This is a genomic window from Streptomyces sp. NPDC002092 (assembly GCF_053593775.1).
This window is the reverse complement of sequence record NZ_JBSFDG010000011.1, coordinates 1-55,956: the sequence shown is the minus strand read 5'-3', so window position 1 is coordinate 55,956 and position 55,956 is coordinate 1. Positions and strand designations below refer to the sequence as shown.

48 protein-coding genes and 2 pseudogenes (1 of these 50 only partly in view) are annotated in these 55,956 nt (G+C 71.0%); 24 read left to right on the top strand and 26 right to left on the bottom strand.

The features are described from left to right. Positions 1-1,625 carry the 5' portion of a Xaa-Pro dipeptidyl-peptidase gene (locus tag ACWCRD_RS25185; RefSeq protein WP_450968032.1) on the bottom strand. The gene continues 343 nt to the left of window position 1, outside the view, so the window shows 1,625 of its 1,968 coding nt (coding positions 1-1,625); the start codon lies at positions 1,623-1,625; its stop codon lies beyond the left edge, outside the window. Positions 1,626-1,821: 196 nt separating this feature from the next. Here ACWCRD_RS25185 and ACWCRD_RS25180 point away from each other — a divergent pair, with 196 nt between their 5' ends. Then, positions 1,822-3,309, top strand: coding sequence for a M1 family metallopeptidase (locus ACWCRD_RS25180; protein WP_450968031.1), 1,488 nt, complete (start codon positions 1,822-1,824; stop codon positions 3,307-3,309). 42 nt (positions 3,310-3,351) lie between these two features. Here the strand turns inward: ACWCRD_RS25180 and ACWCRD_RS25175 are convergent, their stop codons facing one another. From ACWCRD_RS25175 to ACWCRD_RS25165, 3 genes are read right to left on the bottom strand one after another with little or no spacing between them, the layout of a single operon-like run. Next, the gene (locus ACWCRD_RS25175; RefSeq protein WP_450968030.1) at positions 3,352-4,275 is read right to left on the bottom strand and encodes a PfkB family carbohydrate kinase; all 924 of its coding nucleotides are present in this window, start codon (positions 4,273-4,275) and stop codon (positions 3,352-3,354) included. Next, the gene (locus tag ACWCRD_RS25170; protein WP_450968029.1) at positions 4,265-4,648 is read right to left on the bottom strand and encodes an Appr-1-p processing protein; all 384 of its coding nucleotides are present in this window, start codon (positions 4,646-4,648) and stop codon (positions 4,265-4,267) included. The genes ACWCRD_RS25175 and ACWCRD_RS25170 overlap by 11 nt, the downstream gene beginning before the upstream one ends. A gap of 42 nt (positions 4,649-4,690) precedes the next feature. Further along, positions 4,691-6,157: an amino acid permease gene (locus ACWCRD_RS25165; protein ID WP_450968028.1), complete on the bottom strand. Its 1,467-nt coding sequence runs from the start codon at positions 6,155-6,157 to the stop codon at positions 4,691-4,693. A gap of 220 nt (positions 6,158-6,377) precedes the next feature. On the opposite strand from ACWCRD_RS25165, the gene ACWCRD_RS25160 reads away from it, so the two are divergent. Further along, a complete protein-coding gene (locus tag ACWCRD_RS25160) occupies positions 6,378-7,178 on the top strand; it encodes a MerR family transcriptional regulator (RefSeq protein ID WP_450968027.1) in 801 nt (266 codons plus the stop codon). A 225-nt stretch (positions 7,179-7,403) separates the two neighbouring features. Here the strand turns inward: ACWCRD_RS25160 and ACWCRD_RS25155 are convergent, their stop codons facing one another. From ACWCRD_RS25155 to ACWCRD_RS25135, 5 genes are all read right to left on the bottom strand, one after another. Further along, on the bottom strand, positions 7,404-9,032 hold the full coding sequence (locus tag ACWCRD_RS25155) for a thiamine pyrophosphate-binding protein (RefSeq protein ID WP_450968026.1): 1,629 nt from the start codon (positions 9,030-9,032) through the stop codon (positions 7,404-7,406). A 307-nt stretch (positions 9,033-9,339) separates the two neighbouring features. Next, on the bottom strand, positions 9,340-11,514 hold the full coding sequence (locus ACWCRD_RS25150; RefSeq protein ID WP_450968025.1) for a 3-hydroxyacyl-CoA dehydrogenase NAD-binding domain-containing protein: 2,175 nt from the start codon (positions 11,512-11,514) through the stop codon (positions 9,340-9,342). A gap of 50 nt (positions 11,515-11,564) precedes the next feature. Beyond that, positions 11,565-12,779, bottom strand: a complete 1,215-nt coding sequence (locus ACWCRD_RS25145; protein WP_450968024.1) for an acetyl-CoA C-acetyltransferase — start codon at positions 12,777-12,779, stop codon at positions 11,565-11,567. A 39-nt stretch (positions 12,780-12,818) separates the two neighbouring features. Next, positions 12,819-13,961: an acyl-CoA dehydrogenase family protein gene (locus tag ACWCRD_RS25140; protein ID WP_450968023.1), complete on the bottom strand. Its 1,143-nt coding sequence runs from the start codon at positions 13,959-13,961 to the stop codon at positions 12,819-12,821. Further along, positions 13,958-15,112, bottom strand: coding sequence for a CaiB/BaiF CoA transferase family protein (locus ACWCRD_RS25135; protein ID WP_450968022.1), 1,155 nt, complete (start codon positions 15,110-15,112; stop codon positions 13,958-13,960). Before ACWCRD_RS25135 ends, ACWCRD_RS25140 begins: the two co-directional genes overlap by 4 nt. A 347-nt stretch (positions 15,113-15,459) precedes the next feature. Here ACWCRD_RS25135 and ACWCRD_RS25130 point away from each other — a divergent pair, with 347 nt between their 5' ends. Beyond that, positions 15,460-16,638: a saccharopine dehydrogenase family protein gene (locus ACWCRD_RS25130; protein WP_450968021.1), complete on the top strand. Its 1,179-nt coding sequence runs from the start codon at positions 15,460-15,462 to the stop codon at positions 16,636-16,638. A 9-nt stretch (positions 16,639-16,647) separates the two neighbouring features. On the opposite strand, the gene mmpA is transcribed toward ACWCRD_RS25130, so the two are convergent. The 4 genes from mmpA to ACWCRD_RS25110 form a co-directional block, all read right to left on the bottom strand. Next, positions 16,648-16,791, bottom strand: a complete 144-nt coding sequence (gene mmpA / locus ACWCRD_RS25125) for a morphogenic membrane protein MmpA (RefSeq protein ID WP_450968020.1) — start codon at positions 16,789-16,791, stop codon at positions 16,648-16,650. A 99-nt stretch (positions 16,792-16,890) separates the two neighbouring features. After that, entirely contained in the window at positions 16,891-17,586 is a 696-nt protein-coding gene (locus ACWCRD_RS25120) for an endonuclease V (RefSeq protein ID WP_450968019.1), read from the bottom strand. Between the two features lie 106 nt (positions 17,587-17,692). Next, complete coding sequence (locus tag ACWCRD_RS25115; RefSeq protein WP_115910402.1) at positions 17,693-18,025, bottom strand: plasmid stabilization protein; 333 nt, start codon at positions 18,023-18,025, stop codon at positions 17,693-17,695. Between the two features lie 54 nt (positions 18,026-18,079). Continuing rightward, positions 18,080-19,174, bottom strand: a complete 1,095-nt coding sequence (locus ACWCRD_RS25110; protein WP_450968018.1) for a WD40/YVTN/BNR-like repeat-containing protein — start codon at positions 19,172-19,174, stop codon at positions 18,080-18,082. A 232-nt stretch (positions 19,175-19,406) separates the two neighbouring features. On the opposite strand from ACWCRD_RS25110, the gene ACWCRD_RS25105 reads away from it, so the two are divergent. Next, complete coding sequence (locus tag ACWCRD_RS25105; protein ID WP_450968017.1) at positions 19,407-19,823, top strand: SsgA family sporulation/cell division regulator; 417 nt, start codon at positions 19,407-19,409, stop codon at positions 19,821-19,823. A 347-nt stretch (positions 19,824-20,170) separates the two neighbouring features. On the opposite strand, the gene ACWCRD_RS25100 is transcribed toward ACWCRD_RS25105, so the two are convergent. Then, positions 20,171-20,833 (bottom strand): GOLPH3/VPS74 family protein, encoded by a 663-nt coding sequence (locus ACWCRD_RS25100; RefSeq protein ID WP_450968016.1) that lies wholly within the window; start codon positions 20,831-20,833, stop codon positions 20,171-20,173. 300 nt (positions 20,834-21,133) lie between these two features. Between ACWCRD_RS25100 and ACWCRD_RS25095 the strand changes: the two genes are divergently transcribed. The 3 genes from ACWCRD_RS25095 (at position 21,134) to ACWCRD_RS25085 (ending at position 24,850) form a co-directional block, all read left to right on the top strand. Continuing rightward, positions 21,134-22,747 carry an ABC-F family ATP-binding cassette domain-containing protein gene (locus tag ACWCRD_RS25095; RefSeq protein ID WP_450968015.1) on the top strand — a complete coding sequence of 538 codons (1,614 nt, stop codon included), beginning with the start codon at positions 21,134-21,136 and terminating at the stop codon, positions 22,745-22,747. 137 nt (positions 22,748-22,884) lie between these two features. Next, positions 22,885-23,661, top strand: coding sequence for a dimethylargininase (gene ddaH, locus ACWCRD_RS25090; RefSeq protein ID WP_450968014.1), 777 nt, complete (start codon positions 22,885-22,887; stop codon positions 23,659-23,661). A 214-nt stretch (positions 23,662-23,875) separates the two neighbouring features. Further along, a complete protein-coding gene (locus ACWCRD_RS25085) occupies positions 23,876-24,850 on the top strand; it encodes an acyl-ACP desaturase (protein WP_450968013.1) in 975 nt (324 codons plus the stop codon). 69 nt (positions 24,851-24,919) lie between these two features. Here ACWCRD_RS25085 and ACWCRD_RS25080 read toward each other — a convergent pair whose 3' ends face one another. Then, positions 24,920-25,171 (bottom strand): WhiB family transcriptional regulator, encoded by a 252-nt coding sequence (locus ACWCRD_RS25080; protein WP_450968012.1) that lies wholly within the window; start codon positions 25,169-25,171, stop codon positions 24,920-24,922. Between the two features lie 242 nt (positions 25,172-25,413). Here ACWCRD_RS25080 and ACWCRD_RS25075 point away from each other — a divergent pair, with 242 nt between their 5' ends. After that, the gene (locus ACWCRD_RS25075) at positions 25,414-26,199 is read left to right on the top strand and encodes a VOC family protein (RefSeq protein WP_450968011.1); all 786 of its coding nucleotides are present in this window, start codon (positions 25,414-25,416) and stop codon (positions 26,197-26,199) included. A gap of 21 nt (positions 26,200-26,220) precedes the next feature. On the opposite strand, the gene ACWCRD_RS25070 is transcribed toward ACWCRD_RS25075, so the two are convergent. Further along, positions 26,221-26,901 (bottom strand): ANTAR domain-containing protein, encoded by a 681-nt coding sequence (locus tag ACWCRD_RS25070; RefSeq protein WP_450968010.1) that lies wholly within the window; start codon positions 26,899-26,901, stop codon positions 26,221-26,223. Positions 26,902-27,033: 132 nt separating this feature from the next. On the opposite strand from ACWCRD_RS25070, the gene ACWCRD_RS25065 reads away from it, so the two are divergent. Next, the gene (locus tag ACWCRD_RS25065) at positions 27,034-27,384 is read left to right on the top strand and encodes a helix-turn-helix transcriptional regulator (protein ID WP_450968009.1); all 351 of its coding nucleotides are present in this window, start codon (positions 27,034-27,036) and stop codon (positions 27,382-27,384) included. 52 nt (positions 27,385-27,436) lie between these two features. Here the strand turns inward: ACWCRD_RS25065 and ACWCRD_RS25060 are convergent. Both ACWCRD_RS25060 and ligD read right to left on the bottom strand, forming a co-directional pair. Beyond that, positions 27,437-27,758: pseudogene (locus ACWCRD_RS25060) on the bottom strand (substrate-binding domain-containing protein); the annotation flags it as partial. A gap of 92 nt (positions 27,759-27,850) precedes the next feature. Further along, positions 27,851-28,876 carry a non-homologous end-joining DNA ligase gene (gene ligD / locus ACWCRD_RS25055; protein WP_450968008.1) on the bottom strand — a complete coding sequence of 342 codons (1,026 nt, stop codon included), beginning with the start codon at positions 28,874-28,876 and terminating at the stop codon, positions 27,851-27,853. A 74-nt stretch (positions 28,877-28,950) separates the two neighbouring features. Here ligD and ACWCRD_RS25050 point away from each other — a divergent pair, with 74 nt between their 5' ends. After that, positions 28,951-30,021: an ATP-dependent DNA ligase gene (locus ACWCRD_RS25050; RefSeq protein ID WP_450968007.1), complete on the top strand. Its 1,071-nt coding sequence runs from the start codon at positions 28,951-28,953 to the stop codon at positions 30,019-30,021. Positions 30,022-30,151: 130 nt separating this feature from the next. Here ACWCRD_RS25050 and ACWCRD_RS25045 read toward each other — a convergent pair whose 3' ends face one another. After that, complete coding sequence (locus tag ACWCRD_RS25045) at positions 30,152-31,342, bottom strand: zinc-dependent alcohol dehydrogenase (protein ID WP_450968006.1); 1,191 nt, start codon at positions 31,340-31,342, stop codon at positions 30,152-30,154. A 262-nt stretch (positions 31,343-31,604) separates the two neighbouring features. Here ACWCRD_RS25045 and ACWCRD_RS25040 point away from each other — a divergent pair, with 262 nt between their 5' ends. Continuing rightward, entirely contained in the window at positions 31,605-32,552 is a 948-nt protein-coding gene (locus tag ACWCRD_RS25040) for a DUF3048 domain-containing protein (RefSeq protein WP_450968300.1), read from the top strand. 11 nt (positions 32,553-32,563) lie between these two features. Here ACWCRD_RS25040 and ACWCRD_RS25035 read toward each other — a convergent pair whose 3' ends face one another. Continuing rightward, a complete protein-coding gene (locus tag ACWCRD_RS25035; RefSeq protein ID WP_450968005.1) occupies positions 32,564-33,028 on the bottom strand; it encodes a MarR family winged helix-turn-helix transcriptional regulator in 465 nt (154 codons plus the stop codon). A 211-nt stretch (positions 33,029-33,239) separates the two neighbouring features. On the opposite strand from ACWCRD_RS25035, the gene ACWCRD_RS25030 reads away from it, so the two are divergent. The 8 genes from ACWCRD_RS25030 (at position 33,240) to ACWCRD_RS24995 (ending at position 40,597) form a co-directional block, all read left to right on the top strand. Next, a complete protein-coding gene (locus ACWCRD_RS25030; RefSeq protein WP_450968004.1) occupies positions 33,240-33,995 on the top strand; it encodes a CoA transferase subunit A in 756 nt (251 codons plus the stop codon). Continuing rightward, positions 33,995-34,639, top strand: a complete 645-nt coding sequence (locus ACWCRD_RS25025; protein ID WP_450968003.1) for a CoA transferase subunit B — start codon at positions 33,995-33,997, stop codon at positions 34,637-34,639. The genes ACWCRD_RS25030 and ACWCRD_RS25025 overlap by 1 nt, the downstream gene beginning before the upstream one ends. Further along, entirely contained in the window at positions 34,636-35,838 is a 1,203-nt protein-coding gene (locus ACWCRD_RS25020; RefSeq protein WP_450968002.1) for a thiolase family protein, read from the top strand. The genes ACWCRD_RS25025 and ACWCRD_RS25020 overlap by 4 nt, the downstream gene beginning before the upstream one ends. A 45-nt stretch (positions 35,839-35,883) precedes the next feature. Then, the gene (pcaH, locus tag ACWCRD_RS25015; protein ID WP_450968001.1) at positions 35,884-36,657 is read left to right on the top strand and encodes a protocatechuate 3,4-dioxygenase subunit beta; all 774 of its coding nucleotides are present in this window, start codon (positions 35,884-35,886) and stop codon (positions 36,655-36,657) included. A 6-nt stretch (positions 36,658-36,663) separates the two neighbouring features. Next, positions 36,664-37,269, top strand: a complete 606-nt coding sequence (pcaG, locus tag ACWCRD_RS25010) for a protocatechuate 3,4-dioxygenase subunit alpha (protein WP_450968000.1) — start codon at positions 36,664-36,666, stop codon at positions 37,267-37,269. Beyond that, positions 37,266-38,600 carry a 3-carboxy-cis,cis-muconate cycloisomerase gene (pcaB, locus tag ACWCRD_RS25005; RefSeq protein ID WP_450967999.1) on the top strand — a complete coding sequence of 445 codons (1,335 nt, stop codon included), beginning with the start codon at positions 37,266-37,268 and terminating at the stop codon, positions 38,598-38,600. The genes pcaG and pcaB overlap by 4 nt, the downstream gene beginning before the upstream one ends. Next, a complete protein-coding gene (gene pcaDC / locus ACWCRD_RS25000; protein WP_450967998.1) occupies positions 38,597-39,718 on the top strand; it encodes a bifunctional 3-oxoadipate enol-lactonase/4-carboxymuconolactone decarboxylase PcaDC in 1,122 nt (373 codons plus the stop codon). Before pcaB ends, pcaDC begins: the two co-directional genes overlap by 4 nt. A gap of 87 nt (positions 39,719-39,805) precedes the next feature. Beyond that, positions 39,806-40,597, top strand: coding sequence for an SDR family NAD(P)-dependent oxidoreductase (locus tag ACWCRD_RS24995; RefSeq protein ID WP_450967997.1), 792 nt, complete (start codon positions 39,806-39,808; stop codon positions 40,595-40,597). A gap of 47 nt (positions 40,598-40,644) precedes the next feature. On the opposite strand, the gene ACWCRD_RS24990 is transcribed toward ACWCRD_RS24995, so the two are convergent. After that, entirely contained in the window at positions 40,645-43,329 is a 2,685-nt protein-coding gene (locus tag ACWCRD_RS24990; RefSeq protein WP_450967996.1) for an ATP-binding protein, read from the bottom strand. 397 nt (positions 43,330-43,726) lie between these two features. Here ACWCRD_RS24990 and ACWCRD_RS24985 point away from each other — a divergent pair. Both ACWCRD_RS24985 and ACWCRD_RS24980 read left to right on the top strand, forming a co-directional pair. After that, positions 43,727-44,029, top strand: a pseudogene (locus ACWCRD_RS24985) (MFS transporter); the annotation flags it as partial. Between the two features lie 315 nt (positions 44,030-44,344). Next, on the top strand, positions 44,345-45,373 hold the full coding sequence (locus ACWCRD_RS24980; protein ID WP_450968299.1) for a DUF2510 domain-containing protein: 1,029 nt from the start codon (positions 44,345-44,347) through the stop codon (positions 45,371-45,373). Between the two features lie 145 nt (positions 45,374-45,518). Here ACWCRD_RS24980 and ACWCRD_RS24975 read toward each other — a convergent pair whose 3' ends face one another. Continuing rightward, positions 45,519-46,133 (bottom strand): TetR/AcrR family transcriptional regulator C-terminal ligand-binding domain-containing protein, encoded by a 615-nt coding sequence (locus ACWCRD_RS24975; RefSeq protein ID WP_450967995.1) that lies wholly within the window; start codon positions 46,131-46,133, stop codon positions 45,519-45,521. Between the two features lie 230 nt (positions 46,134-46,363). Between ACWCRD_RS24975 and ACWCRD_RS24970 the strand changes: the two genes are divergently transcribed. After that, the gene (locus ACWCRD_RS24970; protein WP_450967994.1) at positions 46,364-47,176 is read left to right on the top strand and encodes a phosphatase PAP2 family protein; all 813 of its coding nucleotides are present in this window, start codon (positions 46,364-46,366) and stop codon (positions 47,174-47,176) included. Then, positions 47,173-48,138, top strand: coding sequence for a hypothetical protein (locus ACWCRD_RS24965; protein WP_450967993.1), 966 nt, complete (start codon positions 47,173-47,175; stop codon positions 48,136-48,138). The genes ACWCRD_RS24970 and ACWCRD_RS24965 overlap by 4 nt, the downstream gene beginning before the upstream one ends. 16 nt (positions 48,139-48,154) lie before the next feature. On the opposite strand, the gene ACWCRD_RS24960 is transcribed toward ACWCRD_RS24965, so the two are convergent. The 3 genes from ACWCRD_RS24960 to ACWCRD_RS24950 all read right to left on the bottom strand — a co-directional run bounded on the left by ACWCRD_RS24960 (position 48,155) and on the right by ACWCRD_RS24950 (position 51,937). Next, on the bottom strand, positions 48,155-48,985 hold the full coding sequence (locus ACWCRD_RS24960; protein ID WP_450967992.1) for a phospholipid scramblase-related protein: 831 nt from the start codon (positions 48,983-48,985) through the stop codon (positions 48,155-48,157). Between the two features lie 77 nt (positions 48,986-49,062). After that, positions 49,063-51,120, bottom strand: coding sequence for a phosphocholine-specific phospholipase C (locus tag ACWCRD_RS24955; protein ID WP_450967991.1), 2,058 nt, complete (start codon positions 51,118-51,120; stop codon positions 49,063-49,065). 151 nt (positions 51,121-51,271) lie between these two features. After that, the gene (locus ACWCRD_RS24950; protein ID WP_450967990.1) at positions 51,272-51,937 is read right to left on the bottom strand and encodes a polysaccharide deacetylase family protein; all 666 of its coding nucleotides are present in this window, start codon (positions 51,935-51,937) and stop codon (positions 51,272-51,274) included. A 693-nt stretch (positions 51,938-52,630) separates the two neighbouring features. On the opposite strand from ACWCRD_RS24950, the gene ACWCRD_RS24945 reads away from it, so the two are divergent. Continuing rightward, positions 52,631-53,104, top strand: a complete 474-nt coding sequence (locus ACWCRD_RS24945; protein ID WP_450967989.1) for a VC0807 family protein — start codon at positions 52,631-52,633, stop codon at positions 53,102-53,104. 110 nt (positions 53,105-53,214) lie between these two features. Here ACWCRD_RS24945 and ACWCRD_RS24940 read toward each other — a convergent pair. Further along, the coding region (locus ACWCRD_RS24940) for an FtsX-like permease family protein (RefSeq protein ID WP_450967988.1) at positions 53,215-55,956 on the bottom strand (2,742 nt) is incomplete at its 5' end.

The window sequence follows — 55,956 nt, the reverse complement described above, 5'->3', positions numbered from 1 at the left end:
TAGTTGCCGAGGTCGGCCCAGCCGCGGCTGAACACCGTGTAGTCGACGGCGGTCTTCTTGGCCTCGGTGGCCTTGAAGCAGGCGCTGTCGCCGGCCGTGCTCGCGCCCCAGCAGGTGCGGTCGGTGAGGGTGGTGATGCCCTCCGCGGAGTCGGCGTAGTCACGGATGGTGTCGGGGCCGAGGTCCACGAGGACGGCGGAGAGGTGGGCCGTCCTCGTGGTCGGGGTCGCGGTGACGGTGACCTTGGAGGAGCCGGACAGGCGCAGGTCGTGGGTGAGGGGCTTGGTGACGAAGCCGGCCTTGTCGGGGGTCGATGTGTCGATCTTCGCGGCCCAGTCGGTCTCGCTCAGCTGCGGGTTGTCGGTGAAGGTCTCGGTGCCGTCGCCCTTGGTGAGGCCGAGGGTGCCGATGCCCGCCCGGGTGCCCTTGTCGGGGCGCAGGGTCGTGCTGCGGGTGCCGCTCGGGGGCCAGGACTGCGAGGTCACCCACTGGTCGGGGTGGCGCTCGATGTCGGCCATGGGCTGACGGTCGATGCCGTTGTCGTAGCCGAGGAGTTCGTGGTCGAACCAGCGGTGCAGGGTGTCGACCCAGGCGGCGCGGCGGAAGTCGAAGGGGTCGACGTGGCCGGTCTGGGAGAGCCAGATCTTGCGCTCGACGCCGTTCTTGGCGAGGGCGTCCCACCACTGCCCGAAGTTCTTGGTGCGGACGTTGAGGTCCTGCATGCCGTGCACGAGGAAGACGCTGGCCCGCACCTTGCCCGCGTTCCTGACGTAGTCGCGTTCGGTCCAGAACGGCGTCCAGTCGCCGGTGCGCGGCGCCCCGTCGACGAGCTTCTGCTGGACGGCGGCGCACTTGGCCCGGGCGTCGGGGCTGTCGACGTAGTCCGAGAGCGAGTCGGGGCCGGAGTCGTAGAGCGGGGCGCCCTTGGCGAAGTAGTAGTCGTACCAGGAGGAGATGGCGCTGATCGGAACGATGGTCTTGAGGCCCTTGACGCCGGTGGCGGCGACGCCGTTGGCGATCGTGCCGTCCCAGCTCTTGCCGATCATGCCGGTCTTCCCGTTGGTCCAGGTCGCCTTCGCGGTCGTGCTACCGGTACGGGTCGTGTACGCCTTGGCCCTGCCGTTCAGCCAGTCCACGACGGCCTTCGCGGACTGGATGTCGCTGCGGCCGCCGACGTCGACGCAGCCGTCGGAGCGGTTGGTGCCGGCGAGGTCGACGCCGACGAACGCGTAGCCGCGGGGCACGAAGTAGTTGTCGTAGAAGAGCGGCATCTGGACGACGTTGCCGTTGGCGTCGTATGTCTTCTTCTGGCTCTCGTTGCCGCGGCCGCAGCAGGAGTAGTAGGGGCTGGCGTCCATGATGACCGGAACCTTGCGGCCCTGCTGGGCGGGTTCGCGGGGGCGGACGATGTCGACGGCGACCCGGTCGGCCTTGCCGTCGCCGTCCCCGTCGAGTCCTGTGTCCACCCATACGGCCTCGCGGATGGCGTTGCCGTAGGAGTAGACGGGGCGGCTCTCCTGCGGGGCACTGTGAGCCGCCGCGGGGGTGAGGAACGCTGCCATGAGGGCGGCGACGGCCGCCGCTGCGAGCGGTCTCCAGGTCGTGAAGCGCGTGCGTATGGGCATGCGCGGACGGTACAACGGTCAACTCCCGTACAGAAGAGTGCAATCGGACGCCTGTGAGGTCCCTGAGGCCGTGGGGGCGGCGGCTCATGTCGGCCGAATGGCGATCGTGTGACACGTGGGGCCATGGACATGCCCGGGGACACAGGGACTGAATAGGCTCCGAACGGACTTCGCACCCCTACGACTTGGAGCTTTCGTGCACCGCAGAATCATCACGCCGGGCGCACTCGCTGCCGCGTCGCTGATGCTGGCGATCCCGGCGTCGGCCGCGAGCTACTCCCCCGGCGCACCGGGCATCGGCGACCCCTACTACCCGGCCTACGGCAACGGCGGATACGACGTCTCCCACTACGACCTGCGGCTCCAGTACCAGCCCGCCACCGATGAGTTGGCGGGTACGGCGACGATTCTGGCGAAGACGACGCAGGATCTGTCGAGCTTCGACCTGGACTTCCTCCTGGACGTCAGCGAGGTGCGGGTCAACGGCGTCAAGGCGTCCTTCACGACCTCGGGCCAGCACGAGCTGGTGGTGACGCCGAAGACGCCGCTGGCCAAGGGCACACCGGTCACCGTGGTGGTCCGCTACAGCGGAGTGCCGTCCACCAAGAGCGCGTACGGGTTCAACACCTGGCACCGCACGCCGGACGGGGCGGTCGCGGCGGACGAGCCCGAGGCGGCCTGGTGGTGGTTCCCGAGCAACGACCACCCGCTGGACAAGGCGACCTACGACGTGTCGGTGGCCGTGCCGGACGGCACCCAGGCCATCTCCAACGGCACGCTGCAGTCGACGAGTTCGAAGCTCGGCTGGACCCGCTACAACTGGCGGGAGAACAAGCCGCAGGCGACGTATCTGGCCACGCTGGCGGTCGGCAAGTTCGACATCACGACCAGCACCTCCGAGGGCGGTGTTCCGGTCGTCAACGCCTACAGCAAGGACCTCGGCGACAACGACGCGGCCGCGCGGGCGAGCGTGGAGCGCACCGGGGAGCTCGTCGACTGGCTGAGCGGCTACTTCGGGCCGTATCCCTTCAGCTCGGCCGGCGGATACGTGCCCAACACCACCACCGGGTACGCGCTGGAGACACAGACCCGCGTGTACTACAGCCCCAAGCAGTTCGCGAACGGCTCCAACACCTCGGTGGTCGTGCACGAGCTGGCGCACCAGTGGTACGGCGACAGCGTGTCCTTGAAGGGCTGGAAGGACATCTGGATCAACGAGGGCTTCGCGCGGTACGCGCAGTGGCTGTGGTCCGAGCACGAGGGCGAGGGCACGACGCAGCAGCTCGCCGACTACGTGTACGCCTCGCACCCCGCGGACGACGCGTTCTGGACGGTCAAGCCGGGGGACCCCGGTCCTGACAACCAGTTCGACATCGCTGTCTACGACCGGGGGGCGCTCGCGGTGCAGGCGCTGCGGAACGCCGTCGGCGACGACGCGTTCTTCGCCATTCTCAAGGGGTGGCCGCAGACGCACGCGTACGGCAACGCTTCTGTCGCAGACTTCCAGGCTTACGCCGAGCAGGTGTCGGGGAAGTCGCTGTCCTCGTTGTTCGACACGTGGCTGTTCCAGCCGGTGAAGCCGGCCGCCCCGGCGGCGAAGCGAGTGGCTGTCGCCAAGCCGGCGGCTGCTCCGGTGCGGCCGAAGTCGTGGAAGAAGATCGAGGCCACGAACAACGTCCGCTGAGCGTTTGCCGGGTTCGGCCGCAAATCGACACAGCCCGCGCCCCTAAAGGCCCGGTGCACCCGCGCCTGCAACGGCAACCCTGGCCTGGAGTTCTTCGCGGCGTATTGCCTCCGTCTCCGTCGAGGGCACCGTACATGCGTGTGCACCGGCCACCGCGCCGTACAGGGCGCAGCGCTGTGGGGTCTCGCGGTTCAGCCAGCCGTGCAGGAAGGCCGCCGCGAAGGCGTCGCCCGCGCCGTTGGAATCCACCACCGGGGCGGGCGGGGCGACGGGCGGTACGTGGGTCAGCTCTTCGTCGGCCAGGAGGTACGCGCCCTTTTCACCGGCCGTGGCGACGACGACCTCGGCCCGGCCGCGGTCCGCGATACGGCGCATGGTCCGCTCGGGGTCGGCCAGGGCGGCGGCGGACAGGAAGACCACGTCCGCCGCGTACGCGAACGGTTCGTGGTAGGTGTTCCTGCCGTCCCAGTCGTGCAGGTCGGTGGAGACGGTCACGCCGGCCTCGTGCAGCACCGGCAGGGCGTGGGCGCAGGGCTGGGTGATGGCGACGTGCGCGTGGCGGCTCGCCGCGGCCAGAGCGCGGACCGTGTCCTCCGGGAAGCGGTCCTCGCCCTGGGTGCGGCTCACGTCGTACAGCGACAGGCGTCTGCCGTCGGGGCCCACCAGGTTGACCGCGCGCTTGGTGCCGGCGGGGTGGGGGACGGCGGTGAGCGCGATGCCGTTGTCCTCGTGCAGGGCCCGGACGAGGTCGCCCTCGGGGTCGTCACCGAGCATGTCGAGGTGATGAACGCGCAGGCCGAGCGCGGCGAGCCCCAGCGCGACGAAGTCGCCCGTCTGCCCGGCGCGGGTCCGGATCCCACGCTCGATCATGTAACTGTCGGCGTACGGCAGCGGCAGTTCCGGCACATACACGATGGTGTCCACGCCGGCGCCGCCCAGCACGAGGACGTCGGTGTCACGGCTCAACTTTGGCCTCCCCATGGTCGTGGACGGTGACCTGCACGCCCCGCTTCACCAGCCGCCCGGTGACCAGCGGTTCGATGCGGGACCATGTGCCGCCGGCCAGAACGCAGCCTATCCGGGGAACGACACCAGCCGATGGGGTACGCATCGCTCCGCAGGGTGCAGCCCGAGGCGACGTACGGCGAAGTCCGCGCCCTGAAGGGGCGCGGGGAACTGCGCGACCAGCCACGCACGACGTGCAGACAACCGCTTTCCGCAGGGCCCACAACGAGAGTGCAGCACCCGGCGGAGCGACACCGCAGACATGGGCGATCACCTTGACGCCCTTCACCGACGGAACGGTGGCGTCACCCCGGACATGGATGATCTCCGACATGACGCCACCGTAGGCGATGCCACTGACAGTGGTCCTGGCCTGCTACTTCGTCAGTTCGGTCAGTGCCTGGTCGCCGTTGCGTACGACCTTGCGGCGTACCGCGAACCAGCCGGCGGCCAGCATGGCGGCGATCACCGGGATGAGGAGGAGGGTCTTGCGGCCGACCTCGGGGTCGTTCCACATCAGGGCGAGTACGGCGAGCAGGAAGGCGATCGTGGTGATCTCCGTCGCCGGGCTGCCGGGGAGGCGGAAGGAGGGGCGGGTGACCAGGCCGGCCTTGGCGCGGCGGACGAAGACCAGGTGGCAGATCATGATGATCACCCAGGTCGAGACGATGCCGAGGGAGGCCACGTTCAGCACGATCTCGAAGGCCTGGCTCGGCATCAGGTAGTTGAGGCCGACGCCGAGCACGCACACCGCGCAGGTGAGCAGGATGCCGCCGTAGGGGACCTGGCTGCGGTTCATGCGGGCCGTGAACCTGGGCGCGGAGCCCGCCGTCGCCATCGAGCGCAGGATGCGGCCCGTCGAGTACAGGCCCGAGTTCAGCGAGGACATAGCGGCCGTCAGGACCACCAGGTTCATCACGTCGCCCGCCGCCGGGATGCCGATCTTCGACAGGACCGTGACGAAGGGGCTTTCGTCCGCCGAGTACACCGAACCAGGCAGCAGCAGGGCCAGCAGGACGACCGAGCCGACGTAGAAGAGGCCCACCCGCCACATGATGGAGTTCACCGCGCGCGGGACGACCTTCTCGGGCTCGGCGGTCTCGCCGGCGGCGACACCGACCAGCTCCAGCGCGGCGTACGCGAAGATCACGCCCTGCATGACGAGGACGACCGGCATCAGGCCGTGCGGGAAGACTCCGCCGTGCTCGTTGATCACGGACAGGCCCGGCGTGTGTCCGCCGACCTCGTGCCGGGTGGCCAGCAGGAAGATGCCGATCAGCATGAAGCCGACGAGCGTGGCCACCTTGATGATCGCGAACCAGAACTCCATCTCGCCGAAGATCTTCACCGAGATCAGGTTCACGGCGAGCACGACGGCCAGCGCGATCAGGGCGAGCACCCACTGCGGGATGCTCGTGAACATGCTCCAGTAGTGCGTGTACAGCGCGATCGCCGTGATGTCGGCGATCCCGGTCGTCGACCAGTTCAGGAAGTACATCCAGCCGGCGACATACGCCCCCTTCTCGCCGAGGAACTCGCGCGCGTACGACACGAAGGAACCGGAGGAGGGGCGGTAGAGGACCAGTTCGCCCAGCGCCCGGACGACGAAGAAGGCGAAGATTCCGCACACCAGGTAGGCGAGCGCGAGGGCCGGGCCCGCGTTGTGCAGGCGGCCGCCGGCGCCCAGGAAGAGGCCGGTGCCGATGGCGCCGCCGATGGCGATCATGTTGACGTGGCGGGCCTTGAGGTCCTTGCTGTAGCCGGCGTCTCCCGCGTCCGCGGGCGCCTGGGCCGCGTCGGTCCGGGTGGCGGCCTGTGCCGTGTCCACGGCGTCCTTGCTCACAGGTGGTTCCACTCTCTGGTGCGCCCGAGCGGGTCGCGCTCGGATGTCCGGACGTACTCGGTCGGCGCTCTTCGGTGGAAGACGCGGACCAACGCGGCACCTTCCCCCAGGTGGAGGCACGCATGCGATGGCGTGGATCACACAGCGGTACTTCTCACAAGCCTCACAGGCCCCTCGTACCGGGTTTCGCAGTACTGGTGTGACAGCGATACTGCTGCACATGACGACCGACACCGACACCGGCAGCGACCCGGACGGCGACACCGCGGAGCCGACGCTCACGATCGACGAACTGGCGGCGCGGGCCGGCGTCACGGTCCGCACGGTCCGGTTCTACGGCACCAAGGGGCTGCTGCCGCCACCGGTGATCGGTCCGCGCCGGGTGGGCCGCTACGGGCAGCAGCACGTGGCCCGGCTGGCACTGATCGAGGAACTGCAGCACCAGGGCATGACGCTGGCGGCGATCGAGCGGTACATGGCGCAGCTGCCGCCCGGCCTCAGCCACCGCGACCTGGCGATCCACCGGGCCGTGGTGGCGTCCTGGGCGCCGGACACCGTGGAGACCGTGAGCGCGGCGGAGCTGCGGCGCCGGGCGGGACGGCCGCTCGCCGAGGACGAGGTCGAGCGGCTGTGCGCCATGAACGTGATCCGGCGCGACGGGGAGTCGTACCGCGTCGACTCCGGCCTGCTCCGGCTCGCCGTGCAGCTCCTCGACGTACCGCTGTCCGAGGAGGCGATCCTCGCGGCGCGCAGGGTGCTGATCGAGCACTCGCGGGCCGCCGCGCACGAGCTGTCCCAGCTGTTCCGGGGCGAGGTGTCCGAGCGGGCGGAGCAGGACGTGAAGTCGCTGTCCGCGCACATGCAGCCCATCGTGGTGCAGGCGCTGCTGACGACCTTCCAGCGGTCACTGAAGGAGGAGGTCCACGAGTGGCTGGACGCCTCACTCGGCCTCCCGGAGGAAGACGTCTCGGAGGAAGGCGTCTCGGAGCGAGGCCTCTCAGAGGAAGGCCGGGCCTCCTGACACGTCGAGGGTCTGCCCGGCCAGGAAGCCGCTGACCTCGTCCACGGGCCGCGGCTCTCCTGCGTCGCCTCGTGCAGATCGCCGAGGTACGGCAGCGCCGCATCCCGCAGCTCACGCACGGTCGGCGCCGACTGGCCCAGCACGAAGAGCCCGGGCCGATGCGGTAGCTGCCCTCCTCGGTGCGCTCGACCGGCAGCAGTGTCCGGGTGGGTAAGGATCAGTACGTCACTGGCGCAGCGGTACGTCCACCAGCAGCGGCCCCGTCAACTCGCCCGCCCCTGCGACCAGTTCACGCAGGTGGTCCGCGCTGTCCGCACGTACCGCGTCGACCCCGAAGAAGCGTGCCGCCTGGGTGAAGTCCAGTGGCCCCAGCTCCGTGCCGGGGCAGACGCCCTGGTTGCCCATGGCCGCGTAGGTGTCCTGGACGGTCTGGTAGGCGCCGTTGCTCATCACCACGAACAGGACGGGGACGTTCTGGCGGGCGGCGCTCCACAGCCCCTGGAGGCCGAACAGGGTGCAGCCGTCTCCCAGGACGGCGACCACCGGGCGGCCGGGTTCGGCGAGGGCGCGGCCGACGGCGGCGCCGATGCCCCAGCCGAGGCCGCCGCCGACGGTGTGCGTGTAGCTGCCGGGGCGGTCCAGACGGACCAAGCGGCGGAGCAACAGGCCCACGGTGATGGCCTCTTCGACGACCACGGCGTCGGGCGGCAGGCCGCGTGCCACGGCGTGGGCGGCGGCCCAGGGCGCGAGGGGTGCCGGGGAGTAGGCGGCGCGGGCGGCGGACTCGGCGCGGTCGCGTTCGGCAGTGTGCCGTTCGCCGGCGCGCAGGGTGCGGGCCTTGGCGGTGTGGGCGGGCACACGGTCGGGCAGCAGCTCGGCGAGCCGCTGCAGGGAGGGGCCGAGGGCGCCCACGAGTCCGGCGGTGGCGGGGAAGTTGCGGCCGATCTCGTGCGGGTCCGAGTCCAGCTGGACGACGGTGAGGCGGGGCGGCAGCGCGGGCCCGGGGGTGTAGTGGTGGGGCGTGAAGGCGTGCGCCCCGGCGATCAGCAGGGTGTCGTACGCGGCGAGGGCCTCGCGGATGGCGTCATGGCGGGGCGGCAGCATCCCGGCGTAGAGGGGGTGCGTGGTGGGGAAGTCGAGGCAGTCGGCCATCGGCTGGTGGTGGACGACCGCACCGCACGCCTCCGCCGTGCGCACCAGCGCGGCGACGGCGTCCTCGCGGCCCACGCCGTCCCCGGCGACGATCGCGGGGCGGGCGGCGGCGCCGAGCAGGTGGGCCGCGCGCTCGAGGCCGGGGGCCGGGCCCGGCGGGGGTGTGGGAGTGCGGGCCGGGACTTCGACCTCGGTGTCCTCGCCGAGCAGGTCCATGGGCACGGACAGGAACACCGGTCCGGCGGGCGGCCGTACGGCCAGGGCGAAGGCGCGGCGCAGGGCGAGCGGGAGGTCGTGGGCGTGCTGGACGTCGAATGTGGCCTTCACCGCGCGGGCCGCCAGGCCGATGAGGTCGCCGGAGAGCATGGGGTCCTGCTGGAGGTGGCGGCGGTCCTGCTGGCCTGCGGTCACGACGAGGGGGGTGCGGGAGCGGCGGGCGTTGAGCAGGCCGATCAGGCCGTTGGCGAGACCGGCGGCGATGTGCAGGCTGACGAAAGCGGGGCGGCCGGTGCCGCGGGCGTAGCCGTCGGCCATGGCGACGACGGAGCCCTCGTGGACGCCGAGGACGTACTCGGGGGCGTCATGGGTGTCCGCCAGGGCGGCGAGGAAGGGGAGTTCGGTGGTGCCGGGGTTGCCGAAGACGCGGTCCACGCCCTCGCCGCGGAGAATCTCCAGCAGGGCGCGGGCGGGACGGTATCCCATGGGGGCTCCTCGGGGGGGGGCGGCCGTGTGAGCCTTTCGCGGGTCAGCGTGCGGGACGCTTCCGCGGGAGGCAAGGGGGCCGTGGCCGCCACCGACGGATCTCGCCCCCGCCGCCCCTTCCCATTCCCGTCCCTGGGGGGCTCCGCCCCCCAGACCCCCGATCGGCCTGAACGGCCTCGTCCTCAAACGCCGGACGGGCTGAAAAATCCAGCCCCTCCGGCGTTTGAGCCGGGGGTCCGGGGGCTGGCCCCCGGGTCGGGACGGGAAGGGGCGGCGGGGGCGAAAACGTCCGTCAGCCGCCACAAGGTCACGCGTCCGCGAAGCGTTCCCCCTTCTCCGCCTTCTCCACCAGCAGCGCAGGCGGCGTGAACCGCTCCCCGTAGCGGTCCGCAAGCTCACGCGCGCGTGCCACGAAGCCCGGCAGACCGCCCTCGTAGCCGTTGATGTACTGCAGGACACCACCCGTCCAGCCGGGGAACCCGATCCCGAAGACGGAGCCGATGTTCGCATCGGCCACCGACGTCAGAACCCCCTCCTCCAGCAGCTTCACCGTGTCGAGCGCCTCGGAGAAGAGCATCCGCTCCTGCATGTCCCGGAACGGAATCTCATGCCCCGGCTTGGTGAAGTGCTCGCGCAGCCCGGGCCACAGCCCCGCCCGCTTGCCCGCCTCGTCGTAGTCGTAGAAGCCCGCTCCCCCACTGCGCCCCGTGCGCCCGAACTCGTCGACCATGCGGTCGATGACCGCCTCGGCCGGGTGCGTCGGCCAGGTGCCGCCCGCCTCCTCCACGGCCCGCTTCGACTCGTTGCGGATCTTGCGCGGGAGTGTGAGCGTCAGCTCGTCCATCAGGGAGAGGACCTTGGCCGGGTAGCCCGCCTGGGCCGCGGCCTGCTCGACGGACGCGGGCTCGATGCCCTCTCCGACCATCGCGACACCCTCGTTGATGAAGTGACCGATCACCCGGGAGGTGAAGAAGCCGCGGGAGTCATTGACGACGATCGGCGTCTTCTTGATCTGGCGGACCAGGTCGAAGGCGCGCGCGAGGGCCTCCTCGCCCGTCCGCTCGCCCTTGATGATCTCCACGAGCGGCATCTTGTCGACGGGCGAGAAGAAGTGCAGACCGATGAAGTCCGACTGACGCTCCACTCCCTCGGCCAGCGCGGTGATCGGCAGGGTCGAGGTGTTGGAGCACAGCAGCGCGTCCCGTTCGACGAGGTGCTGGATCTCCTGGAAGACCTTGTGCTTGAGCTCCGGATTCTCGAACACGGCCTCGATGACCGCGTCACAGCCGGCCACGTCCTGCGGGTTCGCCGTCGGCGTGATGCGGGCGAGCAGCGCGTCCGCCTTCTCCTGCGTCGTACGGCCCCGGGAGACCGCCTTCGCGCACAGCTTCTCGGAGTAGCCCTTGCCCTTGACGGCAGCCTCCAGGGATACGTCCTTCAGGACCACCTCGATGCCCGCGCGGGCGCACGAGTACGCGATGCCCGCGCCCATCATCCCTGCGCCGAGGACTGCGACCTTGCGGACCGGACGCGACTCGATGCCCTTGGGGCGGTTGGCACCGGAGTTGACGGCCTGGAGGTCGAAGAAGAAGGCCTGGATCATGTTCTTGGACGTCTGGCCGGCGGCCAGCTCCACGAAGTAGCGCGCCTCGATGATCTGCGCCGTCTCGAAGTCGACCTGGGAGCCCTCGACGGCCGCGGCGAGGATGTTGCGCGGCGCCGGGTAGGGCGCGCCGTTCGTCTGCTTGCGCAGACTGGCCGGGAAGGCGGGCAGGTTGGCCGCGAACTTCGGGTTGGCGGGGGTGCCACCCGGAATGCGGTAGCCGGGCCTGTCCCAGGGCTGCTGGGACTCGGGGTTGGCGTCGATGAAGGCGCGGGCCTTGGCGAGCAACTCGTCCTGGGTGGCGGCCACGTCGTCGATCAGGCCGTTCTGCAGCGCGCGCTGCGCGTTGTACTGGGTGCCCTGCAGCAGCACCTTCAGCAGCGCGTCGGCGATGCCCAGCAGGCGCACGGTGCGCACGACGCCACCGCCGCCGGGGAGCAGGCCGAGGGTGACCTCCGGGCAGCCGATCTTCGTGCCGGAGGTGTCGAGGGCGACGCGGTGGTGGCAGGCGAGGGCGATCTCGTAGCCGCCGCCCAGGGCCGCGCCGTTGATCGCGGCGACGACCGGCTTGCCGAGGGTTTCGATGCGGCGCAGGTTGCGCTTGATGGCCATGCCGCCGTCGAAGAGGTCCTGCGCGGTCTCGGGGGTGACCCGGATGAGGTCGCGCAGGTCGCCGCCGGCGAAGAAGGTCTTCTTGGCGGAGGTGAGGATGATGCCGCGGATGGAGTCCTTCTCGGCCTCCAGGCGGTCGGTGATCACGGCGAGGGAGTCGCGGAACGCCTGGTTCATGGTGTTCGCGGACTGGTTCGGGTCGTCCAGGACGAGCGTGACGACGCCGGCGCGGTCCTGTTCCCAGCGGATGGTGGTGCTCTGCGTCATGACGGGGGTCTCCGTTGAAGTCTGTGAAGTCTCTTGGTTCCGCCGGGTGTTCAGATGCGCTCGACGATCGTGGCGATGCCCATGCCACCGCCGACGCACAGGGTCGCGAGGCCGTAGCGCTTGTCCTGGCGCTCCAGTTCGTCGACGAGACTGCCCAGGATCATGGCACCGGTCGCGCCGAGCGGATGGCCGAGGGCGATCGCGCCGCCGTTGACGTTGACCTTGTCCAGGGACAGGCCCATGTCCTTCACGAAGCGCAGGACGACCGCCGCGAACGCCTCGTTGATCTCGACGAGGTCGATGTCGTCGATGGTCAGCCCCGCCTTGGCCAGCGCCTTGCGGGTGGCGGGGGCGGGACCGGTGAGCATGATGGTCGGCTCGGAGCCGGAGACGGCGGCGGAGACGATCCGCGCGCGCGGGGTGAGGCCGTAGCGCTCGCCGACCTCCTTGGAGCCGATCGCGACCAGCGAGGCGCCGTCGACGATGCCGGAGGAGTTGCCCGCGTGGTGCACATGGTCGATCTTCTCGACCCAGTGGTACTTCTGCAGCGCCACCGCGTCGAAGCCGCCGAGCTCGCCGATGTCCGCGAAGGACGGCTTCAGCTTGGCGAGGGAGTCGGCGGTGGTGCCCGGGCGCAGGTGCTCGTCGTGGTCGAGGACCGTCAGACCGCTGCGGTCCTTCACCGGAACGACGGAGCGGTCGAAGCGGCCTTCCTTCCAGGCCGTGGCCGCCCGCTCCTGCGAGAGCGCCGCGTACTCGTCGACGTCACGCCGCGAGAATCCCTCGATGGTGGCGATCAGGTCGGCGCCGATGCCCTGCGGCACGAAGTTGACGGCGAGGTTGGTCATCGGGTCGTTGAACCAGGCGCCGCCGTCGGAGGCCATCGGCACCCGTGACATGGACTCGACGCCGCCCGCGAGGACCAGGTCCTCCCAGCCCGAACGGACCTTGGCGGCGGCCATGTTGACGGCCTCCAGACCGGACGCACAGAAGCGGTTCTCCTGTACGCCGGCGACCGTGTCCGGGAGGCCCGCGGCGACGGCGGCGATACGGGCGATGTCGGAGCCCTGGTCGCCGACCGGGCCGACGACGCCGAGCACGATGTCGTCGATCGCCGCCGGGTCCAGGCCGGGGAAGCGGCCCTGGATCTCGTGGATGAGCCCGACGACCAGGTCGATGGGCTTGGTGCCGTGCAAGGAGCCGTTCGCCTTGCCGCGGCCGCGCGGGGTGCGGATCGCGTCGTACACGTACGCTTCGGTGCTCACTGGAAAGCCTTTCGGTGAGGGTCGGCCGGGCGATGCGCTTCAGCCCAGCAGGGAACGGCCGATGATCTCTTTCATGATCTCGGTGGTTCCGCCGTAGATGGTCTGGATACGGCCGTCGGTGAAGGCCCGGGCGATGGGGTACTCGGTCATGTAGCCGTAGCCGCCGTGCAGTTGGAGGCAGCGGTCGGCGACCCGCTTCTGCAGCTCGGTCGCCCACCACTTGGCCATGGAGGCGTCCACGGCGTCGAGCCGGCCGTCCGAGTGCTCCTCCACGCAGCGGTCGAGGAACGCGCGCGTGACGGCGCACTCGGTGGCCATCTCGGCTATCTCGAAGCGGATGTGCTGCTTGGTGGCGAGCGGCCGGCCGAAGGCCTCGCGCTCCTTGACGTACTCGGTGGTGATCTCCAGCAGGTGCTCGGCGGCCGCGATCGCGGCGACCGCGATGCTGAGGCGCTCCTGCGCGAGGTTGGCCATCAGATGGCCGAAGGCGCCATTGCGCGTGCCGAGCAGGTTCTCCTTGGGCACGCGCACGTCCGTGAAGAACAACTCGGCCGTGTCCTGCGCCTTCTGGCCGATCTTGTCGAGGTTGCGGCCGCGCTCGAAGCCGTCCGTGCCGCGTTCGACGACGAGGAGGGACAGGCCGTGGGCGCCGCCCTCCGGTGTCGTCTTCGCGACGACGATCACCAGGTCGGCGAGGATCCCGTTGGAGATGAACGTCTTGGCTCCGTTGAGCAGCCAGTGGTCGCCCCGGTCCTCGGCGTGCGTACGGATCCCCTGGAGGTCGGACCCGGCGCCGGGCTCGGTCATGGCGATGGCGGTGATGATCGACCCGTCGCAGAAGCCGGGCAGCCAGCGCCGCTTCTGCTCCTCGGTGGCGAGGCCGGTGAGGTACGGGCCGATGACGTCGTTGTGCAGGCCGAGGGCGAGCCCGGGAGCGCCCGCGCGGGTGAACTCCTCGGCCAGTACGGTGGCGTAGCGGAAGTCGGAGGTGCCGCCGCCCCCGTACTCCTCGGGCACGGCGAGTCCGAGCAGGCCCTGTTTGCCGGCCGCCCGCCAGGCGTCTCGGGAGACGATGCCGTCCTTCTCCCACTGCGCGTAGTACGGCAGCACCTCCCTGGCCAGGAAGGCACGCACGGTCGCGCGGAACGCGTCGTGCTCGGGGGCGAAGATCTGCCGTTTCATTGGAGGCCCTTCGTGGGTTCCTGGTCCTTCAGGAGGTCGGGTACGTCCCAGTCGCGTGCCACGTCGGCGGTGTCGGCGCCGGGCTGCGCGGGGCCGGTGCGTACGGCCGTGGGAGTGGCGGAGAAGCGGGGGGCGGGGGCGGGCTGGGTGATGCCGCCGTGGTCGGTGAAGGTGCCGCGGGCGGCGAGGTGCGGGTGGTGCGGGGCCTCGCGCAGGGACAGCACGGGCGCCACGCATGCGTCGGATCCCTCGAAGACGGCCGTCCACTCGTCCCGGGTGCGGGACTTGAAGCCGGCCGCGACCGCCTCGCGCAGTTCGCCCCAGCGGGTCCAGTCCTTGCGGGCGTCGGCGTGCTCCGGGATGCCGAGGACGCGCACGAACTCGTCGTAGAACTGCGGTTCCAGGGCGCCGACGGCCATGTACTTGCCGTCGGCCGTCTCATAGGTGCCGTAGTACGGGCAACCGCCGTCCAGGAGGTTGGCGCCGCGCCGGTCCTGCCAGCCGCCGGCCGCGAGCATGCCGTGGATCATCGCGGCGAGGTGGGAGGTGCCGTCGACGATGGCGGCGTCGACGACCTGGCCGGTGCCGCCCCCGCGCGCGTGGTGGAGGGCGGCGAGGACGCCGACGACCAGGTAGAGGGAGCCGCCCGCGTAGTCGCCGAGGAGGTTGGCGGGGACGGCCGGGGGCTCGTCCGGGCTGCCGATCATGCCGAGGGTGCCGGTGAGGGCGATGTACGCGATGTCGTGGCCTGCGCGATGGGCGAGGGGGCCCTGCTGGCCCCAACCGGTCATGCGGCCGTAGACGAGTTTCGGGTTGCGGGCGTGGCAGGCCTCGGGGCCGACGCCGAGGCGTTCGGCCACTCCCGGGCGGTAGCCCTCGATGAGGATGTCGGCGCGTGCGGCGAGGTCGAGGACGCGCGCGGGACCGTCCACGGACTTCAGGTCGACGATCACCGAGCGCTTGTTGCGGTTGGTGATGTCGTACTCCGTGTTGATCGCGAGCCCGACGCCGCCGGGGCGGTCCACGCGGACGACGTCGGCGCCGAGGTCGGCGAGGAGCATGGCGGCGAACGGGCCGGGCCCGATACCGGCCAGCTCGACCACGCGCACGCCGGAAAGCGGGCCGTGTCCAGGCGTCTTTGCCTCTGCCATGCAGTCCCCAGGGGTTGTGACACAACTGCTGTAACACTAGTGATGTTAGGAACACGTTCCAGCGGACACAAGACCTGGGAGAGCAAGCGCTTAGCCAAGTTGTGCCGCAGGAGGCATGCGGCTCAGCGGGCGTCCTGGTCGGCTATCAGACCGCTTCACCGCGATCACGGGTTCCGCGCCCGGGGCGCACCCGGCAGTCCGAGGGCGAATTCGCGCACCTTCTCCGACTTCTTCAGGGCATTCCTCGGCACGGTCACCGCTTTCCTCCGGGCTCGTCGTCGGGCTCCGTACTGTTCACGCTAGCCTCGGCCACCGACAACGGCGCGTGCTGCGGACCGAGGGGTGTCATGAGCAGGCTGAACAGGACGGACCGTCCGTACGACATCGTGCTCTTCGGAGCCACGGGCTTCGTCGGGACGCTCACCGCGGAGTACCTCGCCGCGCACGCGCCCGAGGACCTGCGCTGGGCGATCGCGGGCCGCAGCGAGCAGAAGCTGGAGCAGCTGCGCGAGCGGCTGCCCGGCAACGGGAAGGTCGGCGTGCTGCGGGCGGACGTGGCCGACCCGGCGTCGCTGCGCGAACTCGCGGAGCACGCGCGCGTGGTGGCCACGACGGTGGGACCGTATGTGACGTACGGCGAAGAGCTGGTCGCCGCCTGCGCGGACAGCGGTGCGGACTATCTCGACCTCACCGGTGAGCCCGAGTTCGTAGACCTGACCTACGTCCGGCACGATGCACGCGCGCGTGAGACCGGTGCGCGGCTGGTGCACGCCTGCGGGTTCGACTCGATCCCCCATGACCTGGGCGCGTACTTCACCGTGCGGCAGCTGCCCGAGGGCGTGCCGCTGACGGTGGACGGGTTCGTGACGGCGGACGCCACCTTCTCCGGCGGGACGTTCGCCTCGGCGCTGAACCAGTTCTCGCGGGTACGGCCGATGCTGGCCGCCGAGCGGGACCGCAAGCGGCACGAGCCGCGCCTGGTGGGGCGGCGGGCCACCGCGCCCACGGGTGCGCCGCGGTTCGCGAAGGAGGTCGGCGCCTGGGCGCTGCCGCTGCCGACCATCGACGCGCAGATCGTGGGCCGCTCCGCGAAGGCCCTGGAGCGCTACGGCCCCGACTTCCGCTACCGCCACTACGCGGCGGTGCGGCACCTGCCCGTCGCCGTGGGCGGGATCGCGGCCGTCGGCGCCCTCTTCGCGGCCGCCCAACTGCCGCCCGCGCGGCGCTGGTTGTCCGACCGGCTCAAGCCCGGCGAGGGGCCGAGCGCCGAGAAGCGGGCGAAGAGCTGGTTCAAGGTCCGCTTCGTGGGCGAGGGCGGCGGCCGGCAGGTGCTCACGGAGGTCGCGGGCGGCGACCCCGGCTACGACGAGACGGCGAAGATGTTCGGCGAGTCGGCGCTGTCGCTGGCCTTCGACGACCTGCCCCCGACCGCCGGTCAGGTCACCACGGCGGTGGCCATGGGCGACGCGCTGACCGAACGCCTGCGCAGGGCGGGCCTGACCTTCCGGGTCGCCGCAAGCCGCTGAACGCGCCCCTCAGGACCACCCCGCCACCGTGTAGAGCATCCCGGCGATCCAGCCGAGCCCCGCCAGGACGGCAAGGACCAGCGCGGCCGTCACGGCCCGCTCGACGGGACGGTCGGGATCGGCGAGGGGCTTCGAAGCGCGGTGCGTCGTCATGAGCCACAGCCTGCCGACCGGCGCACCGCACCCACATCCGTACGGGTACTCAGTCCAGGTACTCAGATCGCACCCGGCACCTGCGCCCCGCCGCATGGATCAGTGGCGGATCGTCGCCTCTTGAAGCGCCCTTCGGCACAACGCGTCCGCCCTGCGGGTCGTCTCCGGCAGGCGGTACTTCGGGGTGAGGGCCAGGGTGTGGGCGCAGGCGTTGTCGAGGTTCACCCGGTGGCCCACCGACACGAAGACCGGCTTGACGCCGTCGCGGGTGCGGAGGGCGCGGCCGACCTCCTCGGTGTCCGCGAGGAGGGGCGAGGTGCTGCCGCGCGGGGCGTCCGGGTCGGCGTGGGTGAAGGTGAAGGGGTTCTTCGCGACGCCGATCGTGGGCAGGCCGGTCAGGACGCCGAGGTGGCTGGCGAGTCCGAAGCGGCGCGGGTGGGCCAGACCGTAGCCGTCGCACACGACCGGGCCGGGCGGGCACGGCAGGGCGGCGAGGGCGGCGAGGACCGTGGGGATCTCGCGGAAGGCGAGCAGACCGGGAACGTACGGGAAGGAGACGCGGCCGACCGCCGTGGCCTGCGCGACGACCTCCAGGCTCGCCGCGTCCAGGACGACCGCCGCGGCGGCGACGAGGTCCCGCTCGTCGTCGTACGCCACGTCGACACCGGTGACATGGCCGGTGCCCGGCGGCGGTCCCGGCTCGTCGAGCACCACCTGTGCCCGCAGTCGGTCCTGTTCGGCGCGGGCCTGTTCCTCGGTCACGGGCCAGCCCGCGGGGATGCGTACGGTCGTCATGATGGGACGAGCGTACGGCCCCCGAGCGGGCGGCGGACGTTCGCCGCCGGGCGCAAGGAACCCCGCGACGGCGGGGTGCTCCTCGCTGTCGCGGGGGACGGGGAACTCAGCCCTTCTTCGCGTTCAGCGCGCGCTGCAGCTGGTCCTTGTTCATGTTCGAACGGCCCTCGATACCGCGCTGCTTGGCCTCGTTGTACAGCTGGTCGCGGGTGGGGCCCTGGGAACCCTGGCCGGACCGCTGGCCACCACGCTTTCCGGAGGACATGTCCTTCGTGGAGCTGCGGCTGGCGGACTTGGACTCGCCGGACCGGGCACGCTCCTTGTTCACCGTCCGCGCCGCGATCTCCTCGGCCCGTCCGGTGCTCTCACCCCGGTCCTGCGCGCTCTTCTTGATGTGCTCGTACTGGCGCTCACGCTTGGAGCTGGAACCTGCGGGCATGCTCGCTCACTCCTTTCGCGGTCCGCGACCGAGTACCCGCATTCACCCCGTACGTCACCGCTCCAGACGAGCGACCCTCCCTTGCTCCCCCGCCGCCCAGCAGCCCAGGTCCGCAGTGCAGTCCACGGTGTCGTACGAGCCCGTGTCGACGGTCCGCCAGGTGCGGCCGCCGTCGGTGGTGAGGTCGGTGCCGGTGGGGCCGACCGCGAGGGCGGCGGTGCGGCTGTGCGGGAGCCAGGCGGCGCCGGAGCGGTAGGCGGGCGGCGGGGTGGCGGCGGACTGCCAGGTGCGGCCGCCGTCCGAGGTGCGGGCCGCGGCCTGCGGGGAGGCCTGGTCGGGGCGGTAGTCGCCGCCGACCGCGAGCCCATGGGTGCGGTCGCGGAAGGCGAGCGCGAAGACGCCCTTCGCCGGATCGCCCGCCGGGATCGGTGTGTCGGTGGCCGTCCAGCTGAGCCCGCGGTCGGCGGAGTGCAGCACACGCGCGCGTGCGCCGCCGCCCGTGGCCAGCCAGACGTCCGAGGGGCCGGAGGCGACCAGGCACTGCCCGCTCGCCGCGAAGCCCGCCTCGCCGTCCAGGGCGGCCGGCATGCCGTCGCTCGGGAGCACCTTCCAGGAGCGGCCCCCGTCGCCGGTCGACAGGATGCGGAACTTGCCGTCCACCGGGTCGCTCATGGCGAGGCCGTGGCGGTGGTCGAAGAAGGTGAGGCAGTCGTAGAAGGCCTTGGTGTCGGTGTTGCGGAAGGACTCGGTCCAGGTCGTGCCGCCGTCCTCGGTGCGGTAGACGCGGGAGGCCTCGCCCTCGCCGATGGCCAGCACCACGGCGCGCCGCGCGTCGAACGCCTCGATGTCCCGGAACTGCAGCTCGCCGGCGCCCGGCGGCGAGACGTTCCGCCAGCTCGCCCCTCCGTCGGTGGTGCGCAGCACGGTGCCGCCGGTCCCGGCCACCCAGGCGGTGTCCCGGCTGACGGCCGACAGCCCCCGGAAGCGCACACCGGTCGCACCGGTGTCCTTGAGTTCCCAGTGCGGCGCCTGGTGCCCGGGCTGCTGTGCCTGTGCGGGCACGACGGTCAGGGCGGCCAGCGCCGCCGAGCACACCGCCCCTGCGGCCACTGTCCGAAACGTAAGTCTCGTTCGTCGCGTGTTCCCCATACGCCTCATGGCGGGCGAAGCTATCCGAGACCCCCGACCCCGTCCAGATGGCGGCCCTTTTCACAACTGCCCGTCGGTGCACGGGAAATGGACTGCGTCACTCCTGTGCATGAATGCGGTGACGCAGGTCACTCGAATCAGGTGTGCACGGATTGGCTGATTCCAGCGTCTCTAGCAGTGCCCGGCCCAATCCACTCGGAAGTCCGCCCAGACGTCACAAGGGAGCAAGGCGTTGTCCACCGTCATCGAACAACCCGTGGAGGCCCGCCTCGTCGCCGCCGCGCCGCGCATGCCGAGCATCCCGGCGAAGCTGCACTACGACCGCAGCGACCCGTTCGCGGTCCGTATGACCTTCCCGGCGCCTGCCACCCTGGAGGGCGTGGAGGTCTGCTGGACGTTCGCCCGCGACCTCCTCGCGGCGGGTCTGCACGAGCCGGAGGGCCACGGCGACGTGCGCGTGCGGCCGTACGGGTACGAGCGCACCGTCCTGGAGTTCCACGCGCCCGAGGGCACCGCCGTGGTGCACGTCCGGTCGCACGAGATACGCCGGTTCCTGGACGCCACGAGTGCACTGGTGCCGGTGGGGCTGGAACATCTGCAGATGGATCTGGACCATGACCTGGCGGAGCTGATTCGGGACGCTTGCTGAGCGCTGCGCATTTGGGGCCGTCAGGCCGTATGTCGTCTGCGGGTGCGTTGTGGCTTGTCGCGCAGTTCCCCGCGCCCCTTTGGGGGCGGTCGGTGCAACGCCGACAGTTTTGTTCAGCTCGCCGTGGTCAAGGCGTCCCTCCAACGCCCCGCACGTCCCCGCACCCAGCAGCTCCCGCGCGGCGCGGTGGACCACGGCGTGGGCTGACTGGGCGATGGCCGAGCCTACGCTTGCGCGGGCGACAGCACGAGCGCGCTGCCCTGCACAAGCAGCGGGCGGAAGGCCGGAGCGCGGTCACGGAGACGGCTCTCGGTCGTCATGCGTGAGGCGCCGGGGCCGGGTGCGGTTCAGCCGCCCGTGACCGCCGTCAGGGACGCGTTCACCGCCGTGTGCACCTCGGTGACGACCTTCCGCAGCGCGGGCGCCGCCGCCCCGCTGCGCTCGGTCAGCTCCGCCACGCGCGCCTGCAGGCGCTTGCGGTCCTTGCCCGGCACCAGCGTGGGCAGCTCCGCGGCGGCGGCGAGGGCGACCACGGCCGCGTCCCGGTCGGAGACCTCCGCCACCGGCACCGGGCCCTCCAGAACCTGCCGCGCCCCCGCACGCAGCGCGTCCACGACGTCCGGCCGCGCCAGCACGTGCTCCACACTCGGGAAGACCCCGAGGACCCGCTTCTTCTCCGCCCGCAGACAGCCCTCCGCCGTCAGTTGCTCCCGTACTGCGTCGAGGGTCACGCGCGCGTGCAGCGTCACCCAGGTCTGCCAGCGGTGCGGCCGGGACTCGCGGACCAGTTCCAGCAGCCCGTCGAGGACGGCGTCCCCGGTGATGGAGTCCATGTCGGCGGGCGTGGCGATGCCGTCCTCGTCGACGAGCAGACCACGCCGGGCCAGTTCGATGAGGGCGCCGGCCCGCACCAGGTGGTGCAGGCGGGCGGCGGCGGTGACCTCGGCGGTGCGGGTGTCCCAGGCCAGCAGACAGAGCCGGGCGGGCAGTGAGAGCGGGCCGTTGGGCACGGGGACTCCTTCGTGCGGTGAGGGCGCAGAGCACGTTAATCCGTTGACAGTCCGCCGACCGCCTCCTACGGTGTACAGCGGTTCTGTTGCCGTCGATTGGAGAAGGACGTTGCTCGTCTGAGGTCCTGAGACACCGTGTCACACACGTGAGGTGTGTGCGCTGCGTGCGACCTCGGCGTTCGAGCCGTCCTGACGGAGTAGGGCTTTTTTCGTGCCCCAGGGCTCTCCTCTCCAGCCGTAGGTCTCCGGTGTCTCGATACGCGTTTGCCCCTGACCGCACCAAGCAACCGCGAGGCCCGCATGTCTACTTCCATCACTTGTACGTCTCTGTCCTTCACCTGGCCCGACGGCACCCCCGTCTTCGAGGGCCTCGATGTCTCCTTCGGTCCCGGCAGGACGGGGCTCGTCGGCGTCAACGGGTCAGGAAAATCGACCCTGTTGAAGCTGATCGCCGGTGAGCTCGCCCCGGCCGACGGCGCCGTACGCGTCGCGGGCGAGGTCGGCTACCTCCCGCAGAACGTCACGCTCGACACCCAGCTGCGCGTCGACGAGGCGCTCGGCATCGCCGCACAGCGGGCCGCGCTGCACGCCATCGAGGCGGGCGACGTGGCCGAGGAGCACTTCGAGACGGTCGGCGACGACTGGGACGTGGAGGAACGCGCGCTCGCCACGCTCGGTGAACTCGGCCTCGCGCACATCGAGCTGGACCGCACCATCGGCGAGGTGTCGGGCGGCGAGTCGGTGCTGCTGCGGCTGGCCGCACTGCTGCTGCGCCGCCCGGACGTCCTGCTCCTGGACGAGCCGACCAACAACCTGGACCTGTACGCGCGCAGGCGGCTGTACGCGGCCGTCGAGTCCTGGCCGGGAGTGATGGTCGTGGTCAGCCACGACCGCGAACTCCTGGAACTGGTCGACCAGATCGCCGATCTGCGCTCCGGGGAGGTCACCTGGTTCGGCGGCAACTACTCCGCGTACGAGGAGGCCCTCGCCGCCGAGCAGGAGGCGGCCGAGCGGATGGTGCGCGTCGCGGAGGCCGACTTCAGGAAGCAGAAGCGCGAACTGGTCGACGCCCAGGTCAAGTTGGCCCGGCGCAAACGGTACGGGCAGAAGATGTGGGACCAGAAGCGCGAGCCGAAGATCGTCATGGGGGCGCGCAAGCGCGCGGCGCAGGAGTCCGCGGGCAAGCACCGCATCATGCACGAGGAGCGGCTCAGCGAGGCGAAGGAACGGCTCGACGAGGCGGTGGACGCCGTACGGGACGACGACGAGATCCGCGTCGACCTGCCGTACACGGCCGTACCGCCGGGCCGTACCGTCCTGACCCTCCTGGACCTGCAGCTCGCGTACGGCGCGCGCGTGGCCGGCGGCCTGGATCTGCGCGGTCCGGAGCGGGTGGCGCTGATCGGGCGCAACGGCTCCGGCAAGACGACGCTGCTGCGCACCATCGCCGGGGAACTGGCGCCGGTGGCGGGCGAGGCGCACGCGCACGTGCCGCTGCGTTTCCTGCCGCAGCGCCTCGACGTGCTCGACGGCGAGCTGTCGGTCGCCGAGAACGTGGCCCGGTTCGCGCCGGCCGCCACCAACAACCGGATCCGGGCGCGCCTTGCCCGCTTCCTGTTCCGGGGCGCCCGCGCCGACCAGAAGGCGGCCACCCTGTCCGGCGGCGAACGCTTCCGGGCGGCCCTGGCCGCCCTGATGCTGGCCGAACCGGCACCGCAGCTGCTGATGCTCGACGAGCCGACGAACAACCTCGACATGGCGAGCGTGCGGCAGCTGACCTCGGCCCTGGAGTCGTACGAAGGGGCGCTGATCGTGGCCAGCCACGACCTGCCGTTCCTGGAGTCGATCGGGATCACCCGGTGGCTGCTGCTGGACGGTGAGCTGCAGGAGACGACGCCGGAGGCGGTCGGATAGCCCCCGATGGTGCGTCTCAGGAGGGGCACAGCCTGGCAACGAGGGTTTTGCCGTGGTGGATCGGCGCTGCATGATGGCGGACCGGGTGTCGCGTCATGGGCGCCCGGTCTGCCGTCCCGCCGATTCGGAGTTCCGTCGTGCCCAGCAAGAAGGCCCTCGTCCGCCGCCCGAGCCCCCGCCTCGCCGAAGGGCTGGTCACGCACATCGAGCGGGACAAGGTCGACTTCGATCTCGCGGTCGAGCAGTGGGAGGCGTATGTCGAGGCCCTGCGCGAGCACGGCTGGGAGACGATCGAGGTGGACCCGGAGGACGACTGCCCGGACTCCGTGTTCGTCGAGGACACCGTCGTCATGTACAAGAACGTCGCACTGATCACCCGTCCCGGCGCCGACTCCCGGCGGGAGGAGACGGCCGGTGTCGAGGAGGCCGTCGCCCGTCTCGGCTGCTCGGTCAACTGGATCTGGGAGCCCGGCACCCTGGACGGCGGCGACGTGCTGAAGATCGGCGACACGATCTACGTCGGCCGGGGCGGCCGCACCAACGCGGCCGGCGTCCAGCAGCTGCGGGCCGCCTTCGAGCCGCTGGGGGCGCGGGTCGTCGCCGTACCCGTGAGCAAGGTGCTGCATCTGAAGTCGGCGGTCACGGCGCTGCCGGACGGGACGGTCATCGGGCACATCCCCAAGGTGGACCGGCCGTCGCTGTTCCCGCGCTTCCTGTCGGTGCCCGAGGAGTCGGGCTCGCACGTGGTGCTGCTCGGCGGCAGCAAGCTGCTGATGGCGGCGAGCGCGCCGAAGTCGGCGGAGCTGCTCGCCGACCTGGGTCACGATCCGGTCGTGGTGGACATCAGCGAGTTCGAGAAGCTCGAAGGCTGTGTGACATGTCTCTCGGTGCGACTGCGGGAGCTGTACGCCTGACGGATGTGCGGCCACCCTTTCAGCCCTGGGACCTGCGGGTCCTGGGGCTTTTCGGGGTTCCTTGGGAGCCCTAGGAAATGTGCCCTGATCAGGGATCTTTACAGCGGGCTTAACCTACGGCTTCGTAACCTACGGTTTCGTAGCCTACGATCCCGTAGGTTCGGCACCGCTCGCCGATCCGTCCCCCTTAGTTGTGCGTCCCCCTGGAGTTCCCGTGACGATCACTTCCCCGCACCTCGGCAGCCCCGCCGTCTGGACCGACGCCAAGCTGCTGTACGCCCTGGAGGAAGTGGTCGAGACGGAACTCAACCGGCATCTGAAGGTCGCCAAGGACTGGATGCCCCACGAGTACGTGCCCTGGTCGGACGCCCGTAACTTCCCCGGCCTGTTCGAGGACGGCGAGGCCTGGGACAAGGAGCAGTCCAAGGTCACCGAGATCGGCCGGATCGCGCTGGTGGTGAATCTGCTCACCGAGGACAACCTGCCCAGCTACCACCACGAGATCGCCTCGCTGTTCGGCCGTGACGGCGCCTGGGGCACCTGGGTGCACCGCTGGACCGCCGAGGAGGGCCGGCACGGCATCGTGATGCGCGACTATCTGCTCGCCTCGCGCGCGGTCGACCCGGACAAGCTGGAAGCGTTCCGCATGGCCCACATGAGCGAGGGCTTCGAGTCGGACAACCGGCACTCGATGCTGCACTCGGTCGCCTACGTCGCCTTCCAGGAGCTCGCGACCCGTATCTCGCACCGCAACACCGGCCACCAGTCCGGCGACCCGGTCTGCGACCGCATGCTGTCGCGGATCGCCACCGACGAGAACCTGCACATGGTCTTCTACCGCAATCTCCTGAAGGCCGCCTTCGAACTGGCTCCCGACCTGACCATGCAGGCGGTCCGGGACGTCGTGGTGAACTTCCGGATGCCCGGCCACGGCATGCCCGGTTTCGAGCGGTTCGCCGCGCAGATGGCGATCGGCGAGGTCTACAACCTGCGCATCCACCACGACGACGTGCTCCAGCCGGTCCTGCGCTTCCTGAAGATCATGGAGATCGACGGCCTCGGCCCCGAGGGCCGGCAGGCCCAGGACGAACTCGGGCTGTTCCTGGGCGGGCTGGACGCGGAGGCCCTGAAGTTCGACGAGAAGCTGGCGGCACGCAAGGCGCGCATGGCGGCGCGCGCCGCAGGCTGACGGAGCACCTGACGGAAGGCCCGGCACCGGGCCGGGAAGCGGCCGGTACGCACGCGCGTACCGGCCGCTTCAGTGTGTCCTCCGCCTGAGTTCGAGGCGTTCCTTCTCCGACAGGCCGCCCCAGACGCCGAAGCGTTCGTCGTTCTGCAGGGCGTACTCGAGGCAGGCCGGGCGTATCTCGCACATGCCGCAGATGCGCTTCGCCTCACGCACCGAGCTGCCCGGCTCCGGAAAGAAGAAGTCCGCCCCCGTCTGTGCGCACAGCGCCTGAGCCTGGGCCTGCCAGGCGAAGTCGGCCGGGGTGATGGTGTCGATGTGCATGGACGAGATCGTGCCGGGGGCCGAAAAACGTTCGATCAACGCGCCATCAACGCCGCCCGGCGGGGCCCCCGGCCACCCTGATGGTGGCGCCCCGACCCACCGCCGCGCACGGCGGCGCGCGGAAGCCGGCGGAAAGAGGACTCCGGCAGCGATTGTCAGTGGGCGGTGCAAGACTCGGCAGTGCAGACAACGGGACCCTTCCGAACAGTGCAGACAACGGGACCCTTCCGAGGAGGGCGAAGATGCTCACCACCCGTTTCGTCAACGGCGCTCCCAACTGGCTCGACGTCAGCACCTCCGACATCGACGGCGCCATCTCCTTCTACGGCGGTCTCTTCGGCTGGCGGTTCCGGTCGGCGGGGCCGGACGCCGGCGGATACGGCTTCTTCCAGCTGGACGGGAGGACCGCGGCGGGGGGTGTGCAGACCACGCCCGAGCAGGGACCGCCGTCCTGGACGGTGTACTTCCAGAGCGGGAACGCCGAAGCCACCGCCAAGGCGGCCGAGCAGGCGCACGGCAGTGTGCTGATGCAGCCCATGGACGTGATGGGCGAGGGACACATGGCGATCCTCGCCGACAAGGCGGGCGTGCCCTTCGGCATCTGGCAGCCCGGCCGGACCAAGGGCGTGGACGTGGCGAACGAGGCGGGGGCGCTGTCCTGGGTCGAGCTGTACACCCCGGACATCGCCGCGGCCGCCTGGTTCTACCACGAGACGCTGGGCCTGGAGACGGCGGCGGTGGACTTCCCCGGTGGCACGTACACGACCGTGAACCCCGCCGGGGGCGGTGAGGACTCCATGTTCGGCGGCATCGTCCCGCTCAACGAGGACCCGGCGGAGGACCGCGCCTACTGGCTGCCGTACTTCGAGGTCGCCGACACGGACGCCACGGTCGCCAGGGCACAGGAACTGGGCGGCGAGATCCGCGTCCCCGCCACCGACATCGAGGGCGTGGGCCGCTTCGCCAAACTCGCCGACCCCTACGGCGCCCGTTTCGCGGTGATCAAGAGCGCAGCGCCGCAGTCGTGAGGTGACGAGGACGCCTGGCGGTCATGCCAGCGGGACGGCCGCGCGAGCCTGGGCGACCGCGGCCGCCAGCTGCTGCTGCACCTCCTCGGGCAGCGGCGTGCCCTGAACGGTGCCGACCAGGTCCTGGGCCAGGACGTGCAGCTTGGTGTTGGTGTTCTGCGAGGCCGTGACGAGCACGGTCCACGCCACCTCGGGGCTCAGACTGAAGGAGGCCATCAGGATGCCGCGGGCCAGATCTATGGCAGGCCGGGTCTGCATCGCCCGTCGCAGCTCGGCGACCTCCTTGCGCAGCTCCTGATCGACCGCCTCCGGCGCCTTCAGTCCGTCACCGGCGGCTTCCGGCTCGGTGCTCCCGGCATCGTCGGAGTCGGGGCGCGCGAACAGCTCCTGGGCGCCGGTCAGCTCCAGCAGCCGGTCGACCGAGGGGCCGCTGGCGCTGATGGTGACCGTCTTGCCCTCGTCGAGAGCCTTCCGCCGCAGACCGAGCAGCAGGTTGAGGCCGGAGCAGTCGCAGAAACCGATGGCGCTCAGGTCCAGGTCGATGCCGCTCGCCGAGCCGTCCAGCGCCTCCGTCAGGCCGCGTTCGAGCTGTCGGCCGCCGTGGTCGAGCTCACCGCACAACCGGACGTTCATGCGATCGCCGTCCGGCACCACGTCGATCGTCACCGAGCATGTCTGCGCGGACTGCGCAGGCTCCGGCATGGCCTTCTCTCCCTCGAGTGCTCGTCCGTCTCCGCTCCCAAGGTTCCCCTCTTCCCCCGCATGCGTCAAGAAATACATGAAATCCTGTACGTGCTTTTGAATGCGCGAATGATGAGTCGCTACAGTGGGGGCATGGATGGAGTGCCCGAGCCACACACCGGATGGACGTTCGTCACGAATCACGCGCGCGTACTGGCAGCCATCGCCGACAACCACAGCACCCGGATCCGCGACATCGCCGCACGCTGCCGCCTCACCGAACGCGCCGTCCAGAAGATCATTTCCGACCTCGAACAGGCCGGCTATCTCTCCCACACCAGGGAGGGCCGGACCAACACCTACCGGATCGATCCCAGCAAGGTCCTGCGCCACCCCGCCGAGGCCGGACTGACCGTGGCAGCACTGCTCTCCCTGCTCGTGCAGGACGAGGCGGACCGCTCCACCAGCTCGCCCAGCAGCACACGGCCCCACGCCACGGCCTGACGGCACCACGGGCCCGGCCGGGCTGCCCGCGCACGGCGGAGACGCATTCGGCTCAGGCCGAGGCCCGTCGCACGAGTGTCGTCGGGAGGACCACGCTGGACGGTGCGCCTACGACGCCCTGGCCGGCGGAGCGCGGGCCGAGGCGGCGCGGTCTGCTCGGCGACCGGCAGCATCTCGTCGAAGCCGATCACGGCGACGTCCTCGGGCACCCGCCGCCCGCGCTCGCGCAGCACGCGCAGCGCACCCGCCGCGGTGAGGTCGTCGGCGGCGAACACGGCGTCCAGGTCGGGGCGGCGCTCGAGGAGTTCACGCATCGCCCGCTCACCGCCGGCCGGGGTGAAGTCGCTCTAGACGATGAGCCGGGGATCGGCGTCAGTGTGGGTCGCGGCGCCATGTCGGCCGCATCCTGCTCCTGCTCCTGCTCGGCGGTTGCCGTGCCGGCCAGGTCTTCTCCCCACCGCGCCCGTCAAGGGGCTGTAGGCGGCTGCTTCTTCGCCCGGCTCGGCTGTACCCGCTTGGGCTCCCCCGGCATCTTGGGGTACTCGGGCGGGTACGGCAGATCCCCCAGCCCGTGGTCGTGCTCGTCGCGGCGGGCGAGTTCGAGCAGGGCCTCCAGCGAGAAGCGCCGGTCGTCCATGTCCGCGTGCACATCGCCGAGTTCGGCGAAGCGTGCGGGCATGGTCGCGATGTCGAAGTCCCGCGGGTGCGCGACGCCCACCTCGTCCCACCTCAGGGGAGCCGAGACGGGGGCGTGCGGGCGGGGTCGTACGGAATAGGCGGAGGCGATGGTGCGGTCGCGGGCGGTCTGGTTGTAGTCGATGAAGATCTTCTCGCCCCGCTCCTCCTTCCACCACTTGATCGTCACGTGGTCCGGCATCCGGCGTTCCATCTCCCGGCCCACGGCGATGGCGGCGCGGCGTACCTGGGTGAAGGTCCAGCGCGGCTCGATCGGCACGAAGACATGCAGTCCGCGGCCGCCGGAGGTCTTGGGGAAGCCCCGCAGGCCGCCGAACTCGTCGAGGACGGCGCGCAGTTCGTGGGCGGCGCGGACGGCGTCGTCGTAGTCGGTGCCGGGCTGCGGGTCGAGGTCGATGCGGAGTTCGTCGGGGCGGTCGACGTCGTCGCGGCGCACCGGCCAGGGGTGAAAGGTGAGCGTGCCGTACTGGGCGGCCCACAGGACGGCGGCCTCCTCGGTGGGACACATCTCGTCGGCACTGCGGCCGCTGGGGAAGGTGATGTGGGCGGTCGGGATCCAGTCGGGCATGTTCTTGGGCGCCCGCTTCTGGAAGAAGTTCTCGCCGGTCACCCCCTCCGGGTAACGCTCCAGGGTGGTGGGCCGGTCGCGCAGGGCGCGCAGGATGCCGGGGCCGACGGCGATGTAGTACCGGGCGAGGTCCAGCTTGGTGAAACCGCGCTCCGGGAAGAAGATCTTGTCCGGGCTGGACAGGCGGACGGTGCGGCCGCCCGCTTCCAGTTCCACCGCTTCACCCATGCGGCCACGGTAGGCGTACCTCGTAAACCTCGCATACCGGGCGGCAAGCGACGTATGCGAGCAGAATCGGAACCATGGATCTGCCGGTGATGCCGCCCGTGAAGCCGATGCTCGCCAAGTCGGTGGCGAGGATTCCGCCGGACATGCACTACGAGGCGAAGTGGGACGGCTTCCGGGCGATCGTGTTCCGCGACGGGACCGAGGTCGAACTCGGCAGCCGTACCGGCAAGCCGCTGACCAGGTACTTTCCCGAGCTGGTGGCCGCGGTGAAGGAACGGGTGCCCGAGCGGTGCGTGCTGGACGGGGAGATCGTCATCGCCCGGGAGGGACGGCTGGACTTCGACGCGCTCACCGAGCGCATCCACCCGGCGGACTCCCGGGTGCGGATGCTCGCGGAGAAGACCCCGGCCTCCTTCGTGGCCTTCGATCTGCTGGCCCTGGCCGACGAGTCGCTGCTCGACGTGCGGCTGACCGACCGGCGGGCACTGCTGGAGCGGGCGCTGGCCGAGGTCACCGCGCCGGTCCACCTGGCGCCGGCCACCACCGACATCGACGTGGCGCAGAGCTGGTTCGAGCGGTACGAGGGGGCGGGCCTGGACGGAGTCATCGCCAAGCCGCTCACCCTGCGCTACCTCCAGGACGAGCGCGCCATGTACAAGATCAAGCACGAGCGCACGGCGGACGTCGTCGTCGCGGGCTACCGCTTCCACAAGAGCGGCCCGATCGTGGGATCACTGCTCCTCGGCCTCTACGACGACCGGGGCGCCCTGCAGCACGTGGGCGTGTCGGCGGCGTTCCCGATGAAACGGCGCGCGGAGCTGATCGAGGAACTGGAACCCTTGCGGATGGAGGACGCCGCGGGGCACCCCTGGGCGGCCTGGTCCGACGAGACGGCGCACGAGACGGCCCGGCTGCCCGGCGCCCCGAGCCGCTGGTCGGGCAAGAAGGACCTGTCCTGGGTGCCGCTGAGACCGGAGCGGGTGGCCGAGGTGGCGTACGACCACATGGAGAACGGGGCGCGTTTCCGGCACACGGCCCGCTTCCGCCGCTGGCGCCCGGACCGCACCCCGGAGAGCTGCACCTACGCCCAGCTGGAGGAGCCGGTGCGGTACGACCTGGCAGAGGTCTTCGGGGCCGGGGCTTGACCGGCGGTGCCGCGGCTGCCACGGGGGCTCCGCCCCCGGACCCCCGTTCGGCCTGAACGGCCTCGTCCTCAAACTCCCCCACTCTCGGCTCCGCTCGAGCGGGGGGACCCCCACGACGGGCTGAATTGCCCTATGGCGTCATGAGCACCTTGACCGCGCCGTCCTGCTTGCGCTGGAACATCTCGTACGCGTGCGGGGCGTCGGTGAGCGGCAGCCGGTGGGTGGCGAAGTCGTCGACGCCGAGGGGGTCCTCGTCCGTCAGGTAGGGGATGATCTCGTCGCTCCAGCGGCGCACGTTGGCCTGGCCCATGCGGATCTGGATCTGCTTGTCGAACATGGTGAGCAGCGGCATCGGATCGGCCGTGCCGCCGTAGACGCCGACGAGGGAGAGGGTGCCGCCGCGGCGGACCAGTTCGATGGCGGTGTGCAGGGCGGCGAGCCGGTCGATGCTGAAGCGTTCGGCGAGCGGGCCCGCGATCTTGCGAGGCAGCAGTGCCGAGGCCTGCTGGGCCAGCCGGGCGGCCGCGCTGCCATGGGCTTCGGTGCCGACCGCGTCGATCACGGCGTCGGGGCCGCGCCCGTCGGTCTCGTCGCGGATCGCCTGGACGAGCTCCTTCTCGCTGTCGAACCTCCGCAGGTCGAACGTCTCCACGCCGTGCGCCTTCGCCCGGCGCAGCCGCTCGCCCACCAGGTCCACCCCGAACACCCGTCCGGCGCCGCGCACTTGGGCGACACGGCAGGCCATGTCACCGATCGGCCCGAGACCGAGCACGGCGACGCTGCCGCCCTGCGGGATCCCCGCGTACTCGACCGCCTGCCAGGCGGTGGGCAGCACGTCGGAGAGATAGACGAAACGGTCGTCGGGCGGGCCTTCCGGGACCTTGATCGGTCCGTACTGCGCCTGCGGTACCCGCAGGTACTCCGCCTGGGCGCCCGGCACCGCGCCGTACAGGCGGGTGTAGCCGAAGAGAGCGGCGCCCATGCCCTCGCCGGTCACCTGTGTGGTCTCGCACTGCGTCGGCAGCCCCGTCAGACACATCCAGCAGTTGCCGCACGCGATCTGGAAGGGCACCACCACCCGGTCGCCCACCGCGAGGTCCGGCACCGCGGCCCCCACCTCCTCGACGATGCCCATCGGTTCGTGTCCCAGGATGTCGCCCGGTGTCATGAACGGCGTGAGCACCTCGTACAGATGCAGATCGGAGCCGCACAGCCCCGTCGAGGTGATGCGGATGACGGCGTCGGTCGGCTCCTGGATGCCCGGATCGGGCACCTCCTCCACCCGTACGTCCCGCTTCCCCTGCCAGGTCACAGCCTTCATCGCGTGGCGCTCCCTCCATCGCATGGTGTGTCTGCTCCTGCGGTGCCGCCCGGGTACCCGCCCCGCCGCTTCCCGAAGCGGGATCGGGAGCACGGCCGGAAACGGGGTGCGGCGCGGGTCAGGGCCAATGGGCGTATCGAACGCGCGCAATCAGAACCGAGCGGGTATGGGCATCAATGAACGTATAAGCGCACAATCATTGACACGGGATGTGGTGGCCACGGTGAGCACGGGACGGTGGGCGCGTCCGCGACGCGCCTCGATGACAGTGGCGCTGCTGGCCGCTACGGCGACGGCGGCACTGGCGGCGGGCTGCACGGATCAGCACGGCCCGGCGCAGGACGGACGCGGCCGGACGCACACCCCCAGGCAGCCGAAGGAGACCGCCGCCGGCGCCCCCGTACTCGCCGTGAAGATCGACAACACGCCTGAGGCCCGCCCCCAGACGGGGCTCGACTCGGCGGACGTCGTGTACGCGGAACAGGTCGAGGGCGGGCTGAGCCGTCTGATGGCGGTGTACGCGAGCACGCTGCCGAAGGTCGTCGGGCCGGTGCGCAGCGCCCGGGAGTCGGATCTGGAGCTGCTGCGCCAGTTCCACCGTCCGACGCTCGCCTTCTCCGGGGCGCAGCACAAGCTGCTGCCGCTGATCAACAGCGCACCCCTGCAGGCGGAGCCGCCCGAAAAGGCGTCCGGGGCCTACTTCCGCGGCACCGACAGACCCGCACCTCACAACCTCTACCTGCACCCTGCGCGCCTGATGTCGTCGCCACCGGGCGCGAAGGCACTGACCACCGGTTTCCGCTACGGCGCCGCACCGGCAGGCGGCAGACCGGAGAACACCCGCACCATCCGCTTCCCGGCCGCCGGCTTCACCTTCACCTGGTCCGCGGGCCTGCACGGCTATCTGGTCGCGATGGACGGCAGACCCACCACGACGACCGACGGCAAGCGGGTGGCCCCGGCGACGGTCGTCGTGCAGTACGTGAAGGTGCGCCAGTCCGCCTTCCACGACCGCCTCGGCAACAACACGCCGTACACCGAGACGGTCGGCTCCGGAAAGGCGCAGGTCCTGCGCGACGGACGGGTCTACGACGTCAACTGGCAGCGCGGGAAAGCCACCGACGGCACACAGTTCACGACGAAGGACGGCAGGCCGGTCGGCTTCGCGAAGGGCCAGGTATGGGTGGTACTGACGAAGGCACCGCGCTAGGTCCGGCGCGCTCAGCCCTGTGCCATGAGGGGTTCCGCCGGGTTGCGGAGCCCCTCGGCCGCATCGGCGACCCGCCGGATGAGGTCGAAGAACACCGACTGTTCCTCGGCGGAGAGCGGGGCCAGGAAGACCTGGTTCATCCGGGCCGTGCGCACCGTCAGCTTGCGGTGGGTGCGCACACCGTCCTCGGTCAGGCGCAGCAGGAAACGGCGGCCGTCCTGCGGATCACGCACCTTGTGGAGCAGCCCACGGCGCCCGAGCCGGCTGATCACCTCGGCGATCGTCGACCGGTCGAGGCCCACCCGCTCCCCCACCGTGCGCTGGTCCAGGCCCGGCTCGGCGACGAGCGCGTTGAGGACCGCGAACTGCGGCGAGGTGATCTCCTCCGAGACCATCGTGTTCCACAACAGGTAGTGGGCCTGCTGCAGTCGCCGGGCCAGGTGCCCGGGGTGGGTGGTGAGGTCCACCGCGGCCATGTGCGCTCCCGAGGTCGAATTCGTTGGTGCACTGAACGATACCCGTCGTCCGGTCGACTGTCTGTAGAGCTGTACGCGGCTACTGACCTTGCTGTTCCTGGGGGTCTTGACGTCCGGCGGCTCCGGTGGCAGCGTGAAGGAAACTTCACCGAAATACTCAGTGCCCTGATTAATTCGTGACCGGGCGCTCGGACGGGATGGGGCTTCACGGATGGACAAGGTGGTCGCCACGGCCGCTGAGGCGGTGGCGGATGTGCCGGAGGGTGCATCGCTCGCGGTGGGCGGGTTCGGGCTGAGCGGTGTGCCGAACGTGCTGATCGGGGCGTTGTACGAGCGGGGCGTGTCCGGGCTGAGCGTAGTCTCCAACAACTGCGGGGCGATGGAGACGGGCCTCGCGGTGCTGCTCGCGGCCGGGCGGATCGCGCGGGTGACCGGCTCCTACATCGGGGCGAACAAGGAGTTCGCGCGGCAGTACCTGGCCGGGGAGCTGGAGGTGGAGCTGATCCCGCAGGGCACGCTGGCGGAGCGGCTGCGCGCGGGCGGGGCCGGGATCCCGGCCTTCTACACCCCGGCCGGGGTGGGTACACAGGTCGCCGACGGCGGGCTGCCCTGGCGCTACGACGGCCAGGGCGGGGTCGCACTGGCCTCGCCGCCGAAGGAGGTGCGGGAGTTCGACGGCACCGAGTACGTGCTGGAGCGGGGCATCCGCACCGACTTCGCGCTGGTGCGGGCGGCGAAGGGCGACCGGCACGGGAACCTGGTGTTCAACAAGTCCACCCGCAACTTCAACCCCCTCGCCGCGATGGCCGGGCGGGTGACGATCGCCGAGGTGGAGGAGCTGGTGGAGCCGGGGCAGATCGATCCGGACGCGGTGCATCTGCCGGGGATCTTCGTGCAGCGGGTGGTCGCCCTGACGCAGGAGCAGGCAGGCGACAAGAAGATCGAGCAGCGGACGGTGAGCAGCTGATGGCCTGGACACGCGAGCAGATGGCCGCGCGGGCCGCGCGCGAGCTGGAGGACGGGCAGTACGTCAATCTCGGCATCGGGCTGCCGACGCTGATCCCGAACCACCTCCCGGCGGGAGTGGAGGTGGTGCTGGAGTCGGAGAACGGGATCCTCGGCACCGGCCCCTACCCCACCGAGGACGCCGTCGACCCGGATCTGATCAACGCCGGCAAGGAGACCGTGACCGTCCTGCCGGGGGCGTCCTTCTTCGATTCGGCACTGTCGTTCTCGATGATCCGGGGCGGGCACATCGATGTCGCGGTGCTGGGCGCGATGCAGGTCTCCGCGCGTGGTGACCTGGCGAACTGGGCCGTCCCCGGGAAGCTGATCACCGGGATCGGCGGGGCGATGGACCTGGTGCACGGCGCGCGCACGGTGATCGTGGTGATGACGCACACCGCCAAGGACGGCTCGGCGAAGATCCTGGAGGAGTGCGCGCTGCCGCTCACAGGCAAGGCGTGTGTGAACCGGGTCATCACCGATCTCGGCGTGATCGACGTGACGACGGACGGGCTCGTGTTGACCGAGGTGGCCCCCGGTGTGAGCGTCGACGACGTCATCACCCGGACCGGCGCCAAGCTGACCGTTGCGGAGGACCTGCTGTGAACCCGGTTTACATCGTCGATGCGGTGCGCACCCCGATCGGCCGCTACAACGGCGGCCTCGCCTCCGTCCGCCCGGACGACCTCGCCGCCCACACGATCCGTGAACTCCTCGCCCGGACACCGCAGTTGGAGCCTTCCCGCATCGAGGACGTGTACTTCGGCAACGCGAACGGGGCGGGCGAGGAGAACCGCAACGTCGCCCGCATGGCCTCCCTGCTGGCCGGGCTGCCGACCTCCGTGCCCGGGGTGACCGTCAACCGGCTGTGCGCCTCCGGTCTGGAGGCGGTCATCCAGGCGGCCCGCGCCATCGCGGTCGGCGACGCCCACATCGCCGTGGCCGGCGGCGTGGAGTCGATGACCCGCGCCCCGTACGTGCTGCCCAAGAACGACAAGCCGTTCCCGGCCGCCCACACCGAGCTGTACTCCACCACGCTGGGCTGGCGCATGGTCAACCCGCGGATGGACCCGCAGTGGACCATCCCGCTCGGCGAGTCCGCCGAACTGATCGCCGACAAGCACAAGATCAGCCGGGAGCAGCAGGACGAGTTCGCGCTCGCCTCTCACCAGAAGGCGGCCGCTGCCCAGCAACAGGGCCTGTTCGACGCCGAGTTGGCGCCCGTCTCCATCCCGCAGCGCAAGGGCGACCCGGTCGCCTTCGCTGCCGACGAGTGCGTCCGGCCGGACGCCTCCCTCGCCGCGATGGCCAAGCTGAAGCCGTCCTTCCGTAAGGACGGCGGCACCGTCACCGCGGGCAACGCCTCGCCCCTGAACGACGGCGCCGCCGCCCTGCTGCTGGTCGACGAGGAGGGCCTGGAAGCGGTCGGCCGCGAGCCGCTGGCCCGTGTCTCGGCGACCGGCGTCAACGCCGTCGACCCGCACTACTTCGGCCTCGCCCCGGTCGAGGCCGTCAACCGGGCCCTGGCCAAGTCGGGCAGGACCTTCGCCGACCTGTCCGTGCTGGAGCTGAACGAGGCCTTCGCCGCCCAGGTGCTGGGCTGCGTCGCCGAATGGCCCGAGTTCGACCCCGCGATCCTCAACCCGCAGGGCGGCGCCATCGCCCTCGGCCACCCGCTCGGTGCCTCCGGCGCCCGGCTCGCCGGGACCGTCGCGCACCAGCTCGCCCGCCGCGGCTCCGGCACCGGCGTCGCCACCCTCTGCATCGGCGTCGGCCAGGGCCTCGCCCTCGTCCTCGAACGTTAAGAACACCCAGGCGTCAAGAACACCCAGGAAGCCCCAGGGACCCCCATGACTCTCACCCAGCACGACATCGACCAGGAGATCGCGGCCGAGCACGCCGCGTACGAGAAGCGGCTCGCCGACGGGGCGCCCGTGGAGCACCAGCCGCGACGCGACTACGCCCCGTACCGCTCGTCCGTCCTGCGGCACCCCAAGCAGCCGCCCATCACCATCGACGTGACGAAGGACCCGGAGCTGGTGGAGCTCTCCTCCCCCGCCTTCGGCGAGCGCGACATCACCGAGATCGACAACGACCTCACCCGGCAGCACACCGGCGAGCCGATCGGTGAGCGCATCACCGTCTCCGGACGCCTGCTCGACCGCGGCGGACGTCCGATCCGCGGTCAGCTCATCGAGATCTGGCAGGCCAACTCGGCCGGCCGCTACGCCCACCAGCGCGAGCAGCACGACGCCCCGCTGGACCCGAACTTCACCGGCGTCGGCCGCACGCTGACCGACGACGACGGGCACTACCACTTCACCACCGTGCAGCCGGGCCCCTACCCGTGGCGTCAGCACCTCAACGCATGGCGGCCCGCGCACATCCACTTCTCGCTCTTCGGCACGGCGTTCACCCAGCGGCTCGTGACGCAGATGTACTTCCCGAGCGACCCGCTGTTCCCCTACGACCCGATCATCCAGTCGGTGACCGACGACGCGGCCCGGCAGCGGCTGGTCGCCACGTACGACCACAACCTGTCCGTGCCGGAGTTCTCGATGGGCTACCACTGGGACATCGTGCTCGACGGGCCGCACGCCACCTGGATCGAAGAAGGGCGCTGAGCTGCCATGACGAAGATCGACACGAGCCGTGCGGAGACCGTGCTCCCGACCCCGTCGCACACGGTCGGCCCCTTCTACGGCCATGCCCTGCCCTTCCCGGGCGGCGGCGACATCGCCCCGGTCGGCCACCCGGACACGATCACCGTCCAGGGGTACATCTACGACGGAGCGGGCAACCCGCTGCCGGACGCCTTCGTGGAGCTGTGGGGCGCCGACCCCGAGGGCAACATCCCGCAGGTCGACGGTTCGATCCGGCGCGACCCGGCGAGCGGTGGCTATCTGGGCCGCAACGGCGTGGAGTTCACCGGCTGGGGACGCATCCAGACGGACGCCAACGGCCACTGGTACGCGCGGACGCTGCGGCCCGGCGCGCGCGGGCGGAGCGCGCCGTACCTCAGCGTGTGCGTGTTCGCGCGCGGGCTGCTGGTGCACCTGTTCACCCGGATCTATCTGCCCGGTGACGAGACGGTGCTCGCCGCGGACCCGGTGCTGTCGCAGGTACCGGAGGCGCGACGCGGCACGCTGATCGCGACGGACGACGGCAAGGGCACCTACCGTTTCGACATCCGCCTTCAGGGCGAAGGCGAGACGGTCTTCCTGGAGTTCCAGTGACTTCCCCCGGCTTCGACGACACCGGCCTGCTCGCCCCCGGGTGGGCAGGTTCCCCCGCCGCCTGCGCGAGCGGGGACACGGCCTTTCTGCAGGCCCTGCTCGACGCCGAGGCCGCCCTGACCCGGGCCCAGTCCGCCCTTGACCTCGCACCGTCCGAGGCGGCGGCCGCGGTGACCGAGGCGGCCGTCGCCGCCCGTTTCGACGTACGCTCCCTCGCCGAACGCGCCCGCGCCGGCGGCAACCCGGTCATCCCCCTGGTCACCGATCTGACGAAGGCGGTGGGCGAGGAGTACGGCCCCTATGTCCACCGCGGCGCGACCAGCCAGGACATCATGGACACGGCGACGATGCTGGTCGCCGTGCGCACCCTGGACCTGGTCCTCGCCGACCTCGGCCGCACCGAACGGGCGCTGGCCCGGCTGGCCGCTGACCACCGTGACACCGCGATGCCGGGACGGACGCTCACCCAGCACGCCGTACCGACGACGTTCGGGCTGAAGGCGGCCGGCTGGCGCTCGCTCACCCTCGACGCACGGGACCGCATCAAGGCCGTACGGAACTCGCTGCCCGCCCAACTCGGCGGTGCGGCAGGGACATTGGCGGCCTTTGCCGTCTACGGCGCCCAGGACACGCGGGCCCTGACGGCGGCCTACGCCCGCGAACTCGGGCTCCGCGAACCGCTGCTGCCCTGGCACACCCTGCGCACGCCGATCGCCGACCTCGCCGGCTGCCTGGCCTTCGCGGCCGGGGCACTGGGCAAGTTCGCCGCGGACGTACTGACTCTCGGCCGTACCGAGGTCGCCGAGGTCGCGGAGGGCAGTGGCGGCGGCTCGTCGGCCATGCCGCACAAGGCGAACCCCGTACGGTCCACGCTGATCGCGGCCGCGGCCCGGCGGGCTCCGCAGCTCGCGGCCACCCTGTACGGATCGCTGACCGCCGAGGACGAGCGTCCGGCCGGGGCCTGGCACGCCGAGTGGGAGCCGCTCCGGGATATGCTGCGGCTGGTCGGCGGTGCCGCCCGGGACGCCGCCGAACTGGCCGAAGGCCTGCGCGTGCACACGGACGCCATGCGTGAACACCTGGACCTCACCCACGGGTTGATCGTCTCGGAGCGGCTGTCCGCGGAGCTGGCCCCCGTGCTCGGCCGCGCCCGCGCCAAGGCCCTGCTCACGGACCTGGCCAAGCGCACCTGCAGCGAGGGCCGGTCGCTGGGCGAACTGCTCGCCGAAGAGCCGCAGTTGAAGGACATCGACGTCGCCGAGCTCACCGATCCCGCCCGCTACACCGGCTCCGCAGGAGCCCTCACCGACCGTGCCCTGGAGCAACGTTGACCGAGAAACTCCTCAACCACCGTGCCGAGGGGCCCACGTCCGCTCCCCCGCTGCTGCTCGGGCCCTCGCTCGGAACGTCGTCCGCGCTGTGGGACAAGGTGGCACCCGAGCTGTCCATCACCCACCGCGTGATCCGCTGGGACCTGCCGGGGCACGGCGGGTCGGAGCCCGCTCTGATCGGTCCCGGCGCGACCGTCGGCGACCTCGCCGGTCTGGTGCTCGCGCTCGCCGACTCGCTGGGCATCGAACGGTTCGCCTATGCGGGGGTGTCGCTCGGCGGTGCCGTCGGACTGCATCTCGGCCTGCACCACCCCGAGCGACTGTCCTCCCTGGCCGTGATCTGCTCCTCGGCGGACTTCGACGGCGCCAAGCCGTGGCAGGAGCGGGCCGAGCTGGTGCGGCGCGAGGGGCTGGGCTCGCTGGTGGCCAGTGCCGACGCGCGCTGGTTCACGCCCGGCTTCACCGTGCCGGAACTCGTGCGGGACCAGGCGCAGGCCGACCCCGAGGCGTACGCCGCCTGCTGTGACGCGCTGGCCGCCTTCGATCTGCGCGAACGCCTCCCGGAGATCTCCGTGCGCACGCTGCTGATCGCCGGGCGCGAGGACAAGGCGACTCCGCCACCGCATCTGCGGGAGATCGCGGACGCCGTGCCCGGCGCCACGCTGGTGGAACTTCCGCACTGCGCCCATCTGGCGCCCGCCCAGTGCCCGGAAGCCGTGCTGACCGCCCTCCGGACCCATCTCGGCCAAGGCGCCAAGCGCGGCATGGAGGTACGGCGGGAGGTGCTCGGCGATGCGCACGTGGACCGGGCGCAGGCCCGGCAGACGCCCTTCACCGCCCGCTTCCAGGACTTCATCTCGCGCTACGCCTGGGGCGAGATCTGGACCGACCCGACGCTCAGCCGCCGCGAACGCAGCATGATCACACTGACGGCGCTGGTGGCACACGGGCACTACGACGAGCTGGCCATGCACGTGCGGGCGGCCCGGCGCAACGGGCTCACCCCCGAGGAGATCGGCGCGGTACTGCTGCAGACGGCCGTGTACTGCGGGGTCCCGGCGGCGAACTCGGCGTTCGCGGCGGCCCAGCGGGTGCTGGCCGAGGAGGACAGCCTCTGAGGGTGACCGATCCATGAGGGTGACCCTGCTGGTGATACCTCCAGCAGTCTCTCGCACATGCCTGCACCGCGTGCCTAGGGTGGAGGCATGTCCACCATCCTGATCACGGGCGCCACCTCCGGGCTCGGCCGCTACGTCGCCTTCGAGCTGGTCCGCTCGGGGCACGTCGTGCTCGCGCACGGCCGCGATCCGGGCCGTACGGAGCGGCTGGTCGAGGAGTTGCGCACCGAGGGCGACGCGGAAGGCTTCGTCGCCGACCTCGCCTCGCTGACCCAGGTGCGCGAGCTGGGCGCCCACGTCGCCGGCGCCCACCCCGACCTCGACGTCCTGATCAACAACGCCGGCGTGGGAGCGGGCGCGCCCGGCGCGGGGCGTGAACTGAGCGCCGACGGCCATGAACTGCGCCTCGCCGTGAACTACTTGGCACCGGTCGTACTGACCCGCGCCCTGCTCCCGGTACTGCGCGCGAACACACCCGCCCGGATCGTCAACGTCGGCTCGGTCGGGCAGGACCCCCTCGACTTCGACGACATCGAATTCAGACGCCAGTACGACGGCTTCGCCGCCTATCGCCGCGCCAAGTTCGCCTTCGCGGCCCACACCTTCGCCCTGGCCGAGGAGCTGGCGAACACCGGCGTCTCGGTCAACGTCCTCCACCCGGCCACCTTCATGGACACAGCCATGGTCCGCGAGGGCGGAGTCACCCCCTGGAACACGGTCGCGGACGGTGCTCCCGGCGTACTGGCCCTGGCGACCCAGGACCTTGGCACAGGTGGCTACTTCGACGGCACAACCCCGTCGAGGGCGCATGAGGCAACGTACGACCCAGAGGTACAGAAGCGTCTGTCTACGGTCACAGACCAACTGCTGGCGCTGTAAGCCCCCATGGGCGCAGGGCCGCCACGCAGCCTTGCGCCCCGGGCTCTTCAGCGCACCCCGAGCCCACTGTCCAGCGCTTCCCGCGCCTGCGCCACCAGCCCGTCCGCCCCACACGAACGAGCCAGCGCCAACCCCCGGTTCAGCTCAGTGACGGACCTCGCGGCGATCCCGTACTCAACCCGCGCGGCCGCGTGTTCGTACTGGCAAGGCGAAGCCTCCAGGTAGGCCACGGCCTGCGCGGCCAGGCGAACCGCCCGCTGCCCGGTCTCCAGCGCGGCAGCACACCTGAGCGCCTCACCGATGGCGGTGTCCGTACCGAAGCGCTCGGCCCGCCGCCGGGCGTCCGTGGCCAGTTGCGCGGCCCGGGCCGGGTCCTTCTTGGCGAGGGCCCGGGCGAGGTCGAACGCCCAGGGGATGACCAGAGGGTTGTGGTGGCCGCGTGCAGCCGCGGCCTTCTCGGCCTCCTCCAGTTCGTTGATGCCGTCCTGGGTGCGGCCGACGGCGAGCAGCAGCCGACCGCGCACGGAGCGCGGGTCCAGCATCACCATGGGGGACGGGTAGGGCGGCGCGAAACCGCACTGGTCGGCGATCGCCCAGGCCTCGTCGACATGGCCGCGGGCGAGCAGGACGTCGATGAGGTTGCTGGTGGCGCACCAGTACAGGGGCAGTCCGCGGCCGACGCGCTCGGCGAGGCGCAACGCCTCGCGCAGGGACGCCTCCGCCTCCCTGAGCCGGCCGCGCCTGCGGTGTCCGAGGCCGATGTGGCCATGGGCGAGGGAGAGGTGACCGCCGCTCCAGCCGGCCGACTCGTACGTGCGAACCGCCTCGTTGTAGAAGCTCTCGGCGCGGTCGAGGCGGTCGGTGTAGGCGTAGGAGTTGGCGAGCATCACCAGCAGTTCGATGCCCCACTCGGTGTCGGTCCAGCCGAGTCCCGGTGCGAGGCGGCCGTTGACGAGGGCGCGGTCGCACACCTCGACCACCTCCTCGGCGTTCTCGCCCTGGATCAGGGCGTCGAAGCCGCGCAGCATCAGCAGGACGCGCTCGGAGTTGTTGCTGCCGGTGCAGGTGCGGGCGAGGTCGGCAAGCCGCTCGGAGCGTCCCGGCGTGTTCGACTCGCCGGAGTAGATGCCCTCCCACATGTACTGCACGGCCTGCAGACGCATCTTCGCAGGCCCCTCCGGATGCCGGGCCGCCTCCGCCTCGACCGTGCGGACGGCCTCCTCCATCTGGTCGTTGTGGAGGAAGGCCTGGGAGAGGCGGAAGACGGCGTCGACGCGCTCGTCGCCGTCGAGGCCGGGCATGCCGAGCGCGGACTGCAGATGGTCGATGGTGGTGGCGGGGGCGGTGAGGAGGGTGGCGCAGCCGAGTTCGTAGAGCACGCGCGCGTGGACCTCGGGAAGGGGCGGTTCCAGCAGGGCGCGCTCCAGGCAGCGGCGGGCCGCGTCGGGGGCGCCGACGGCGAGGTGTTCGCGGGCCGCCTCGCGCAGCTGCTCGACGAGTTCCTCGTCGTCGTCCGGGTGGACCTGGAGGAGGTGCCGGGAGGCCATGGCGGCGCCGCGTCCGGACTCGGTGACGACCTGGGCGGCGATGCCGTGCATGGCGGTGCGCAGGGCGTCCGGGATGGAGTTGTAGACGGCGGTGGCGATCAGCGGGTGCACGAACTCCAGGTCGCCGTCGTCGGCCTGGGCGCTCGCCGGGTCGGGTTCGGTGAGGATGCGGGCGTCCTGGAGCAGTTCGGCACAGCGCAGTGCCTCGTCGTGGTCCATGGTGGCGAGCTCGGCGATCAGGCCGACGGAGATGCCGGTGCCGAGGATGGCGGCCGCCCAGGCGAAGCGGGTGGCGTCGATGCCGAGTTCCTCGAGGCGGGCGACGAGGCCGCCGCCGCGGGCCGAGCGGTTGAGGGCGCGCAGTTCGCCGGCCGCGCTCTCGGTCGGCTCCAGTTCGCTGTCCTGGACCTTGGCGAGGAGTTCCACGGTCTCGTACGGGTTGCCGCCGGTGACGGCCCAGACCTCGCGGCAGAACGGGGCGTCGGCGTGCGCGCCGAGGGTGGCGCGGGTGAGGCCGGCGGTGGCGTCCGGGGTGAGGGCGTTCAGGTCGGCGTCGGGGCGGCCCGAGGCGGCGGCGATCGCATCGAGGTGGCGGGCGCTCTCGCCGCTGACCTCGCCGGGCCGGCGGGCCACCACCACGAGGACGGACAGGTCGTCGAGGCGTTCGGCGAACGCGGCGAGCCAGCGCAGCGTCTCCTGGTCGGCCCAGTGTGCGTCGTCGATCAGCAGGACCAGCGGCCAGTCGCGGCGGGCCAGCCGGCGCACCCCGGCGACCAGGCCGTCGCAGACGCCCTGCGGGTCGGCCTGGCGTTCGCCGGGTTCCGTGATGCCGAGGGCGGGGCCCGCGATGTCGTACCAGTCGCCGAGGTATTCGCGGGCTTCTTCCGGCATGAGGGACACCAGTGCGGGCTGCAGCAACTGGCGCACCACGTTGAAGGGAACGGATCTGAGGGTCTCGCCGCCGCGGGTCGACCACACCGTGCAGTTGCGCTGCTCCGCGATGCGGCGGATCTCGGCCAGCAGGGCGGTCTTGCCGAGGCCCGCCTCGCCCCGGACCATCAGCAGGCTGCCCGAGGACGAGCGGTCGGCGCACAGCGTGTCGATCGCCTGCTTGACGGCGGTGATCTCCTCGTCGCGCTCCCACAGGGAGGCCGAGGCGGCCTCCCTGGGCCGGACCTCCGTCATCCCGCTACCTCCCCAAGTCGCCCGAACGACGTACAGACATCGAGCGTAGCCGTCGGATTGCAGAAGTGGAGGGGGGTCCGGGTAGCTGTTGCCGTGATGGGTGACAGCGGGTGCGGGCAGGCGACGCATGAAGCCTGTCATCTGCCTGTCTGAAGGTAACCGGCAGTCAAAAGGCGCTGAGATGACGCTGTTTTCCGGACAACGCCGGGCCGTGCGGGAGTCGTCCGCGGTACGAGCCCTGGCGGCCGGGTCGGTGGGCAATCGCGGCGCGGTTCTTCACCGCGCCGGCGTTCTTCTTCCGGCCCGTCGGGGCTGCCCTGTTCGGGCGGCTGGGTGACCGGATCGGGCGGCGTCCCGTGCTGATCCTGGTGATCGTGCTGATGACGGTCGCGACGACCTGATCGGTGCGCTGCCGACGTATGCGGCCGTCGGGGAGCTCGCTCCGTGGCCGCTCACGCTTCTGAGGGTGCTTCAGGGGTTGCCGGCCGGTGGTGAGTTCGGTGGGGCGGTGGCGGTGTTGACGGAGTTCGCACCGCCGGGGCGGCGTGGGCTGTACGGGTCGTGGCAGTCGTTCACGGTGGCGCTGGGGCTGTTGGGCGGTGCGGGGGTGGCGGCGCTGCCGGCCACCGTGCTCACGGACCGGCAGCTGGGTGACTGGGGCTGGCGGGTGCCGTTCCTGCTGACGCTGCCGCTCGGGCTTGCGGCACTGTGGCTGAGGCTGCGGCTGGCGGAGACGCCCGCGTTCCGGCGGGAGACCGCGGCCGTGCGGCTTCCTCCGCGCGAGGTCGCCGGGGCCGTCGAGCTGGGCGCGGCCAAAAATATGGGCTGGGCGGTGGCTGACGGGCAGCGAGCCCGCGAGCACCGGGGCCCGGCATGCGAGCGTGCTGGCTTCGGTCACACCCGGCCGGGACGGGCTGCGGCTGCCGCCGGGAGCAGAAGCGCCGAAACGGCTGGTGGTGGCCTGAAGCCGGAATCCTCTCATCCCGCTTTCACCGAGGCCTCATACGGTGGGGGCATGACGCAGGTGACTCCTCCCGGGTGGTATCCCGACCCCGGGCAGACAAGTGAGGCTCCCGCCACCGAGCGCTGGTGGGACGGCAAGGCATGGACGGACCGGACCCGCCCCGCGGGGTCGGCCGCCGTATGGGGTCCCCCGGCGCAGACGCCGACGGCCGGGCCTGATCCGGCGAGCCCGGTCCCTCCGGCGGCCCCGGCCTATGCGGCATACCCCGACCACCCGGCATATCCCGGCCACCCACCGGCCGCTCCGCGGCACGGTCTGCGCACCGGCATCGCCGTCGGGGCGGCCGTGGTCGTCCTCGCGTGCATCGGTGTGGGTGTGTACGCGCTGGCCGGCAACGGGGGTTCGGGCGGCAACGTCAACTCACAGCAGGGGCCGGGCGGCGCTCAGGGCGGTCCGGGCGGCGGCAACGGCGGGTCCGGTGGCTCGGGCGGTTCGGGCGGTTCGGGCGGGAACCAGTCGCCCGGCCCCGGCCAGTCCGAGGCTCCGAAGATCAGGAGCGGTTCGGTGTCCGATCCGCTCAGCGGGATCAGCCTGCCCATCCCGGCCGACTGGTACGGCCAGCAGCTCGCGGCGGGCGCTTCGATCACGTCGAACGACTCCTACAAGTGCCCCGGGGACACCTCGCAGACCTGCACCAAGGGCGGCGCGTTCTCGGCGCCGGCCGCGCTCCTGAAGACCGCCGGGAGCACGGCCGAGGAGGTCGCGAAGGCCGACATCGAGGCCAACGCCGAGCAGTCCTACGGCGGCAAGACCTACGGCTCGATCACCTCGCACAAGGTGCTCGACTCCAGGGCGGTCACCGTGGCCGGGCAGAAGGGCTATCTGGTCCGCTGGGAGGCGATCACCAGCAAGGGCTCCGACGGCTATGTCGAATCGCTGGCCTTCCCCTCCCCCGCGAACCCGTCGCAGATCGTCGTGGTCCGCTTCGGCGTGGACGTCGCCGCGAAGCAGTCGGTCATCGACGACATCACCAAGGGCATCAAGGTGTCGACCGGCGGCGGCGACGGCCAGGCGGCGTAAACCGCCCCGGACAGCGACCGGCCGGGTGGGGCGCCCCTCCGCTCAAGAGGAGCCCCACCCGGCCGGTGGTGCGCGCCGCCCCCGTCCCCACGGTGCGGCGCGAGCAGGTCACCGTCCAGTCATCCCACGGACGGCGACCTGATTCTCAGGTCAGGCCCAGCGCAGGCAGCACCGCGGCCTCCACGAAGCGGACCAGGTAGTCGGGGTCGGCGTACTCGCCGTCCACGACGGGGCGGGCGCGCACGACGCCGAACATCTGCGCCGGGATGTACTCCAGCGCCGGATGGCCGGCGGTGATCTCGCCGCGCTCGACCCCGCGCCTCAGCATCTCCTTCAGCGCGGCGATCTCCGGGTCGACGAGCGCCTCCCGCAGCGCCTTGGCGAGGTCGGCGTCCTGGGTGACGGCGTGCCCGAGGGCCTGCAGCAGCTTGGTGTCGTTCTGCGACCAGCGGCCCACGGCCCGCGCGGCCTCGCGCAGGTCGTCGGCGAGCGATCCGGTGTCGATGCCCTCGAAGCGGGCCTTGCGGCGGGAGCGCAGGGCCGCCACGACGAACTGGGGCTTGGTCTTCCACTGCCGGTACAGCGTGGACTTGCTGCAGCGCGTACTGGCGGCGACCCCCTCCATGGTGACGGCTTCGTATCCGCATTCGCGGATCTGCTCCAGGACGGCGTCGAAGAACTCCTGCTCACGCTCGCGCGTGATCTTGGAGCGGCGCGAGGCGGCGACCGTCTGCGGTCCGTCCGCGGCCTGCGACGTCATCTGCTCTTCTCCCTCGCTTCAAGTCCCGCTCTAGTCACTGGCTCTATTCCCTGGAACCAGTGTGTCGTACCTCAATCGATACGTCAGTGTACCGGAACGCTCACGTATCGGTACACTGACGTATCGGAACGCTTTCGTTTCGGCACGCAAGCGTACCGATGACTTCGGGCTCCGGTCCGGGTCTCACCACGTACCAGCACACGCACCACCGTCAGCGAAGGGGCCGGGGGATGAATGCCCGCACCGAGCCTGCAGAAGGAGAGACCGAAGGGACCGGCGCGATGGCGCGGCCTCCGGTCGTCCGTGAGTTCCTGCTCGTCGCAGGGCTCTTCCTCGTCTACAAGCTCGGTCGCCGGCTGGCGACCGGCCACACCGGCGAAGCACTGCGCAACGCGCACCGCGTGTGGGACCTGGAACGGACGCTCCATCTGCCCGGCGAGGGTTCGGTGCAGTCGGTACTGCTGCACGGCGACACCCTGGTGCGCCTCGCGAACACCTACTACGCGACCGTCCACTTCCCGGCCACCGCGGGTTTCCTGATCTGGCTCTACCTGCGGCGCCCCGCGCACTACGTGTGGGCCCGCCGGGTCCTGGCCACCCTCACCTCCGCGGCCCTGGCGCTGCCCTTCCTGTTCCCGCTCGCGCCACCGCGGATGCCGGCCTTCACGGGCCTCGTCGACACGGCGCACGTGTACGGGCCGTCGGTCTACGGCCCGCCGTCCTCGGACCACCTCTCCAACCAGTTCGCGGCGATGCCGTCACTCCACTTCGGCTGGGCCCTGATGGTGGCGATCGGCCTGATCGCGGCGACCCGGTCCCGGTGGCGCTGGCTGTGGCTGCTGCATCCGCTGGTGACGCTGCTGGTCATCGTGGGCACGGCGAACCACTACTGGCTCGACGCCATCGTCGCGACCGCCATGCTCGGCGCCGCGCTCGCTCTGATCCACCGCCCGCACCGAACGGTCACGACGGCCGGGCGCGGCAGCGAGAATCTGCCCGCCCCCGTGGCCGACGACCACGTCCTCGTAGGAGCGGGCCGATGACCGCCACACTCGTCGCCGTCGCCCTGTCGCTGGTCTCCGCCGTCGCCTATGCGGCCGCCGCGGTGGCCCAGGAGCGGCTCGCATCCCGCAGCTCCGGCACCGGCATGCTGCGGCTGCTGGGCACGGGCGCCTGGTGGGCATCGGTCGGGCTCAACGCCGGAGCGGCGCTGCTGCACGTCGTGGCCCTCAAGTACGGTCCGCTCACCGTCGTCCAGCCGCTCGGCGCACTCACGCTGGTCGCCGCGGTGCCGATGGGGGCGCGGGCGGCGGGGCGGCGGGTCAGCCCGACCGAGTGGCGGGGCACCGCGCTGACGCTGGCCGGGCTGGCCGCGCTGCTGGTCACCGCATCCGGTTCGGCGCCCGAGCAGGTGCTGAGCCTGACCGAGGCACTGGCGGTCGCGGGGACCACGGCCGCGCTGATCGGGCTGCTGTCGCGGCCCGGAGCCCGGCCGGGCCTGCGGCACGCCACGGCGTCCGGGTTCGCCTCGGGCGTCGCGTCGGCACTCACCCAGACCGTGACGGTCGCCGCGACCGACCGGTCCGGCTCCGCACTGAGCCTCCAGGTCGTCCTGGTGGCGGTACTGGTGGCCGCCTTCGCGGTCGGCGGACTGCTGCTCTCCCAGACGGCCTACCGGGGCGGACTCGGCGCCCCCCTCGCGATGGTGACGCTCTCCAACCCGGTGGCGGCCTCGGTGATCGGCCTCACCCTGCTCGGCCAGGGCCTGCGCGGCGGCCCGGAGGGCATCCTGCTCGCCCTCGCGGGCGCGGCACTGGCGTCCTGGGGCGTCGTCCTGCTGACCCGGGCGGCACCCGCTCCGGTCACTCCGGATGCTCCGGTGGCCACGGTCGACGCGGAGCACCCCGTGGCCGCGGTCCTGGCACTACGGCCGGAAACGGCAACACCGGAACCGGCGTTGGTGCCCCGGCAGCCTTCCGGTCCGGGACACCTCACACCTCTGTGAGCACCGCTCGGGGGCGTCAGCCGAGGCCGCGCGAGTCCTGCTTGAGCGCCGTGTCCACAGTGAGTGCCGTCGCCACGACAAGACTCAGCAGAGGCTCGGGCAGCCTGTAGTGGATCTGCAGGACATAGTTGTCCGCAGTCGTGAACATCGTCTTGGCGAGGCCTTCCCAGGTCTTGGTGATCCGGGCGACCTCGTTGTCCGCGTGGTCGACGATCGCGAAGTTCCAGGCCCGCCAGTTCTCCGCCTTGATCGCGCCGACCTTCTGGCCGTCCACGTTCATCGCGAAGTTGATCTTCCCGATCATGTTCTCCTGGACGATCTCGCCCACCGGCGACCCGTCCGGACGGGACACCAGCACCTTGGACTTGAAGACCTTCGCGGGCCGGGTCAGCACCAACTGCGGCTGACCGTAGGCGTCACGGATCTCCAGCCGGTGGGTCATGAACTGGTCGAGACTGGAGACGAAGCGCGCGACCTTCTTCAGCGTGCTCTGCCCGACCTCCGTCACCGAGCCGATCTGGTTGCCGTTCTGATCCATGACCTTGTACTCGTTGGTCACCTCGATCAGCTTGGCCTTCTGGTTGACCACCAGGACCGGCTCGGTGAACAGGCTGCCGCCGCCGGGGCCGCCGGCGGCGACCCCGGCCTGCTGCTGCACCTGGCGCTGCACACGCGGGTCCGGCCCGGCGGCCTGCTGCGGAACCTGCTGGGCGGCCTGGGCCTGTTGGGCGCCCTGGTCCGGGCTGGTGTGCTGGGTCCACTGGGCGCCGTCCCAGTAACGGAGGGTCTGGGGCGCTCCGTGCGGATCCGGGTACCAGCCTGCAGGAGTGTTCGAATGCGTGGTCACCGGGGCACACTACCCCGGGCCCACCAGCACCTGGCCAGTCCCCGCGATCCGCTGTTCAGCAGCCTTTGCCCGGCAGTTCACCCCGTGATGATCGCCGGGTCGCTCACCCCCGGCCGCCCGTTCTCCACATGTCCGGCGAACCGCCGCAGGAACTTCGCGTCGGCCTCGGAGGTGACGGTGAGGTCGTACCAGCGCCGGCTCGCGGCGAGGTCGACGGTGTGCCTCACCGTGGCTCCGGACCGCACCGTGAAGGTCCGCGGCTTGCAGCCGTATCCACCCGTCAGCTTCAGACGGACCGTGCCGGAGCCCTTGTTGGTGAAGGTCAGCTCGATGTCGTCGCCGCGGTGGCGGGCGGTGACCTCGGGCCCTGCCGCCTTGTTCGGCCCCTTGAAGAGGCGCAGGAAGCCGTTCGGGCCGTGCACGGCCAGGTCGTACGAGCCGTTCGAGTACGCCGAGTTCCAGGCGTCCGAGACGGTCTTGCCGGCCTCGGTGGTGTAGCTCCAGGGCCCGTCGGTGCGGTTGCCGGAGGTCACCAGGAAGGCGGCGCCCGCTTTGGCGCCGGAATGGAAGGTCAGCGTGAACTTCCCGGCGGCCGTGTCCACCGAACCATCCACGTACGGGGCGTACTTGAGGGGTCGCGCCGGGCGCAGGCCGCGCTCCTGCCTGGGCAGGACCGGGTTCGCGGGCGGGGTCGGCACATAGTCGGGGTGGCGGTTGTGGTCCGGCGGCCGGTAGCCGTCGGTGCCCGGCAGGGCGACCGGCTTGGTGTCGGTGCGGGAGAAGTCGAACGCGGAGGTCAGGTCGCCGCAGATCGCCCGACGCCAGGGCGAGACGTTCGGCTCGTGGACGCCGAAGCGACGCTCCATGAACCGGATGATCGACGTGTGGTCCATCGTCTCGGAGCAGACGTAACCGCCCTTGCTCCACGGCGAGACGACGAGCATCGGCACCCGCTGGCCGAGCCCGTAGGGGCCGGCGGGGTGGCCGGCGTCGCCCTTGAACAGGTCCGGGCCGACCTCGACCGTCGACTTGCCCTGCGCCGCGGAGCCCGGGGCAAAGGGCGGGACGAGGTGGTCGAAGAAGCCGTCGTTCTCGTCGTACGTGATGAACAGGGCCGTCTTCGCCCACACCTTCGGGTCGGAGGTGAGCGCGTCCAGGACCTGGGCGACGTACCAGGCGCCGTAGTTGGCGGGCCAGTTGGGGTGCTCGGTGAAGGCCTCGGGGGCGACGATCCAGGAGATCTGCGGCAGCTTGCCGCCCTTCACGTCGGCCTTCAGCTGGTCGAAGAAGCCCTCGCCCTTGCGGGCGTCGGTGCCGGTGCGGGCCTTGTCGTAGAGCGGGCTGCCGGGCTGGGCGTTCTGGTACTGCTTGAAGTACAGCAGCGAGTTGTCGCCGTAGTTGCCTCGGTAGGCGTCCTGGATCCAGCCCCAGCCGCCGTTCGCGTCGAGGCCGTCGCCGACGTCCTGGTAGATCTTCCAGGAGACGCCGGCCTTCTCCAGGCGCTCGGGGTAGGTGGTCCAGCTGTAGCCGGCCTCGTCGTTGCCGAGGACCGGGCCGCCGCCCTGGCCGTCGTTGCCCGTGTAACCGGTCCACATGTAGTAGCGGTTCGGGTCGGTCGAGCCGATGAACGAGCAGTGGTACGCGTCGCAGATGGTGAAGGAGTCGGCGAGCGCGTAGTGGAAGGGGATGTCCTCGCGGGTCAGGTACGCCATCGTCGTGGAACCCTTGGAGGGGACCCACTTGTCGTACTTGCCCCCGTTGAAGGCGGCATGTCCGTCGTTCCAGCCGTGCGGGAGATCCTGGATGAAGGCCAGTCCCAGGTCGTCGGCGTCCGGATGGAAGGGCAGGATGTCCTTGCCGCTCGCGTCCGCCTGGTACCAGACCGGCTTCCCGTCCTGCCGGGTCACCACCGGACGGGGGTCGCCGTAGCCGCGGACGCCTCTGAGGGTGCCGAAGTAGTGGTCGAAGGAACGGTTCTCCTGCATCAGGACGACGATGTGCTCGACGTCCTCGATGGATCCCGTGCGGTGGTTCGCGGGCAGCGCGGCGGCGCGCTGGATGCTGTTGGACAGGGCGGTGAAGGCGGTGGTCGCGCCCGCGAGTTGCAGGAATCGGCGCCGATTGACTTCGGGCATGGGTTGAGTGCCTCTCATCCTGGTGCGGATGGCCGGAACATGACGGATTGCGCGCGGTGCGAGTGTTCCAAGAGCACCAAACGTCAGGGAAGGGTCCGGTGGCGCCGATGTGAAAGTCGTCGGTACGGGAGGTGTGCCGCGGCCCGTGTGCTCAGGCCAAAGCATCCGACAGTCGTACGAACGTATGGCCGGAGGCCAACAGTCGTGGTACTGCGGCGGTGATACCCGCGGCCGTACCGCCCTCCGGGTGGTTCATGTGGCAGATGACGACGGAGCCTGCGGGCGCGGACCCCACCGTCGTACGGACCTGCTCGGGGCTGAAGGTGGCTCCTCCGTCACCGTTGACCGAGAAGCCGGCGAACCGCTCGCCCAGGGCGGTGACGATCCTGGCCGCCACGTCGTCGCAGTACGCGGTGCCGGAGCGGAAGAAACGCGGCGGGCGGCCCAGCAGACGGGTGAGCTTCGCCCGGTTGCCGGCGATCTCCTCGTAGACCTCGGCGGCGTCGCGGGTGCCGGGGATGCCGTAGGCCGAGCGGCCGGTCACGGAGAGGGGGAGGTGGCGGGTGCCGTGGTTGGCGATCTCGAAGAGCGGCTCGGCGGCCAGTCGGCGGAAGACGGCCGGATTGGCCTCGATCCAGCGGGAGTTGATGAACAGAGTCGCCGGGATCTCCCGCCTGCGCAGGAAGTCGATCAGGACACGGTCGTAGCCGCTGCCGCCCCGGCCGCCGCAGGCGTCGAAGGTCAGCGCAATGCCCCGCTGACCGGCGGGGAGCCGGTGCACCACACCGGGCCCGTCGAAGCCCCAGGTGTGCGGCACGGCGTGACCGTAGCGGGCGACGATCTCAGCGCGGGTCGCCGTAGCCGGGCGCGGCCTGGCTCTGGCCGAGGGCGAGGGAGCGGAGGAGGAGGGAGCGGAGGAGGAGGCAGCTACAGCCGGTTCCGCCTTGGCCGGACCCTTCTGCGCCGTACAGCCCGCCAGAGCTCCCCCGGCCAAGGCCGCCAGCACCATACGTCGGCTCGTACTCATCCACTCCCACCCGCCCGGATACACGGCGGCAATGCTAGGCAGCGCACAGTCGCCGCCCCCCGCAAACCGGACAAGCCTTACCCAAGAAACCTTTGCTGATGATTTGCTCTGCCCCACCGAAGCCGGGGCGGCGGGGAGCAAGTCCCTGGCCGTTCATGGGCAGTTGGCCAGGACGAACCAAGTCTTGATTCAAAGTGCTTGCACGGTGCACCGGACCCCTTACTCTTCGCGATGTGCGCCTCACAGGGGGCATCACGCCACCGCGGCGGCTCCACGAACAGGGCTCGGACGCCTTCGCCGAGGCGATCACGCACGGGACCACCGACGAAGTCCCCATCCCCACCGCCGAGTCGGGCCGCCAGGACGCGGCCCCCCACGCAGGGGGACACATCGGACCGAAACCGAAGGGCAGCCGCACCAGTGGCCGAGAACGAACTGGCCTCCGCTCCAGCTCCATCGGCCCGAGGCAGTGTCCTCAAGTCCGTGGGGCCCGTCCTCCTCCGGGAGGTCATCCTGCCGTCCGCCGTGTACTACGTCGCCCACCGCCAGGGCGTCTCCAATGTCTCGGCCCTCGCTCTCGGCGGCGCCGTCAACACGTTGTTCGTCGTCGTCGGGCTGGTCCGCAAGCGTCGCGTCGAGATGCTAGGCGTCATCGTCCTGATCACGTTCGCCCTCGGTGCCGCGGCGTCGTACATGACGGGCAACGCCCGTTTCGCACCGGCCAAGGACTCCGTCATCACCGGCGGGGTCGGCATCGCGTTCCTGGCGTCCTTGCCGGCCGCCCGGCCGATCACTTATCTGATGACCCGCCAGATGCTCACCTCGGGCGACCCGTCGGCGGCGGCCGCGATGGATGCGCGGTGGCCGCCTTCGCCAGGAACCAGTGGTACAGCCGGCGCAGTTTCTGACCTGCGCTTGTGTGGGGTCGATGAGGCTGTGACCTGCCAGGACGGGTAGGAGAGGCGGTCGGAGGCAGGCAGAGGAAAACACGGTCAGCCCGAGGCCTCAGCTCGTCCAGGGACGGTGTATCCGGCCCGGCGCCGACGGTGATCGCCTCCAGTGCCGCATCAGTCCGCGGCCAGGACGCGCACCGGGGCGATCCGGGTCAGGGTGCGGATGGGAACGGCCAGCGCCGCGCAGACCAGGCCGGTCGAGACGAGGATCGCCGTCCCAGCCGCGGCGGCCACCGGCAGCAGGTGCCCCGACAGGACTCCTTCGCCCAGTGCGAGGACGGTGGCCAGTCCGGCGGCGGCGCCGGTGAGGCTGCCGAGCAGGGCCAGGCCGAGGCCCTCGTAGAGGGTCAACCGGGCCAGCTCGCGTGTCGTCCAGCCGGTGGCGCGCAGGACCGCGAGGTCCGTTGCCCGTTCTCGCTGGGACATGACCAGGACGTCCACCGCTCCGGCCGCGCCGAGCACCAGGGTCAGGGTGACACTCAGGTAGTCGGCCGTACGGGCCCGGGCCACCACCGCGTCGCCCAGCAGTGAGCCCGCGACCTCCCCCCGGAAGGCGAAGGTGACCGAGAGCAGCACGGTGAACGCCGCCACCGCCAAGGCGAGCCCGGCTGCGCCGAGCACGGTACGTCCTCGCGCCCGCAGCAGGTCGCGTTGGGCGAGACCGGCGACCGAACGCACGGCGACGGACCGGCGAGCCGGCGCCACCGGGGCGGTGACGGCGTCCAGGGGACTGATCCGGGTCGCCCGCCAGGCCGGGACGAGTCCAGCGACCAGTGCGAGGAGTGACGCGACCGGCAACACCAGGGCGGCCTTCGCGAACGAGTGGGAAAGGCCGAGCAGGACGCCCAGGCCGTAGGCGAGCAGCACCCCCAGTGCCCCCGCGCCCAGGCCGACCACGGCGAGTTCGCCGAGGATCAGACGCAGCACCTCCCCCGCGCTCCACCCCGTACAGCGCAAAGTGCCGATCTCGGTACGCCGGGAGCGCACGGAGGCCAGCGCGGCCTGGGTGAGGAACAACCCGCAGACCACCAGCACGAGTACGAACAGCACGGCGCTCTTGGTGTCCACGGCCCGCAGGACGCGCAGTGCCACGCCCTTGGCCGTCCAGTTCTCCCGGACGTTGAGGCCGGCTGCGAGGGCGACGGTCTGCGGCGCCGGTGAACTGCCCACGGTGACGTCCACGCGCAGGTCCGGGAACGCGTCATGGATGCGCGCGGCCACGGCGTTCACCCGGGCCCGGGACGCGGAGTCGACGCCCCGCACTCCGGCCACCCGGATGCGGATGGCGCTGACGGGTGCCTTTTCCTGGGCGGTCGGCGTGTGGCGGCTCTTGGTGAAAGCGCTGACGGAGTCCAGCGTGGTGAGCAGGGTGGGCGGTGGACTGAGGTAGCCGCCCAGGTTGCGGTCGGGGTGAAGGGGTCGGCCGCCGAGCACGGACCGGGCGGCCGCGTCGGCGCCCGTGACCTGTGGGGAGCGGTAGGTCTCCAGCGGCACGGCGGAGAGCGCGGAGTAGCCGTGCAGCCGGGTGGTGTCGTAGCGGCCGACGAGGTGGATGACCGGGACCGGGGCGCGGCCGCTGTCCTCGCCGCTGCAGGTCTTGTGTCCCCCGCAGTTCGTGGAGGCGTGGTCGGCGACCGTGCGGTACTGGGTGCCGGCGTTCTCCTCGGGAACGTCGGAGAGCAACGCCGAGGTCCCCTCGAGGTTGTTCTTCCAGACGTCGGCGGGCTGCTGCGGGCGGGACCGCGCCGCCAGGCCGTCGGCAGTGACGCCGTAGGCGACCGGACCGACGGTCCAGTAGCCGCCGGTGTCGAAGTTGACCGCGCGGTCGACGGAGCGGAAGGCCTTGTCCAGGTCTGCGCCGACGGTGCCGACGGTCTTGCCCCGCAGTGCGGTGACGAACCGGTGGGCGGCCGGACTGCCGAGCTTGCCGGGCAGCCGGCCGGGGTCGCCTGCGTCGAGGCGTTCCACGCTCGCCGTCAGGGTCGTGGAGGTCAGGGCGTGGCTGCTGAGCATGACCGGCACCTGGTAGTCGTGCTGGCGGCTTGCCGCCGGGCCGCTGTCGAAGGGGTCGGGGCCCCACACGGGGCGGTCCTTCGAGGTGAGCATCCGGCCGGAGGTGACCGTGTCGCCGAGGCCGACCAGCCGGTCTTCGGCTTCCGGGTCGACGGCGGACAGCAGCACCGGGAAGGTGACCGGGACCTCCGCCGAGGCCTTGCCCTGTCCTGACCGGCAGGTCATCCGCGACCGCGCATCCAGGTCGAAGGCGGACGTCGGTACCGGGTTGTAGCCGGGCTCGGCCTGGGGCGTCAGGGTCTTGCCGTCGGCGCCCTTCGTCGTATCGGACTTGTCGCTGTTGTAGTACCAGCACACCCAGTACGTCCGCCCGGCCGCCTTCTCCTGGTCCAGTCCGGTCAGTCCGGTGTCGGCCATGAGATCGTCGCGGACCGTGATGGGGTTGCGGGTGAGGTAGACGTACTGGTCGGCGGCCGGGTATGTGCCGAGGCCGGCCTTCACCGTCGGCTTCAGGCGCAGCAGTTGGGCGGAGGCTTTCGAGTCGAGGAAGCGCGAGACGTCGAGGCGCAGACTGCCGTCCACCATCAGATAGCCGATGTTGGCGATGGGGGCGGCGACGTCGAGTCCTGGCAGTTTTTCGATGCTCCGGTACTGGTCGAGGGTGATGCCGCCGAACACGCCGGACAGGAAGTTGGCCTGCACCAGGCCCCGTTGACGTTCTACGGAGGTCTGCGCGGTCGAGGGGCGGACCAGGATGTCGTAGGCGGAGCGGGCGTTGTGCCGGACGATTCCGGTGGTCTGGGCGCGGCTGGTGGTGACCGCGGAGGTCAGCAGGGTGAAGCC

Coding starts and splice junctions, on each gene's coding strand:
- ACWCRD_RS24975 (WP_450967995.1), bottom strand. CDS start 46,133: ATGACGTCGCAGGCCGCGGACGGACCGCAGACGGTCGCCGCCTCGCGC.
- ACWCRD_RS25115 (WP_115910402.1), bottom strand. CDS start 18,025: ATGCCCGCAGGTTCCAGCTCCAAGCGTGAGCGCCAGTACGAGCACATC.
- ACWCRD_RS25095 (WP_450968015.1), top strand. CDS start 21,134: ATGTCTACTTCCATCACTTGTACGTCTCTGTCCTTCACCTGGCCCGAC.
- mmpA (WP_450968020.1), bottom strand. CDS start 16,791: ATGACGACGCACCGCGCTTCGAAGCCCCTCGCCGATCCCGACCGTCCC.
- ACWCRD_RS24970 (WP_450967994.1), top strand. CDS start 46,364: ATGAATGCCCGCACCGAGCCTGCAGAAGGAGAGACCGAAGGGACCGGC.
- ACWCRD_RS25150 (WP_450968025.1), bottom strand. CDS start 11,514: ATGACGCAGAGCACCACCATCCGCTGGGAACAGGACCGCGCCGGCGTC.
- ACWCRD_RS25080 (WP_450968012.1), bottom strand. CDS start 25,171: ATGCACATCGACACCATCACCCCGGCCGACTTCGCCTGGCAGGCCCAG.
- ACWCRD_RS25075 (WP_450968011.1), top strand. CDS start 25,414: ATGCTCACCACCCGTTTCGTCAACGGCGCTCCCAACTGGCTCGACGTC.
- ACWCRD_RS25065 (WP_450968009.1), top strand. CDS start 27,034: ATGGATGGAGTGCCCGAGCCACACACCGGATGGACGTTCGTCACGAAT.
- ACWCRD_RS25130 (WP_450968021.1), top strand. CDS start 15,460: ATGAGCAGGCTGAACAGGACGGACCGTCCGTACGACATCGTGCTCTTC.
- ACWCRD_RS24955 (WP_450967991.1), bottom strand. CDS start 51,120: ATGCCCGAAGTCAATCGGCGCCGATTCCTGCAACTCGCGGGCGCGACC.
- ACWCRD_RS25155 (WP_450968026.1), bottom strand. CDS start 9,032: ATGGGATACCGTCCCGCCCGCGCCCTGCTGGAGATTCTCCGCGGCGAG.
- ACWCRD_RS25070 (WP_450968010.1), bottom strand. CDS start 26,901: ATGCCGGAGCCTGCGCAGTCCGCGCAGACATGCTCGGTGACGATCGAC.
- ACWCRD_RS25135 (WP_450968022.1), bottom strand. CDS start 15,112: ATGGCAGAGGCAAAGACGCCTGGACACGGCCCGCTTTCCGGCGTGCGC.
- ACWCRD_RS25045 (WP_450968006.1), bottom strand. CDS start 31,342: ATGAAGGCTGTGACCTGGCAGGGGAAGCGGGACGTACGGGTGGAGGAG.
- pcaG (WP_450968000.1), top strand. CDS start 36,664: ATGACGAAGATCGACACGAGCCGTGCGGAGACCGTGCTCCCGACCCCG.
- ACWCRD_RS25030 (WP_450968004.1), top strand. CDS start 33,240: ATGGACAAGGTGGTCGCCACGGCCGCTGAGGCGGTGGCGGATGTGCCG.
- ACWCRD_RS24965 (WP_450967993.1), top strand. CDS start 47,173: ATGACCGCCACACTCGTCGCCGTCGCCCTGTCGCTGGTCTCCGCCGTC.
- ACWCRD_RS24980 (WP_450968299.1), top strand. CDS start 44,345: ATGACGCAGGTGACTCCTCCCGGGTGGTATCCCGACCCCGGGCAGACA.
- ACWCRD_RS25050 (WP_450968007.1), top strand. CDS start 28,951: ATGGATCTGCCGGTGATGCCGCCCGTGAAGCCGATGCTCGCCAAGTCG.
- ACWCRD_RS25160 (WP_450968027.1), top strand. CDS start 6,378: ATGACGACCGACACCGACACCGGCAGCGACCCGGACGGCGACACCGCG.
- ACWCRD_RS24990 (WP_450967996.1), bottom strand. CDS start 43,329: ATGACGGAGGTCCGGCCCAGGGAGGCCGCCTCGGCCTCCCTGTGGGAG.
- ACWCRD_RS25140 (WP_450968023.1), bottom strand. CDS start 13,961: ATGAAACGGCAGATCTTCGCCCCCGAGCACGACGCGTTCCGCGCGACC.
- ACWCRD_RS24995 (WP_450967997.1), top strand. CDS start 39,806: ATGTCCACCATCCTGATCACGGGCGCCACCTCCGGGCTCGGCCGCTAC.
- pcaH (WP_450968001.1), top strand. CDS start 35,884: ATGACTCTCACCCAGCACGACATCGACCAGGAGATCGCGGCCGAGCAC.
- ACWCRD_RS25025 (WP_450968003.1), top strand. CDS start 33,995: ATGGCCTGGACACGCGAGCAGATGGCCGCGCGGGCCGCGCGCGAGCTG.
- ACWCRD_RS25035 (WP_450968005.1), bottom strand. CDS start 33,028: ATGGCCGCGGTGGACCTCACCACCCACCCCGGGCACCTGGCCCGGCGA.
- ACWCRD_RS25170 (WP_450968029.1), bottom strand. CDS start 4,648: ATGTCGGAGATCATCCATGTCCGGGGTGACGCCACCGTTCCGTCGGTG.
- ACWCRD_RS25110 (WP_450968018.1), bottom strand. CDS start 19,174: ATGGGGAACACGCGACGAACGAGACTTACGTTTCGGACAGTGGCCGCA.
- ACWCRD_RS25040 (WP_450968300.1), top strand. CDS start 31,605: ATGACAGTGGCGCTGCTGGCCGCTACGGCGACGGCGGCACTGGCGGCG.
- ACWCRD_RS25120 (WP_450968019.1), bottom strand. CDS start 17,586: ATGACGACCGTACGCATCCCCGCGGGCTGGCCCGTGACCGAGGAACAG.
- ligD (WP_450968008.1), bottom strand. CDS start 28,876: ATGGGTGAAGCGGTGGAACTGGAAGCGGGCGGCCGCACCGTCCGCCTG.